The sequence below is a fragment of the Bradyrhizobium semiaridum genome (assembly GCF_020329505.1).
Classification (GTDB): Bacteria; Pseudomonadota; Alphaproteobacteria; order Rhizobiales; family Xanthobacteraceae; genus Bradyrhizobium; species Bradyrhizobium semiaridum.
Genome location: NZ_JAGKJJ010000027.1, coordinates 1 through 55909, shown reverse-complemented (window position 1 = coordinate 55909; position 55909 = coordinate 1). Strand labels below are relative to the sequence as shown.

Annotated in this window: 57 protein-coding genes and 1 pseudogene; 45 read left to right on the top strand and 13 right to left on the bottom strand. The window is 61.6% G+C overall.

Annotated features, from left to right (window positions below; all coding sequences use genetic code 11):
- The first annotated feature begins 346 nt into the window (after nucleotides 1–346).
- The 15 genes from J6500_RS25650 to J6500_RS25585 all read left to right on the top strand — a co-directional run bounded on the left by J6500_RS25650 (nucleotide 347) and on the right by J6500_RS25585 (nucleotide 13579).
- Nucleotides 347–796 (top strand): Hsp20 family protein, encoded by a 450-nt coding sequence (locus J6500_RS25650; protein WP_225715476.1) that lies wholly within the window; start codon nucleotides 347–349, stop codon nucleotides 794–796.
- A gap of 78 nt (nucleotides 797–874) precedes the next feature.
- On the top strand, nucleotides 875–1372 hold the full coding sequence (locus tag J6500_RS25645) for an Hsp20/alpha crystallin family protein (protein ID WP_225715475.1): 498 nt from the start codon (nucleotides 875–877) through the stop codon (nucleotides 1370–1372).
- Nucleotides 1373–1463: 91 nt separating this feature from the next.
- Nucleotides 1464–1907, top strand: a complete 444-nt coding sequence (locus J6500_RS25640) for a hypothetical protein (protein WP_225715474.1) — start codon at nucleotides 1464–1466, stop codon at nucleotides 1905–1907.
- A 642-nt stretch (nucleotides 1908–2549) separates the two neighbouring features.
- Nucleotides 2550–3821 (top strand): DUF892 family protein, encoded by a 1272-nt coding sequence (locus J6500_RS25635; RefSeq protein ID WP_225715473.1) that lies wholly within the window; start codon nucleotides 2550–2552, stop codon nucleotides 3819–3821.
- A 92-nt stretch (nucleotides 3822–3913) separates the two neighbouring features.
- Complete coding sequence (locus tag J6500_RS32020; protein WP_283842946.1) at nucleotides 3914–4036, top strand: hypothetical protein; 123 nt, start codon at nucleotides 3914–3916, stop codon at nucleotides 4034–4036.
- Nucleotides 4037–4120: 84 nt separating this feature from the next.
- Nucleotides 4121–5131, top strand: a complete 1011-nt coding sequence (gene coxB, locus J6500_RS25630; protein WP_225715472.1) for a cytochrome c oxidase subunit II — start codon at nucleotides 4121–4123, stop codon at nucleotides 5129–5131.
- A gap of 2 nt (nucleotides 5132–5133) precedes the next feature.
- Nucleotides 5134–7041, top strand: coding sequence for a cytochrome c oxidase subunit I (gene ctaD, locus J6500_RS25625; RefSeq protein WP_225715499.1), 1908 nt, complete (start codon nucleotides 5134–5136; stop codon nucleotides 7039–7041).
- Nucleotides 7038–7637, top strand: a complete 600-nt coding sequence (locus tag J6500_RS25620; protein ID WP_225715471.1) for a cytochrome c oxidase subunit 3 — start codon at nucleotides 7038–7040, stop codon at nucleotides 7635–7637. The genes ctaD and J6500_RS25620 overlap by 4 nt, the downstream gene beginning before the upstream one ends.
- Nucleotides 7634–7987, top strand: coding sequence for a hypothetical protein (locus tag J6500_RS25615; protein ID WP_225715470.1), 354 nt, complete (start codon nucleotides 7634–7636; stop codon nucleotides 7985–7987). The genes J6500_RS25620 and J6500_RS25615 overlap by 4 nt, the downstream gene beginning before the upstream one ends.
- A complete protein-coding gene (locus tag J6500_RS25610) occupies nucleotides 7975–8904 on the top strand; it encodes a cytochrome c oxidase assembly protein (RefSeq protein WP_225715469.1) in 930 nt (309 codons plus the stop codon). Before J6500_RS25615 ends, J6500_RS25610 begins: the two co-directional genes overlap by 13 nt.
- Before the next feature lie 262 nt (nucleotides 8905–9166).
- Nucleotides 9167–9796, top strand: coding sequence for a heme-binding protein (locus J6500_RS25605; RefSeq protein WP_312018238.1), 630 nt, complete (start codon nucleotides 9167–9169; stop codon nucleotides 9794–9796).
- A 108-nt stretch (nucleotides 9797–9904) separates the two neighbouring features.
- On the top strand, nucleotides 9905–11743 hold the full coding sequence (locus J6500_RS25600; protein WP_225715468.1) for a methanol/ethanol family PQQ-dependent dehydrogenase: 1839 nt from the start codon (nucleotides 9905–9907) through the stop codon (nucleotides 11741–11743).
- Complete coding sequence (locus J6500_RS25595; protein ID WP_225715467.1) at nucleotides 11727–12551, top strand: substrate-binding domain-containing protein; 825 nt, start codon at nucleotides 11727–11729, stop codon at nucleotides 12549–12551. Before J6500_RS25600 ends, J6500_RS25595 begins: the two co-directional genes overlap by 17 nt.
- A gap of 3 nt (nucleotides 12552–12554) precedes the next feature.
- Nucleotides 12555–13175 carry a c-type cytochrome gene (locus J6500_RS25590; RefSeq protein WP_225715466.1) on the top strand — a complete coding sequence of 207 codons (621 nt, stop codon included), beginning with the start codon at nucleotides 12555–12557 and terminating at the stop codon, nucleotides 13173–13175.
- A 20-nt stretch (nucleotides 13176–13195) separates the two neighbouring features.
- Nucleotides 13196–13579, top strand: coding sequence for a c-type cytochrome (locus tag J6500_RS25585; protein ID WP_225715465.1), 384 nt, complete (start codon nucleotides 13196–13198; stop codon nucleotides 13577–13579).
- A 25-nt stretch (nucleotides 13580–13604) separates the two neighbouring features.
- On the opposite strand, the gene J6500_RS25580 is transcribed toward J6500_RS25585, so the two are convergent.
- Nucleotides 13605–14462 carry an SDR family oxidoreductase gene (locus J6500_RS25580; RefSeq protein WP_225715464.1) on the bottom strand — a complete coding sequence of 286 codons (858 nt, stop codon included), beginning with the start codon at nucleotides 14460–14462 and terminating at the stop codon, nucleotides 13605–13607.
- 392 nt (nucleotides 14463–14854) lie between these two features.
- Here J6500_RS25580 and J6500_RS25575 point away from each other — a divergent pair, with 392 nt between their 5' ends.
- Nucleotides 14855–15127: a hypothetical protein gene (locus J6500_RS25575; protein ID WP_225715463.1), complete on the top strand. Its 273-nt coding sequence runs from the start codon at nucleotides 14855–14857 to the stop codon at nucleotides 15125–15127.
- 452 nt (nucleotides 15128–15579) lie between these two features.
- On the opposite strand, the gene J6500_RS25570 is transcribed toward J6500_RS25575, so the two are convergent.
- A complete protein-coding gene (locus J6500_RS25570; RefSeq protein ID WP_225715462.1) occupies nucleotides 15580–16365 on the bottom strand; it encodes an SDR family NAD(P)-dependent oxidoreductase in 786 nt (261 codons plus the stop codon).
- Between the two features lie 157 nt (nucleotides 16366–16522).
- Between J6500_RS25570 and J6500_RS25565 the strand changes: the two genes are divergently transcribed.
- From J6500_RS25565 to J6500_RS25550, 4 genes are all read left to right on the top strand, one after another.
- The gene (locus tag J6500_RS25565; RefSeq protein ID WP_225715461.1) at nucleotides 16523–17698 is read left to right on the top strand and encodes a zinc-dependent alcohol dehydrogenase; all 1176 of its coding nucleotides are present in this window, start codon (nucleotides 16523–16525) and stop codon (nucleotides 17696–17698) included.
- A gap of 22 nt (nucleotides 17699–17720) precedes the next feature.
- Nucleotides 17721–18257: a hypothetical protein gene (locus J6500_RS25560; protein WP_225715460.1), complete on the top strand. Its 537-nt coding sequence runs from the start codon at nucleotides 17721–17723 to the stop codon at nucleotides 18255–18257.
- Between the two features lie 34 nt (nucleotides 18258–18291).
- A complete protein-coding gene (locus J6500_RS25555; RefSeq protein ID WP_225715459.1) occupies nucleotides 18292–19431 on the top strand; it encodes a DUF305 domain-containing protein in 1140 nt (379 codons plus the stop codon).
- 231 nt (nucleotides 19432–19662) lie between these two features.
- Complete coding sequence (locus tag J6500_RS25550) at nucleotides 19663–20457, top strand: Crp/Fnr family transcriptional regulator (protein WP_225715458.1); 795 nt, start codon at nucleotides 19663–19665, stop codon at nucleotides 20455–20457.
- Here J6500_RS25550 and J6500_RS25545 read toward each other — a convergent pair.
- Together J6500_RS25545 and J6500_RS25540 are read right to left on the bottom strand one after the other, a co-directional pair.
- A complete protein-coding gene (locus J6500_RS25545) occupies nucleotides 20364–21395 on the bottom strand; it encodes a glycosyltransferase family protein (protein ID WP_225715457.1) in 1032 nt (343 codons plus the stop codon). The two genes, J6500_RS25550 and J6500_RS25545, sit on opposite strands and share 94 nt — an antisense overlap.
- The gene (locus J6500_RS25540; RefSeq protein ID WP_376707858.1) at nucleotides 21392–21703 is read right to left on the bottom strand and encodes a hypothetical protein; all 312 of its coding nucleotides are present in this window, start codon (nucleotides 21701–21703) and stop codon (nucleotides 21392–21394) included. Before J6500_RS25540 ends, J6500_RS25545 begins: the two co-directional genes overlap by 4 nt.
- 313 nt (nucleotides 21704–22016) lie before the next feature.
- On the opposite strand from J6500_RS25540, the gene J6500_RS25535 reads away from it, so the two are divergent.
- The 17 genes from J6500_RS25535 to J6500_RS32120 all read left to right on the top strand — a co-directional run bounded on the left by J6500_RS25535 (nucleotide 22017) and on the right by J6500_RS32120 (nucleotide 38874).
- Complete coding sequence (locus J6500_RS25535) at nucleotides 22017–23114, top strand: inositol-3-phosphate synthase (protein WP_225715497.1); 1098 nt, start codon at nucleotides 22017–22019, stop codon at nucleotides 23112–23114.
- Nucleotides 23114–23710 (top strand): histidine phosphatase family protein, encoded by a 597-nt coding sequence (locus J6500_RS25530; RefSeq protein WP_225715456.1) that lies wholly within the window; start codon nucleotides 23114–23116, stop codon nucleotides 23708–23710. The genes J6500_RS25535 and J6500_RS25530 overlap by 1 nt, the downstream gene beginning before the upstream one ends.
- Nucleotides 23707–24810, top strand: a complete 1104-nt coding sequence (locus J6500_RS25525) for a CgeB family protein (RefSeq protein ID WP_225715455.1) — start codon at nucleotides 23707–23709, stop codon at nucleotides 24808–24810. The genes J6500_RS25530 and J6500_RS25525 overlap by 4 nt, the downstream gene beginning before the upstream one ends.
- 1 nt (nucleotide 24811) lies before the next feature.
- The gene (locus J6500_RS25520; protein WP_225715454.1) at nucleotides 24812–25573 is read left to right on the top strand and encodes a sugar phosphate nucleotidyltransferase; all 762 of its coding nucleotides are present in this window, start codon (nucleotides 24812–24814) and stop codon (nucleotides 25571–25573) included.
- Nucleotides 25574–25595: 22 nt separating this feature from the next.
- Nucleotides 25596–26363 (top strand): TIGR04290 family methyltransferase, encoded by a 768-nt coding sequence (locus J6500_RS25515; protein WP_225715453.1) that lies wholly within the window; start codon nucleotides 25596–25598, stop codon nucleotides 26361–26363.
- Nucleotides 26360–27310 (top strand): glycoside hydrolase 5 family protein, encoded by a 951-nt coding sequence (locus tag J6500_RS25510; protein ID WP_225715452.1) that lies wholly within the window; start codon nucleotides 26360–26362, stop codon nucleotides 27308–27310. The genes J6500_RS25515 and J6500_RS25510 overlap by 4 nt, the downstream gene beginning before the upstream one ends.
- Nucleotides 27298–28506 (top strand): phosphopentomutase, encoded by a 1209-nt coding sequence (locus J6500_RS25505; protein ID WP_225715451.1) that lies wholly within the window; start codon nucleotides 27298–27300, stop codon nucleotides 28504–28506. Before J6500_RS25510 ends, J6500_RS25505 begins: the two co-directional genes overlap by 13 nt.
- 209 nt (nucleotides 28507–28715) lie before the next feature.
- Nucleotides 28716–29828 (top strand): NAD-dependent epimerase/dehydratase family protein, encoded by a 1113-nt coding sequence (locus J6500_RS25500; RefSeq protein WP_225715450.1) that lies wholly within the window; start codon nucleotides 28716–28718, stop codon nucleotides 29826–29828.
- The gene (locus J6500_RS25495; RefSeq protein WP_225715449.1) at nucleotides 29825–30892 is read left to right on the top strand and encodes an NAD-dependent epimerase/dehydratase family protein; all 1068 of its coding nucleotides are present in this window, start codon (nucleotides 29825–29827) and stop codon (nucleotides 30890–30892) included. Before J6500_RS25500 ends, J6500_RS25495 begins: the two co-directional genes overlap by 4 nt.
- Entirely contained in the window at nucleotides 30889–32175 is a 1287-nt protein-coding gene (locus J6500_RS25490; RefSeq protein ID WP_225715448.1) for a TIGR04295 family B12-binding domain-containing radical SAM protein, read from the top strand. The genes J6500_RS25495 and J6500_RS25490 overlap by 4 nt, the downstream gene beginning before the upstream one ends.
- Entirely contained in the window at nucleotides 32172–33284 is a 1113-nt protein-coding gene (locus tag J6500_RS25485; RefSeq protein ID WP_225715447.1) for a glycosyltransferase family 4 protein, read from the top strand. The genes J6500_RS25490 and J6500_RS25485 overlap by 4 nt, the downstream gene beginning before the upstream one ends.
- A complete protein-coding gene (locus tag J6500_RS25480) occupies nucleotides 33281–34411 on the top strand; it encodes a CgeB family protein (RefSeq protein WP_225715446.1) in 1131 nt (376 codons plus the stop codon). Before J6500_RS25485 ends, J6500_RS25480 begins: the two co-directional genes overlap by 4 nt.
- The gene (locus J6500_RS25475; protein ID WP_225715445.1) at nucleotides 34408–35496 is read left to right on the top strand and encodes a CgeB family protein; all 1089 of its coding nucleotides are present in this window, start codon (nucleotides 34408–34410) and stop codon (nucleotides 35494–35496) included. The genes J6500_RS25480 and J6500_RS25475 overlap by 4 nt, the downstream gene beginning before the upstream one ends.
- Nucleotides 35493–36614: a CgeB family protein gene (locus J6500_RS25470; protein ID WP_225715444.1), complete on the top strand. Its 1122-nt coding sequence runs from the start codon at nucleotides 35493–35495 to the stop codon at nucleotides 36612–36614. The genes J6500_RS25475 and J6500_RS25470 overlap by 4 nt, the downstream gene beginning before the upstream one ends.
- Nucleotides 36615–36623: 9 nt before the next feature.
- The gene (locus tag J6500_RS25465; RefSeq protein WP_225715443.1) at nucleotides 36624–37688 is read left to right on the top strand and encodes a UDP-glucuronic acid decarboxylase family protein; all 1065 of its coding nucleotides are present in this window, start codon (nucleotides 36624–36626) and stop codon (nucleotides 37686–37688) included.
- Nucleotides 37685–38305 carry an NUDIX domain-containing protein gene (locus tag J6500_RS25460; RefSeq protein WP_312018237.1) on the top strand — a complete coding sequence of 207 codons (621 nt, stop codon included), beginning with the start codon at nucleotides 37685–37687 and terminating at the stop codon, nucleotides 38303–38305. The genes J6500_RS25465 and J6500_RS25460 overlap by 4 nt, the downstream gene beginning before the upstream one ends.
- 179 nt (nucleotides 38306–38484) lie before the next feature.
- Entirely contained in the window at nucleotides 38485–38874 is a 390-nt protein-coding gene (locus J6500_RS32120) for a hypothetical protein (protein ID WP_312018236.1), read from the top strand.
- Nucleotides 38875–40190: 1316 nt separating this feature from the next.
- Here the strand turns inward: J6500_RS32120 and J6500_RS25450 are convergent.
- From J6500_RS25450 to J6500_RS32015, 6 genes are all read right to left on the bottom strand, one after another.
- Nucleotides 40191–40625, bottom strand: coding sequence for a DUF2721 domain-containing protein (locus J6500_RS25450; RefSeq protein ID WP_225715442.1), 435 nt, complete (start codon nucleotides 40623–40625; stop codon nucleotides 40191–40193).
- An 85-nt stretch (nucleotides 40626–40710) separates the two neighbouring features.
- Nucleotides 40711–41718, bottom strand: a complete 1008-nt coding sequence (locus J6500_RS25445; RefSeq protein ID WP_225715495.1) for a SphA family protein — start codon at nucleotides 41716–41718, stop codon at nucleotides 40711–40713.
- A gap of 211 nt (nucleotides 41719–41929) precedes the next feature.
- On the bottom strand, nucleotides 41930–43363 hold the full coding sequence (locus tag J6500_RS25440) for a DUF1254 domain-containing protein (RefSeq protein WP_225715441.1): 1434 nt from the start codon (nucleotides 43361–43363) through the stop codon (nucleotides 41930–41932).
- Between the two features lie 83 nt (nucleotides 43364–43446).
- Complete coding sequence (locus J6500_RS25435; RefSeq protein WP_225715440.1) at nucleotides 43447–43803, bottom strand: HdeA/HdeB family chaperone; 357 nt, start codon at nucleotides 43801–43803, stop codon at nucleotides 43447–43449.
- Nucleotides 43804–43886: 83 nt separating this feature from the next.
- A complete protein-coding gene (locus J6500_RS25430) occupies nucleotides 43887–44555 on the bottom strand; it encodes a hypothetical protein (RefSeq protein WP_225715439.1) in 669 nt (222 codons plus the stop codon).
- A gap of 107 nt (nucleotides 44556–44662) precedes the next feature.
- Nucleotides 44663–45043 carry a helix-turn-helix transcriptional regulator gene (locus J6500_RS32015; RefSeq protein ID WP_225715438.1) on the bottom strand — a complete coding sequence of 127 codons (381 nt, stop codon included), beginning with the start codon at nucleotides 45041–45043 and terminating at the stop codon, nucleotides 44663–44665.
- A 215-nt stretch (nucleotides 45044–45258) separates the two neighbouring features.
- Between J6500_RS32015 and J6500_RS25420 the strand changes: the two genes are divergently transcribed.
- The 7 genes and pseudogenes from J6500_RS25420 to J6500_RS25390 all read left to right on the top strand — a co-directional run bounded on the left by J6500_RS25420 (nucleotide 45259) and on the right by J6500_RS25390 (nucleotide 49924).
- Nucleotides 45259–46308 (top strand): helix-turn-helix transcriptional regulator, encoded by a 1050-nt coding sequence (locus J6500_RS25420; RefSeq protein ID WP_225715437.1) that lies wholly within the window; start codon nucleotides 45259–45261, stop codon nucleotides 46306–46308.
- An 85-nt stretch (nucleotides 46309–46393) separates the two neighbouring features.
- Nucleotides 46394–47233 carry a hypothetical protein gene (locus tag J6500_RS25415; protein ID WP_225715494.1) on the top strand — a complete coding sequence of 280 codons (840 nt, stop codon included), beginning with the start codon at nucleotides 46394–46396 and terminating at the stop codon, nucleotides 47231–47233.
- 240 nt (nucleotides 47234–47473) lie between these two features.
- Nucleotides 47474–47662: pseudogene (locus J6500_RS25410) on the top strand (SOS response-associated peptidase); the annotation flags it as partial.
- Between the two features lie 402 nt (nucleotides 47663–48064).
- Complete coding sequence (locus tag J6500_RS25405) at nucleotides 48065–48241, top strand: hypothetical protein (RefSeq protein WP_225715436.1); 177 nt, start codon at nucleotides 48065–48067, stop codon at nucleotides 48239–48241.
- A gap of 78 nt (nucleotides 48242–48319) precedes the next feature.
- Nucleotides 48320–48535 carry a hypothetical protein gene (locus tag J6500_RS25400; protein ID WP_225715435.1) on the top strand — a complete coding sequence of 72 codons (216 nt, stop codon included), beginning with the start codon at nucleotides 48320–48322 and terminating at the stop codon, nucleotides 48533–48535.
- 434 nt (nucleotides 48536–48969) lie between these two features.
- On the top strand, nucleotides 48970–49215 hold the full coding sequence (locus tag J6500_RS25395; protein ID WP_225715434.1) for a hypothetical protein: 246 nt from the start codon (nucleotides 48970–48972) through the stop codon (nucleotides 49213–49215).
- A gap of 535 nt (nucleotides 49216–49750) precedes the next feature.
- Nucleotides 49751–49924 carry a hypothetical protein gene (locus J6500_RS25390; RefSeq protein WP_225715433.1) on the top strand — a complete coding sequence of 58 codons (174 nt, stop codon included), beginning with the start codon at nucleotides 49751–49753 and terminating at the stop codon, nucleotides 49922–49924.
- Nucleotides 49925–50178: 254 nt separating this feature from the next.
- Here the strand turns inward: J6500_RS25390 and J6500_RS25385 are convergent, their stop codons facing one another.
- Entirely contained in the window at nucleotides 50179–51456 is a 1278-nt protein-coding gene (locus tag J6500_RS25385; protein ID WP_225715432.1) for an NRAMP family divalent metal transporter, read from the bottom strand.
- A 570-nt stretch (nucleotides 51457–52026) separates the two neighbouring features.
- On the opposite strand from J6500_RS25385, the gene J6500_RS25380 reads away from it, so the two are divergent.
- Nucleotides 52027–52743 (top strand): argonaute/piwi family protein, encoded by a 717-nt coding sequence (locus J6500_RS25380; RefSeq protein ID WP_225715431.1) that lies wholly within the window; start codon nucleotides 52027–52029, stop codon nucleotides 52741–52743.
- Here J6500_RS25380 and J6500_RS25375 read toward each other — a convergent pair.
- Together J6500_RS25375 and J6500_RS25370 are read right to left on the bottom strand one after the other, a co-directional pair.
- A complete protein-coding gene (locus J6500_RS25375; protein ID WP_225715493.1) occupies nucleotides 52686–54701 on the bottom strand; it encodes an acetyl-CoA carboxylase biotin carboxylase subunit in 2016 nt (671 codons plus the stop codon). The two genes, J6500_RS25380 and J6500_RS25375, sit on opposite strands and share 58 nt — an antisense overlap.
- Before the next feature lie 2 nt (nucleotides 54702–54703).
- Nucleotides 54704–55909: acyl-CoA carboxylase subunit beta (locus J6500_RS25370; protein ID WP_225715430.1), on the bottom strand; the 1206-nt coding region annotated here is incomplete at its 5' end.

Below are 55909 nucleotides of genomic sequence, written 5' to 3'. Positions count from 1 at the left end.
CGAACGCCGGTCGTTTTGCATTGCAGGAATTGCTTGACGATTCAAACATGCCCGCCGAGGACCGGCACCGGCGGATGCAAATGCTCGGGGAGGCTGAAGCCTAGCTCCAGGGTCTCGCCGCATGAGAGCACCCCGAAATTAACTGAGGAAATCGATAATTAACTAAGGGAATCGATCCCAGAATTTTTTTGCCGATGCTCTTGAAATCGAATTCGACCCTTCTAATTCGATTTGTGCCGCCAGTGGCGGTGCCGGGCGCCAACTTTGGGTCCGGCGGACTGAACAGGGCGCCGGACTGGTGTCTTGCGCTCCTTCGTATCCATCTTGCTCTTAGGAGGACTTGGCTATGAGGACTTACGACTTCGCTCCCCTGTGGCGTTCGACCATCGGTTTCGACCGCCTTTTCGATCTCCTCGACGAAACCCAGCACAGGATCGAGGACAACTATCCGCCCTACAATATCGAGCGGCTTGGTGAAGATCGTTACCAGATCTCGCTGGCGCTGGCTGGTTTTCATCTCGACGAGATCGCTGTAACTGCCGAACAGAACGTGCTGACCGTTGAAGGCCGCAAGAGCGACGAGGCCCAGCACGAATATCTCTACCAGGGCATTTCAGCTCGTCCGTTCAAGCGGCAATACAACCTTGCCGATTATGTCCAGGTGAAGTCCGCGACGTTCGACAGCGGCCTGCTTCGGATCGAGCTCGTCCGCGAAATCCCCGAGGCCATGAAGCCCCGGCGCATCGCCATCGACGGTGGCGCCTCTGCCGGGCGAATCACGCAGAAGGCAGCCTAGGCTGCCTGATGCCTGCTCACGTCGCGCAGACAGCAGTCGTCCGCGCGTCGACCAGCTTCATGAAACGAGGAGGATATCATGGGTATTCGTGATCTTGTTCCGTGGACGAAGGCTCAGCAGTTGCCGACCCGCCAGGAGCCTTTCGATCCGTTTCTCACGCTTCACCGTGAGATGAACCGGCTTTTCGACGACGTTTTTCGCGGGTTCGGACTACCCGGTCGTGTTGGCAATCCGTTAATGGAGGGCCAATTCGCCTGGCCTCGGCTCGAACTCAGCGAAACCGACAAGTCGGTCACGGTTTCGGCCGAACTTCCGGGTCTTAGCGAAAAGGACGTTCAGGTCGAGATCGCCAACGGCGTTCTCACGATCCGCGGCGAGAAAAAGGCCGAACGCAGCGATGACTCGAAATTCGTCAGCGAACGCTACTATGGTTCGTTTGAGCGCCAGATTTCGCTGGAGGGCGTCGAGGAAGACAAGGCCCATGCGGATTTCAAGAACGGCGTTCTCACCGTGACGCTTCCGAAGTCCGAGCAATCGGGCCGCAACGTCAAGCGTATCGCGATCAACACCAACTGAAAGCAAGAAGGCGGCGGCGCAAGCCCGCCGCCGCCGACCTCGTCTCACATCAACCCGTCTCTCGACGAAAGGAGCCAGTAGGAGACACAACATGGGCCAGGCCAATCGTACTGCCAACAACGTTGAGCCATTTTTCCATCCGGTATCTCATTACGATTCACCCAACGATGTCCTGCGCGATGCCAAGTTGTCGACCGACGAGAAGCGAGTAATTCTGTCGTCTTGGGCATCGGATATGTATGCCGTCGAATCTCACCCGGCTCTTCGCAAGGTCCCGGGTATCACGCACCGGCTCCGTCTGGACGATATCGTGGCGGCATTGAAGCAACTGGACGAGGATAACGATCCACCGCCACGCGGGGGATTGGCCATGCGGCTGCCTCATTTCAGCAAGCTTGAATGCACCGCTTCCGACGAGCCGCAGCGCAAGTTGGGAAGGCTAGCAGCGACGAGGCGGTATCGGTCGATGCCGACAGCACGCCCAGTAAATCATTCGCGGTGGACTCGCGAGGCAAATGTGCGTGCAAGATCATAGTTTTGGTAGCGCGGTGCGCTACACCGCGCCCACTATCGCGGGAGTCCTGTTTTCTTTCCGAAGGGCAGCCTAACTCGCGATGTGGCCGCTTGATGGCCGGTCAAAATCCGCCATTCGCACGCGATTCATCCCACCAAAAATGCTGCTCGAATACGTCCAAATCCCGGAGGCGCAACTACCGGACGGACATTTAGTCCAGGTCCAGGTTGCGATCTAACCGAGGTTCTTTCGTCGCCTTTCGCGTTCGACAGAGCGCGCGCGGCACGTTCTTCAACACGAAATCTGGCCTCCGGCCCCCAGGTTTCCGAAGTTTGATTGGGCACCCGGCGCCATCCTTCGGTGGCGGCAAAGGAATCAGCAAAGCCGATTTTGTTCCAAGAGCCGAAAGGATTTCTGGCCCGCAACCTGCCCAGGTCCTCAATCGATCAACCATCTCCGCACAGTTCCAACCTCGAGACTCTGAAGCGGCGCGGCCTCCTTCCTAGGCTGCTTTACGCTGTCGACACAAAGCGGCTGCCACCACGCTGAGCGGAGACGACGCCAGATAGTCACCCATCTTGACCGGGCAACGTCTTATAGGAACGAACGACCCGGCATCGCCGTTTCGGACCGATCTCTCCGCTCAGGAAGTCGAGGTTCTCCATGTATCACCACGTCAAGAAGCTGATGTTCACCGTCCGCGTCGACGAGCCAGACCCGCGCTTTGGCAACATGCTCCTCGAGCAATTCGGCGGCGCAAATGGCGAACTCGCAGCGGCCATGCAATACTCCATTCAGGGCCTGAACTGCGAAGATCCGGACCGCAAGGACCTTCTCATGGACATCGGCACGGAGGAACTCAGCCATCTGGAAGTGGTCGGCACGCTGGCTCGCATGCATCTCAAGCCCTCGAAGTTCGATCGCCAGGCCGCCGAGGCCGATCCGCTGATCGCGATCGCCGGGGGCGGCGGAGTGAACCTGTTCAATTCACAAGGTAACGCCTGGACCGCCGATTACCTCAAGATCACTGGCGAACTGGACGTCGATCTGCGCAACAACATCGCCGCCGAGGCGCGCGCCAAGATCGTCTATGAGCGGCTGATCAATTTCACGGACGATGCCGGCACCAAGGACGCTCTCCAGTTTCTGATGACCCGTGAGATCACCCACATGAAGGCGTTCTCGCTGGCGCTCGAAAGCCTGAGCAAGCCGCCCTTCAGTATCGGCCGTATCGCGCCGACGCCAGGTCTCGTCAACCAGTACTTCAACGATTCGACCGGCACGGGCGACCATGGTGAAATCGATACCCGTGGGCCGTGGAACGAGGGCGGCGACTGGGTATTCACGGAATCCCCGGCCATCCAGGCTGGCGAGCCGGGTCCTGCCAGTGCCATCGTCACCGAGAGTTCGCCGCCCGAGGACGAGGCCGGCCTCGGCGACCTCCTGATCGACGAGCTTCGTGACATTCTCCACGCTGAAAAGCAGTTGACGAAGGCACTTCCGAAGATGGCGCAGGCAGCACGCTACGACCAACTGCGCGAGCTATTCGAGCAGCATCTCGCCGAGACCGAAGCCCAGATCGAGCGCATCAACGAGTGCTTCGAGCTTCTCGGCAAGTCGGCCAAGCCCAAACCCTGCAAGGGCATGATGGGCCTGATCGAGGAAGGAGAAGAGATCATGGGCGAAGGCGGAAAGAAGGAAAATGCCGCCGCCGATCTCGCGTTGATCGGCGCCGCGCAACGTGTCGAGCACTATGAGATGGCGGGCTACACCACGGCGCGCAATCTCGCCCAGCAACTTCGCCACAGCGCCATCGTCAGCCTTCTCTCCAAGTCACTGGCAGAGGAGGAGAATGCCGATCAGTTGCTGAACCAGGTGGCGCGGTCGTTGATGTCGGTTGCGAAGATGCCTGCGGCGGTCGAGCCGGTGGAGTAAGCGAGCACGCTTGTTCTTCATAAGGCCACTGCGGCCCGGACTCAGAGTAGCCCGGCCGCAGGGTCGCATACCTGCGAGAAGGAGACCGTGCGATGCTCGAAGGGCTCCGGGTGATGACCCAGCCCGGCGCGATCGTGGCGACCGTGCTCGTGTTGCTGCTGCTGGCGGCGTCGGATGCTGCGATCATCGTTGCGGTGAAGGGCTGGCCCGTATGACCGCACGCCGAGCGGTTGGACTGACATAGGAACCTTTGTAGGAGCCGGCGGTTCGGCACGAGCAACCAAGCTCAACGAGTCGCCATGCCTGCCTGGGTCCGATCCGGCCTTCTCCTCCTTGTCGCGTTGCCGCTCGTTGCCTGTACCGGCTCGCAGTCGGCGCTTGACCCGCAAGCTCTTCAATCGGAGCAAATCCGGCACACGTTCATCATCTTTCTCGGAGTTTCCGGCATCGTTTGGAGCTGCGTTATTGTCGTTCTCGGCGTTGGCCTGTTGCGGCGAACGCGTATCGGACAGGCGCCGCTCGAACTTCGTCTTCCATTCGAGGCGCGAGCGGGCCGCGTCATTCTCGGCCTCGGCGCCACCACCACATTGATCGTGCTCGTCCTGTCTTTCGTGAGCTATGCCGGCCAGCGCTCGCTGTTTGCCAAGGATCCGGACGCCCTGACGCTCAAGATCATCGGCCATCAATGGTGGTGGGAAGTTCGTTACAAGGCGGACAGTCCACACAACAGCTTCACTACGGCAAACGAAATCCGCATCCCCGTGGGCAAGCCGGTCAAAGTGGAGCTCGAATCCGCTGATGTCATCCACAGCTTCTGGGTTCCGAGCCTCACCGGCAAGATGGACCTGATCACCGGGCAAACCAATGAGATTCAGTTTACGGCCAGGAACCCCGGCATCTATCGCGGCCAGTGCGCTGAATTCTGCGGCTTGCAACACGCCCACATGGCGTTCGCGGCGATCGCGTTGCGTCCCGACGAGTTCGAGCGATGGCGCGAGCACGAGAACCAGAGTGCAGTCAATCCGACCGCCCCGCTGGCCAAACAAGGAGAGGAGCTGTTTCGCGGCCGCGGATGCGCGCTGTGTCACACCATTCGCGGCACCCTGGCGGGCGGCCAGTTGGGCCCGGATCTGACCCATATCGGCAGCCGCACGACGATAGCCGCCGGCACGCTGCCGCGGACGCCAGCGGCGCTGGGCGCCTGGATTGCCGATCCACAACACATCAAGCCCGGCAATCTGATGCCGCGGATGCCATTGCAATCTGGAGAGCTGATCGCGATCATTCAGTATCTGGAGCAGCTCAAGTGAGCATGGCCGCCGAGCAAAGAGACGTGCGAGACGACGCCCTCCACGGGTTGCAACTAGCAGCACGACTGGAAAGCATCTGGCGGACGCCACCCGGGCTGACCGGCGCACTAATGTCAGTCGATCACAAGGTCATCGGTCGCCGCTACATCGTGACGGCATTCACGTTCCTGGTTCTCGGCGGACTTCTCGCAATCCTAATGCGCATCCAGTTGTCTGGCGCCGAAAACCGTCTGCTTTCACCGGATCTGTACAATCAGGTCTTCACGATGCACGGCTCGACGATGATGTTCCTGTTCGCCGTGCCTGTCATGGAAGCCTTCGCAGTCTACCTCGTGCCATTGATGGTCGGAACACGCAACATCGCGTTCCCGCGGCTCAACGCCTTCAGTTACTGGATGTTCTTGTTCGGCGGCTGCTTCCTTTGGATCTCCTTCCTGTTCAACGTGGGTCCCGACGTCGGCTGGTTTGCCTATACGCCGCTCTCCAGCCTGCAGTTTAACCCGTCCAAGCGCGCCGACGTCTGGGCCCAAATGATCACCTTCACGGAAGTCGCAGCGCTGGCGGTTGCCGTCGAGATCATCGTCACCGTGTTCAAGCAACGCGCCCCCGGAATGACGCTTGACCGCATCCCGCTCTTTGTCTGGTCGATGTTGGTAACAGCGTTCCTCGTCATGTTCGCGATGCCGTCGATTATGGTCGCATCCACAACGCTCATCCTGGATCGCCTGGTCAGCACCCGTTTCTACGACCCTTCCTCAGGCGGCAACGTGCTGTTGTGGCAGCATCTGTTCTGGTTCTTCGGCCATCCAGAGGTCTACATCATCTTCATTCCGGCAACGGGCATGGTGTCGATGATCCTCGCCACCTTCGCGCGTCGGCCGGTGATCGGTTATCCCGTGATCGTTCTGTCGCTAATCGCGACGGGATTTCTCTCGTTCGGACTTTGGGTGCACCACATGTTCGTGACGGGACTGCCCCACCTTGCGGCCGGCCTTTTCACCGCGTCGAGCATGTTGATCGCCGTGCCGAGCGGCCTGCAGATATTCTGCTGGATCGCGACGTTATGGGACGGCCGTCCGGTGTACCGGACGCCGCTGCTGTTCGTGCTCGGATTTATCGTGATCTTCGTCATTGGCGGCCTGTCCGGCGTGATGGTGGCGTCGGTCCCGATCGACACCCAGGTGCATGACACTTATTTCGTCGTCGCCCACTTCCATTATGTCCTGATCGGGGGCGCCGTGTTTCCGCTCGTCGGAGCGGTCTACTACTGGTTTCCCAAGATCTGCGGCCGGATGTTGAGCGAGCGGCTCGGCCGCTGGAACTTCTGGCTTGCCTTTTTCGGCTTCAACATCGCGTTTTTCCCGATGCACATCCTCGGTCTGATGGGGATGCCCCGGCGGGTCTACACTTACACGCTCGAGATGGGCTGGGAACGGCTGAATTTACTGTCCAGCGTCGGCGCCGTGATGTTCGCGCTCAGCTTTGCGGTTCTACTCGCGAATGCGATCTACAGCCTTCGCAAGGGAACGCCGGCCAACGACAATCCTTGGGATGCATCCACTCTGGAATGGGCGACGGCATCTCCCCCGCCGCCTCAGAATTTCGACCGCATTCCGATCGTCACCCATCGCGAACCGCTATGGGCGGACGGCGACACGTTGCCGGTCGTCGCAGGCCTCAGCGCCGAGCGCCGCGAGGTGTTGTTGACGTCGCTCGCAGAAGCCGAGCCGCAGATCCGCGAGGCCTCACCGGAACCAAGCATTTGGCCGTTGCTCACCGCCATCGCGACGACGATCTTCTTCATCGGCTCGATCTTCACGCCGTGGGCGGTGTTGTGGGGAACGCCCCCGATGGCAATCACCCTGATCGGCTGGTTCTGGCCGACCGGCAGCAAAGAGGACGAGGAATGAAGCAGACCATCGTCCGCAGGGTCGGAGAACTGCCCACCTTTGGCTTCGGCCCGCAAAGCGGACCATGGTGGGGCGCGATGAGTTTCATGGCGCTGGAAGGCATGGGCTTCGCCATCGCGATCGGCGCCTATCTCTATCTCTATGCCGTGAATCCGACTTGGCCGATCGGCGCTTCACCGCCCGATCTCTGGCCAGGGACAGCGGAAACCATCATCTTCCTGCTCAGCATCATCCCCAACCAGTATGCCAATCGGGCCGCGCATCAGCAGGATCGTCACAAGGTGCGCGTCTGGCTCGTGGTCATGTCGCTGATCGGCATCGTGCTGTTGATCCTGCGCGGCTTCGAGTTTGCCCATCTCAACACCCGCTGGGACAACTCCGCCTACGGATCGGTGGTCTGGCTGATCCTCGGCCTGCATACCACGCATCTTGCGACCGACCTGGGCGATACGATCGTGCTCGCCGTCCTGATGTTCACGTCGCACGCCAGGCCGCGCCGCTTCAGTGACGTGACCGACAACGTGTTCTACTGGAACTTTGTCGTGATCGCCTGGCTGCCACTCTATGTGTTGCTCGATTGGGTTCCAAGACTATGACCGCCAACCAAGCCAAGACCAGCTTGCTCTATTGGGCAGGCGTCGCGCTCGGCCCCCTCGCCTGGGCCGCCAATCTGCAGGGTGTCTACGCCATCATCCATCTCGCTTGCGAGAAAGCGAGGTGGAGCGGCATTGCCCTAAGCATTCTTCTGGTGCTCACATCGCTCGCCGGCACGGTGATCTCCGGATACGCGACTCGCCGCCATGCCGGGACTGAATGGACCGATATCGCAGGCGGCGGTCCGAGAACATTCATGGCCTGGCTAGGGGTTGGCACAGGTGTCCTGTTTGCGCTTGTCATCGCCGATCAGCTTCTTGCCGCGCTCATGATCAGCCCATGCTTGCGTTGAGTCTCCTGTTGCTTCCCGCGCTGCTGCCGTCGTCCGCTTCGGCACACGGGCTGGCAAACGTGTCCGACCCAACGGCGCTGTGGAGTTACGATCCTTGGCTGCTCGGCCCGCTCTATCTGCTGGGCATCGCATTCTACGTCGGAACGCAGCGGCTTTGGCGGAGCGCCGGCGGCGGGCGCGGCGTCACGTACCGGCGCGTGGCGGCATTTTGGGCCGGATGGCTGGTCGTGGCGCTTGCCCTGACCTCTCCGCTTCACTGGCTCGGCGAGCGCCTGTTCACGGCGCACATGATCGAGCATGAGCTATTGATGCTGGTTGCAGCTCCGCTGATCGCCTATGCGCGGACCAACGGTCCGCTGCTGTGGAGCTTGCCGCCGTCTTGTCGGCCGGCAGGCCGTCTCGCGAGTACAGCTCCGCTGGCGACATTGTGGACCTTCCTCAGTCATCCGGTCAGCGCAACCGCTCTGCACGGACTGGCTCTATGGATTTGGCACGCGCCACCGCTGTATGCCCTGGCGCTTGAGAATATTGCGATCCATCGCCTCCAGCACCTCAGCTTCTTCGCCACGGCGCTACTGTTCTGGTGGGTGTTGCTCTACGGGCGCGGGAAAGGACGCAGCGAGCGGATGCGGGACGGCATCGGCATCGCCTGTCTCTTCGTAACGGTTCTGCATTCCGGCGTGCTGGGTGCCCTGCTGACGCTGTCGACGCGTGTCTGGGTGCCGAGCCAGGGCGCACTCGCCGGCGACTTCGGTTTATCGCCGCTGGAGGATCAGCAACTCGCCGGAATTTTGATGTGGGTCCCGATGGGTATTCTCTATACCGGCGCCGCCCTGTTCTTTGCCTATCGCTGGCTAACCGCGTTCGAGCCGGCAAACGGCTCCGGCACACTCCGCGATGCGCGCCCGACCGGTTAGGAACCGGCAGTTTGATTCGAACGTTCGCGGTTGGTGATCCCTACAGCTCCTTCTCCCGCGGAGGATACGTGAACAAGTTCTCGACAGGGGCATCAGCCCTCTCAATCGCCGGACTCCTGCTTGCGACGCAGTCCGCTGCACAAGACCCATCGCAAGGCGCCGGCGCATCCTGCCCTGTCGACCACGACCATCTTGCCGATATCCTGAAGAAAAGCGTCAAGCCGTCGGGCGGGCCGAGCAATGGCGGGCTCGACAACCATGAATGGGCCGCCGTGGTCAACCGGCAGGGTGTCGTCTGCGCCGTCGCATTCAGCGGCAACAAGGCCGACGATCAATGGCCCGGCAGCCGCGCCGGGCCGACGATCAATGGCCCGGCAGCCGCGCCATCGCCGCCGAGAAGGCCAACACCGCCAACGCATTCAGCTTGAAGGACAAGGCGATGGCGACCGCGAATCTCTACACCGGTGCGCAACCCGGGGGCTTTCTGTTCGGTGCAGCGTTGAGCAGCCCACCCATTCCGGATGCGATCTACGCGGGCAAGAGCGAGGATTTCGGGACACAGCATGATCCGATGGTCGGCAAGCAAGTGGGTGGCGTGATCGTCTTCGGTGGCGGGGTGGCGCTCTATGACGGCAACGGCATCGGCGGCGCGCTTGGCGTCAGCGGCGACAGCTCGTGCGCGGACCACAATGTCGCCTGGCGCGTCCGCCATCTGCTCGGCCTCGACCACGTGCCCGCTGGTGTCAGTCCGAACATGAAGGATGCGATCATCTACGATATCGGTCCGGACGGAAAAAGCCCCTCGGGCTTTGGCCATCCGAAGTGCAACGGCAAGGAAGACCAGATCGCCGTCGATCTTGGGGCGGGCGTATCAGGAAATGTAGTGCGCTAAGCGGACAGACCGGCCTTTTTGGAACCAAGCCAAAGCGCAACGTTTGTACGTCGGTGACCGGGCATGCGACGCGGGCGCCGGCCTCCATTGCCGTGGAGATCTTCATCTATGTTAAACCGGAACTACCGGCGCGTCTTCGCAACGGTGAGCATTGTTTGCGCCGCCTGGACCTCATCCTCTTTCGCGCAGAGCGACCTACAGACTCGGATGAAGGACCCCGGACAATGGCCGATGGCGGCACGCGACTACGCCAACACGCGCTATAGCGATCTCGATCAGATCAATGCGGGCAACGCATCGCGCCTGCAACTCGCCTGGACCTTCTCGATCGGCGCCGACCGCGGCCAGGAGGCAGCTCCGCTTGTGATCGACAACACCATGTATGTGGTCGGTCCCTACGCCGGCCCCTACCCCAATCGCGTCTTCGCGCTGGATGCGACCACCGGCGAGCTGAAGTGGTCGTATGCCCCGAAGCCTGAGCCGGCAGCGGCCGGCGTCGCCTGTTGCGACGTGGTCAACCGCGGCCTCGCCTACGACAACGGCAAGATCTTCCTCAACACGCTCGACAACCACACCGTCGCCATCGATGCCAAGACCGGCAAGGAGCTTTGGCATACGAAGCTCGGCGAAATCAACAAGGGCGAGACCATCACCATGGCGCCGATCGTGGTCAAAGGGAAGATTCTGGTCGGCAATAGCGGCGGCGAAATGGGGGTGCGCGGCTGGCTCACTGCGCTCGACGAGAGCACAGGCGCGATCTTCTGGCGTGCCTACTCTACCGGTCCGGACAAGGACGTGCTGATCGGCGACGACTTCAAACCGTTCTACGACAATCTCAGGGGCAAGGACCTCGGCGTGAAGAGCTGGCCGGCGGACCGTTGGCAGGTCGGGGGCGGCACCGTGTGGGGCTGGATCTCCTACGACCCCGAACTCAACCTCGTCTACTACGGAACCGCCAACCCGAGCCCCTGGAACGCCAACCAGCGCAGCGGCGATAATCTTTGGAGCACGTCGATCTTCGCGCGCGACGCGGATACCGGACGGGCCAAGTGGGCGTATCAACTCAATCCCCATGACTTATTCGACCATGACGAGATCAATGAGAACGTCCTGGTCGACCTCGATCTCAACGGACAAGCGCGCAAGGTGCTGATCCACCCCGGCCGCAACGGCTACATGTATGTCATGGACCGCAGCACGGGTGAGGTGATTTCCGCCGACGCCTATGAATTCATCAATTCCTACAAGGGAGTCGACCTGAAGTCGGGGAAGATCATTCCGAACGAGGACAAGACACCGCTGCTCGGCAAGACCATCGAGAATATTTGCCCGGCGGCTCCTGGCGCCAAGGATTGGCAACCCTCTGCTTGGTCGCCGCGAACCAAGCTGCTCTACGTCCCACATCAGCATCTCTGCATGAACTTCAAGGCGTCGCAGGTCGGCTATATCGCTGGCACGCCCTATGTTGGCGCCGACGTCGACATGTATGCCGGGCCCGGTGGCTATCGCGGGGAGTTCATGGCTTGGGACCCCATAGCAAGGAAGAAAGTCTGGGAGATCCACGAGCGTCTCCCGGTGTGGAGTGGCGCACTCGTCACCGCCGGGGATGTCGCGTTCTACGGCACCATGGACCGTCTCTTCAAAGCGGTCGATGCGAAAGACGGTCATCCGCTCTGGCAGTTCCGCGCCGGCTCCGGCTTCATCGGCCAGCCGATCTCATACCGCGGCTCCGACGGACAGCAATATATTGCGATACTGTCCGGTGTCGGCGGCTGGCCCGGGGTCGTCGCGAACGCCGAGGTTGATCCCAGAGTTCGGAACGGCGCGCTGGGCTTCGCAGGGGCGACGCAGGACTTGCCGTTCTACACCGCCGGCGGCAGCGAATTGCTAGTCTTCAAGCTCGGAGGCGCAAATGGTCAGGACAATAATCATGCGCCGGCTCGTTGAGTGTGTCTGTGTTGTCCTGCCCCTCACGCTCGGCGCCGCCGCCGCGGCGCCGAGCAACGAGTTCCGCGTCTGTGCCGACCCGAACAACATGCCGTTCTCAAACCGCGCGGAACAGGGGTTCGAGAACAGGCTCGCCGCCATGATCGCCAAGCAATTCGGGATGCAGCTCTCCTACACCTGGTGGGCGCAGCGCCGCGGCTTCATCCGCAACACGCTCAAAGCCGGGAAATGCGACGTCGTGATGGGCGTTCCGGACCATTTCGAAATGGCGGAAACGACGAAGCCCTATTACCGCTCGACTTACGTCTTCGTGACGCGGCAGGACCGCCATCTCGACCTTTCTTCGTTGCTCGATCCGAGGCTGCACCAGTTGAGGATCGGGGTCCACCTCATCGGCGATGACGGAAACAATTCGCCTCCAGCGGAGGCGCTGGGTGAACAAGGCATCGTCGACAATGTGCGCGGCTACTCGATCTATGGCGACTATCGGGAGGCCGATCCACCGGCGCGTCTGATCGAAGCGGTCGAAAGCGGCGAGATCGATGTCGCCGCAGCGTGGGGGCCGCTCGGCGGCTACTTCGCCGGGCAATCTCCTGTCGGGCTCGTGGTTATCCCGATCCAGGACGGTGAACGATTTGCGCCGCAGCAGTTCCAGTTTTCGATTTCGATGGGCGTGCGCAAAGACGATCATGGCCTGCGAGATCGTCTCAACAATTTCATCGACGGGCATCGATCGGAGATCGCCTCGCTGCTGCGCAGCTACGGCGTCCCCCTGGTCGAGACGCAAACCTCCTCTGGAGGCGGTTAGCTGATGCGGATGATCCTCACAGTCGGCGCATTCTTGCTGGCCGGCAGCCACGCCGTGATCGGCCAGCAAAGCCTGCCACAATCACAGGAAGCGCAAACACCCACGGTCTCTCCTCGCCCGGATTTCGGACAGAGCGTGGGCAACGGCCGTCCTGGCGTCTTCATGCGGGTTCCCCTCAGCCCTCTGGTCCCGGGTGCCCAACCCGACAACCCGTCGATCAAGAATCCCGTGCAGGGCGATCCGCAGGCAGAGCAGCGCGGCATGACCTATTTTGTCAACTTCAACTGCGTTGGCTGTCATGCCGCGAATGGCGGCGGTGGCATGGGCCCGTCCTTGAGCAACAACATCTTCACCTACGGCTCGCAACCGGAGAACATCTATCTCTCCATCTACCAGGGACGACCGAACGGCATGCCGGCCTGGGGTGCCGTGCTCCCGGATACGGTGATCTGGGATCTCGTCACCTACATCGGCAAGATCAGCAACGAGCCAAACCGCCAATGGGGACGCACATTCTCCGCGGAGCCGCTGTCACCCGAGATCGAGCAGGTTCCGACCGAACAGATCTTGACCAGTGATCCCTGGTCGAGCACCAAGAAATTCGGTCTGGGTCAGAAGCCGTGAGCGGACGATCGGAGCACCCAATGGCCAGCTACGCGCTATTGGCGCCTCGTTTACTCCTTTTGCTAGGTCTTGGCGCCACCTTCGCGTGCGGCATTCACTCCGCATTCGGTGTCGAGAACTTCAACGGCAATTCTCGCCGGGGCGCCGACTTGGTGAAGCGGTACGGGTGCGGGGGCTGTCACGAGATTCCCGGCATTGCCAACGCGGACGGCAATGTCGGCCCCTCCTTGCGACGGATTGCGACGCGGACCTACATTGCGGGCTTTATCCAGAACTCGCCGGACAACATGACGTTCTGGATCGAGGATCCGCAAAAGCTCTTGCCAGGCAACGCCATGCCAAGCTCAGGTATTTCACAGGACGATGCGCGCGACATCACCGCATTCCTGTATACGCTGAAATGAGTCAGGCCGCCTCGTCAGTTTGATTCTAAATAAACGGCTTCCCGCCAGTCACCGCCACCGTCGTTCCCGACGTGTAACTCGAGAGCGGATCGGCGAGCATGACGTACGCGGTGGCAAGTTCAGCAGGCTGCCCCGCCCGCTTCATCGGCACTTGCTGCCCGAACGTCTTGACCGCCTCTTCCGGCATCGTCGATGGGATGAGCGGAGTCCAGATCGGGCCCGGCGCGACGGCATTGACCCGAATTCCTTTCTCAGCAAGCATCTGCGCGAGCCCCCCGGTGAAGTTCTGGATTGCCCCCTTGGTCGTGGCATAGGCCAGCAGGATGGGATTTGGCATATCGGAATTCACCGAGGCCGTGTTGATGATCGCGCTGCCGGGCTTCATGTGGGGTACAGCGGCTTTGCTCAGATAGAACATGGCGTGGATATTGGTCTCAAACGTGAGTTGCCATTCCTCATCGCTGATGTCGCCGATATCCTTGAAGGTTGCCTGGTGCGCGGCATTGTTCACGAGGATATCGACGCCGCCGAGTTCATCGACGGCTCGACGAACGATCTTGCGGCAATGCTCGGGGTCACGAATGTCACCCGGGATCAGAACCGCCTTGCGCCCCTCGCGTTCGACCAGGGCCTTGACCTCGGAGGCGTCCTCATCCTCGCTGAGATAGGCAAGGACCAGATCCGCGCCCTCACGCGCGTATGCGATCGCAACTGCGCGTCCAATCCCGCTGTCCCCGCCGGTAATGATCGCCCTCTTCCCTGCGAGTCGTCCGGCTCCCCGGTAGCTCTCCTCCCCGTGGTCGGGCCTCGGATTCATCTCACGGGTTGAGCCCGGCATCGATTGCTTTTGAACAGGATAGGGTGGTTTGGGAAAGTCGGTCATGGGAAGCTCCAAAAGTCAGACTAAGCAACAGATTGCTGCCGCAAGACGTTCCTCGCTCATTCAGCTGCAGGCACTGCAATTGGTGACCAAAAGCGAATGGGAAACCGCGCGTATTGGAACCGGCGCGCGGAGCAACGACCCTAACTCAAGCGAAAGTCCCCATGATCGCCGCGCGCATGCCTCAGGTTGTAGTCGGGGGACGCGCGGAAGCCGCGTTTCTCAACGTCGATCGATCCATGCCCCTAGCAACGGCAACGAAAGGCGGAACCACGGCTGTAACCGTAGCCTGTTCCTGCCGCCGAATGTGCCTCGTCGCCAAGGCAATCTCTACGTGAACGAAGGAACGTCCGCTGCTTGCCTTCGTTGCAATTTGCCAACAATGGAGACACCCGATGAAGAAGCTATTGATTGCAGTGGCGGCGACCCTGATGTGCGGATCGGCTTTCGCCCAGGCCACCGGTCCGCAGCCACAGACCGACACCATGCAGAAGCCGGGCACCAACAGAATGGAGCGAGACTCCATGCGCCCGGACAGAGGCTCGGTTCACACCGGCACCACCGGCATGTCGCGGAGGGGGATGCAGCCCGACGCTTCCGGTCAGGGTGGTTCCGGTCCGGGCAGCGATCAGGGAGGAACCAGGGTGCCGCCGAAAAGCGGGCGATAGCCAGCAGCATAATGCGGACCCTGTGTAAGGCACGGGGTCCCTTCTCCTGTGGCCGCAGCGCGACGCGAACACATCCAGGCAGTCCGGTCGGCAAGCTGCCTCATCTACTCCGCACAAGTAAAAGCGCTGCGGCGATCCAAAAGGGGAGAAAGTCCAAGTAACATGGCAACCAGAAGCGGAGGTCCAGAAGAACTCGCCGTCTCGCCACATCGCGCCCTCCCGCCAAATGGGCTGCTAGCTTGGTCAACGCGGCGCAGTTTCGGCACGGTGCTCGCGGAAAAATGCCCGAAGGATGAAGATGATCGTCGCGCCGGCGCCTGGTGCCCGAGAATCTCTGCCGCCGCCCCTGCCGGCTCATCAGCCTAACGACCAACGTCCTGGATGGCGAAGACATCAAGGCACTGCAGCGCTTTTCGCCGCTCCTGAGAAACGGCAAATTTGATCTCAGCACTCTAGCGCTTGGCCGTCCCTGGCTCCGCCATCTTCCGATGCTGCTTCGCCAATAATCCGGCTGGCGTAATACTCGCGATGGCCGACTGCAACTTGTTCTTCAGGCCGGTAACGATATCGCCTTCACCCTTCATCATCGCATCGAAGCCGGCCCTGGCAACCTCAGCCGCGTCGTCCTTCTTCGCCGTTCCGACGCTGGTATCCATCATGTCGGCGCGGCGGAAGAACTCCGTTTCGGTCGCGCCGGGCATCAGGCACGTCACCGTGATGTGGGTGTCGCGCAGCTCTTCACGGAGAGCAAAGGAGAGTGAATCCAGGAACGCCTTAGAGGCGTTATAGACGGCCTGAAAGCTGCCGGGCGTGAAGCCGGCGATCGAGCCCGTGATGAGGATGCGGCCGAAATCGCGCTGGCGCATTTCGTTGCCGATCCGATGGAGCAGATACACCGTCCCGGTGATGTTGGTGTCGATGACGCGGCGGATGGCGTTGAAATCCTGATCCAGGAACGCGCGGCCGAGACCGACGCCGGCGTTCGCCAGCAGAGCATCGACGGGACGGCCTTGCGTGGCGGCGCAGAGGCGATCGACGCCCTCAATTGTCGAGAGATCCGTCAGCACTGCGTCCACCTGCCCACCAAGGCCGCGCAGCTCTGAAGCTGCCGTTTCGATCGCGTTCTCGTCGGCGGCGATCAGGAGATCAAAGCCCGCCTGAGCACAGCATCGGGCAAGTTCCAGGCCGATGCCGGTGGAGGCGCCGGTGACAATGGCGAATTGACGGGGAGTGGGCATGAGCGATCCTCGACCAGGTGCGTTGCCCGCTCAAATCGCCGCCGCGCCGGCTTGTTCCTATCGGTCCGCATAGGCAGCGCGCGCAATACGTCTCCAGCATTTAGCAACCATCCTCGTCCGTTCGACTTGGCTTTCATCATTCGAGCCGGAGGCGGAGATGAAGGCGCTGGTTTGGCATGGCAAGGAAGACATTCGCTGCGACGAGGTCACTGATCCGCGGATCGAGGATCCGCGCGACGCCATCATCAGGGTCACGAGTTGCGCGATTTGCGGCTCGGACCTTCACCTGTTCCACAACTTCATCCCCGGCATGCTGCCCGGCGACATTATGGGTCATGAGACGATGGGTGAAGTCGTCGAGACCGGCGACGGGATGAATGGCAAGCTGAAGAAGGGTGACCGCATCGTGGTGCCCTTCACCATCATCTGCGGCCAATGCGAGCAGTGCAAACGCGGCAATTTCTCGGTGTGCGAGACCACCAACCGCAAGCGCCATCTCGCCGAGAAGGTGTTCGGCCATACCACGGCAGGATTGTTCGGCTACACGCACCTGACCGGCGGCTATCCGGGCGGCCAGGCGGAATATCTTCGCGTCCCCTTCGCCGACACAACGCACATCAAGGTTCCCGATGGTCTGTCAGACGAACAGCTGCTGTTTCTCAGCGACATCTTCCCGACCGGCTGGCAGGCCGCCGCGCAATGCGATATCGAGCCGACCGACACGGTCGCGATCTGGGGTTGCGGTCCGGTCGGACAGATGGCGATCCGCAGTGCCATCCTGCTTGGTGCCAACCAGGTGATTGCCATCGATTGCGTGCCCGAGCGGCTCAGCATGGCCGAGGCCGGCGGCGCGACCATCATCGATTTCAAGACGGAGAGCGTGATGGAGCGTTTGCAGGAACTGACCGACGGCCGCGGTCCAGAGAAATGCATCGACGCCACGGGGACGGAATCCCATGTGATGCCGTCGCAGCCGGACACGATACTCGATCGCGCCAAGCAGATGCTGATGCTGGAAAGCGATCGTCCGCATGTGCTGCGTGAGATGATCTATCTGTGTCGACCCGGCGGCGTGATCTCGATCCCGGGCGTCTACAGCGGTTTCTCCGACAAGATTCCAATGGGCGCACTAATGAACAAAGGCCTCACCGTCCGCACCGGCCAGACCCATGTCAACCGCTGGACCGACGATCTGCTGCGCCGCATCGCTGACGGCGAGATCGACCCGTCCTTCGTCATCACCCATACCGTCGACCTCGAACGCGGGCCCGAGATGTACAGGCTGTTCCGTGACAAGCAGGACAGTTGCGTCAAGGTCGTGCTGAAGCCCTGAACCGAAAGCGAGAGCGGACACCATGTACTATGTTGCCAACATCATGCGATCCGAAGGTGATCCGAAGATCGTGCGCAGCGGACCGCGCCAGGTTCCTCCGGCGGACCGTCTGGCGCGCTCGCTCGGCTGGTTCAGCATCGGGCTTGGCGCCCTCGAGCTGCTTGCTCCTCGCCGCATCACGCGGACGCTCGGCATGCAGGGGGACGAAACTCTGGTGCGCGCGTTCGGGCTGCGGGAGATCTTCAGCGGGATCATGTCGCTGTCGGTCGACCGCAATGCGGGCCTGTGGAGCCGCGTTGCTGGCGATGGGCTCGACGCGGCGGCATTGATGTCGGCGATGAGACGGGACAACCCAAAGAAGCACAATGTCGCGCTCGCTTTGCTGATGGTCGGCGGTATTGCCCTGCTCGACTATCGCGGTGCGCAGGAGACGGCGCAACGGCCGCAGAACGGGCGCCGCCGGCTGTATCCGGATCGCAGCGGCTTCCCGAAGGGCTTGGCAGCCGCCAAGGCTGCGGCGCAAAGAGTCCTGTCGCACGCCAAGGCCGGCGCATCCTGACGTCGGGGCACCCAAGCCAAGGCAGTATGGGCAGATGGCCGAACTGGCCGAGGCAGATCGAACGATGGTGACTGCCAGCTGCAAGTCGCGCTGGCTGGCCGCGGTGCAGCTCGGCCTGATCAGCAGCAGCTTCTCCACCATCGTCAGCCAACTGGCCGCAGCGCGGATCGGCCGCGACGCCGGCGTAGACTGGATGACAGTCGCCGCGGTCCCCGCGCGCGACTGGATGATCGGCATGGAACCGTCATGGGGTGCGATCCTCGCTGGTATCGCATTCCACCAATGGGCCGACTTGTCCTGGGCCGTCGTGTTCTTTGGCCTGCTCGGCCGTTGGACCGCATACCTGACGCCGATACAGATCCTGCTCGCGGCACTGCCATGGGCAGTCCTGTCCTCTGCGATGGAATGGTTCGTGCTGGTCCCGCTATTCCCATTCTTCCAACCGCTGTTCACGCTGCAGCAGCCCTATTGGATCGGCCTGCTCGTTCACGCCTCTTCGGCTATAATGTATCCGCTGTTCGCCTGGCTGTGGTGGCCGGCGAGTGACGTGCCGGCCCGCGATGCGCGATTCGCCCGCGGCTACGCTACAGCAGCTGTCATTGCCATTATCGGGCTTTCCGCTGCGGCGCTCGCCAGCGCGGCGGGCCACGAGCTTCCGTGGGCCGGCGGCGATCTGGATACGGATCAACTCTACATCCGTCACATGACGACGCATCATGCACAGGGGATCGAGGTTGCACGTCTCGGTGCCGAGCGCGCCCGCGATCCCCATCTTCGCGCCTTGGCGAGACTGATGGTCGCAAGCCAGGCCGGTGAGAACCGCATCTTCGAGCGCTGGTGGCAAAGCTGGTTCGAGACCTCGATGCCGGACTGCACGGATGAGGAGCGCAGCCGAATGCCGGGCTTTCTGACGGCCCTACAGCTGCGGGAGGTGCGCGACGCCTCATCTGACGCGTTCGACGGGGTGTTCGTGCGGCTAATGACGCTCCACCATAAGGGTGCCGTCAAAATGGCCGATCAGGAATGGCGCGGCCGCGGTGACCTGAGGCTCCGGATCATGGCGCACGCCATCCGGCACGAGCAGCAGGGCGAGATCGCCCTGATGCAAGGCGCGAGCGGAGCGCCCGCGGTCGCTAACGCTTTCCGCAACATGTTTGCCGACAATGTTAACTAGCTACAGGGCAGCGAGACACAGCCGATCCGCCACAGGACGCAATCATCGGCGACTGTGATCACTTCATCGAGAGGGCAATATCGTTCGAGCGGGCCTGCACGAGGCGCCGCCGGCAACGGAACGAGACGTAGGATCAATATCAATCAACACTCGTTACCGGCATGTCATAAGTTAATGATGCATCCCTCGGCACTGACTAGAGTGCTGCGGTGACCCACTCCGGGCGGCGCTATGCAAGCAGGATTCCCGTTCTCGAGATTTGCCAATCGTTTGGCGACGCTGGGCGAGCTATCGTCCGACCATCTGGACCTCCTGGCGAGGATGCCGAGCAGTATCAGCCACTGCAGCTCTCGCCATCATCTCCTGCGGAGAGGAGAGTTGTCCACGCATTGTCATTTATTGTTGCAGGGGTATCTCTGCTGGCAGGATCCCGACGGTCGCGACGGCAGGATCATCTCGATTCACGTGCCCGGCGATGTTCCAGACCTCTCCACGATTTATGATCCCAGGATAGATTATGATCTGGTGACCGTCGGTCCCGCTGTCGTCGCGTCGGTTCCTCGTGACTTCTTCCGGGAGTTGGCTGAGCAGTCGCCGTCCCTCGAGCATGCGCTTCTGCTGCTTATCCTGGCCGACGCCGCGAGCTCTCGAAATTGGATTCTGAATGTGAGCAGTCGGGATGCGCTCGAACGTGTGGCGCATTTGCTATGCGAAATAGCTACACGGTTGCGCGCCGTGGGTTTGGCAAAGGACTTCAGAATTCCGTCACCCTTCACCCAATCCGAGCTGGCGGCCGCCTGCAGCATGTCGGCTGTTCATGCCAACCGGACCATCCAGGAACTCCGGCGCAGCAATCTGCTGGAATGGCATTCGAAGACCATCACGATCACGAACTGGTATGGACTGGTTCGTCTGGCGGGGTTCAAACCGGCCTACCTGCGATTGCCCTCGCGCGACGATATCGAGGCGCCGAGGCCGTCGACTACGCGATCCGGCGACGCGGCCACACTCGCCCCGTTGCGCTGATCGAGCGCATTGCGCACTTCTTCGATCACGGACGTCCAATCGCCCGGCCTGCTCTGACGAAACAAACGCGCGGTCGGGTACCATATCGAACGCTCGCCGTGCGCGGGCCAGCGCCAGTCGCAGTCGGCGTGCAGAAGAACCCACACCTCGAGCCCTAGCGCACCCGCAAGATGCGCGAGCATCGTGTCGACGCAGACGACCAGATCCAGTTGAGCTATCCGCCGGGCCAGCAGGCAAATATCCGCCGTGCTGATATCCCGCGCGCCGATCGATTCCGCCATCGCGGCTCCCGGCCCGAGCTGCAGCGAATACAGCACGGTGCTAGAACCGCTCAGGCGTCGCAGCGCGGCGACCGGGATTTCGCGCCGCTTGTCCCAGGCGCCCACTTCCCAAACCAAGCCTACAGCCACCCGGCCGCTTCTGCTCCGCTGAAATTCCGCTCCGCCCGGCGGCAGGCTGAGATAAGGCCGTTGCAACGCGATCTGGCCTTGGCGCGCCCTGATCGCGTGCGGCACCTCCATGATCTCGATATCGACATCGAATTCGACATCGGGTACGCCATCGTGAAGCGGGATGGCACGATCGATGCCTTCGGCAGTAGCCAAAAGTGGAAGCAATGCCGGCTGGCACCAAACCGTGACTTCACGCGCGACTGCGCGCAACGCCGGCATGAAGCGGATGAATTGAATGGTGTCGCCGAGGCCATGATAGCAACGAACCAGGACATGCCGGCCGCCCAGCTCTTCGCCGCGCCAGATCCGCTGCATGTGCCGTGGTCCGCTGTGCTTGTCGACGCCGGACCGCCGCAATCGCGCTAAATCGCGATCGTTGATCCTCCATGCTCGCTCGAACTCGCCCGCGCGCATGGCATCGATCCAATCCTGTCCGGCCTTCTCGGCGGAAGATGGATCGAATGGCACAGCGGCACGATCGCTCATTTGGCGCCGGAGCGCCGGACGAACTTGTGGAACCGGCTGGTCTTCCCATCCTTGGTGCGGTCCTGATACAGGAAAGCAAGTTCGGACTCATCGAATTTGCGGAAGAACTCATCCCAGCCGATCCGGTCGAGTGCATCGTCCGGTGGATCGAAGTCGATCCGCAAGATTCCGGCATGGCCGTCTTGCTCGGTGGCTTCCACAGTTGCCGGCTTGCCGTTCCGGGACTCGGCCCAATTCCGGATTGCGTTATGGTCGGTGGTGGTGTGGGCTTCCGCCTCGCCGGCCTTGGTGTGGCTTTGCGTCATCATCGTATCTCGCGCGTTGTCTGGATCCGATCAGGCATCCGAGCAATGTCGGGCCTTAGGGCGCAAACGCTGTTCGGCCGCATTGGTTCTTAGCCAGCGATCGTTGACCACGAGCATCTTCTTCATCTTCTTCCAGGAAGAACATCGTTCCTTCAAACTGAAGCCGTGCACTATCCTGAGTTAAGCAATCTCGAAATATCCGGCACGAATCGCGACATTGGCGGCTCCCACGAGATCCATTCAGGAACGAACATACCCTACGGCACGTTCGCCGACGTACTTACGTCAGAGCACACATGCCGGAGGACCACAGCAGATGCATTCACGCCTTCAGGACCGGCGGCGCGTCCGCGTCGGCATCGTTGGAGTCGGCAACTGCGCGAGCTCGCTCGTGCAGGGGCTCGCGTATTACCGCAGCGCCAAGTCGAATGAACCGGTGCCCGGCCTGATGAATGCAAACGTCGGCGGGTATCACATTAGCGACATCGAAATCAGCTCCGCCTTCGACGTCAACACCAACAAGGTCGGTCGCGATGTCGCCGACGCGATCGGGGCCGCACCAAACAACACCCACCGCTTCTGCGACGTCGAACGGACCGGCGTGATCGTGCAGAAAGGCCCGCTCCTCGATGGAGTCGGCCGCTATCTCGAAAGCGATATCCCCGTTGACGACACGCCGCCGGTCGATGTCGTCGATGTCCTGATGAAATCGCGGACCGATGTGCTGGTGTCGTATCTGCCGGTCGGCTCGCAGCGCGCCGGTGAGTGGTATGCCGAGCAGGCAATCGGCGCGGGCTGCGGATTCGTCAATTGCATTCCCGTGTTTATTGCGTCCGATCCATCCTGGAGGCATCGTTTCGAGGAGGCTGGCCTCCCATTGATCGGCGACGATATCAAGAGCCAGGTCGGCGCCACCATCGTCCATCGCGTCCTTGCCAATCTGTTTCGCGAACGCGGCGTCCGGCTCGATCGGACGTACCAGCTGAATGTCGGCGGCAATACCGACTTCAAGAATATGTTGGAGCGCGATCGTCTCGCATCCAAGAAGATCTCGAAGACGCAGGCGGTCACCAGTCAATTCGACGTACCAATGGACCCCGACAATGTTCATGTCGGCCCCAGCGATCACGTTCCGTGGCTGACCGACCGCAAGCTCGCCTTCATCCGCCTGGAGGGAACGACCTTCGGCGGAGTTCCGCTATCGGCCGAAGTCAAGCTCGAGGTCTGGGATTCACCGAACTCCGCGGGAGTCGTGATTGATGCCGTCCGCTGCGCCAAGCTCGCGATCGACCGCGGGATCGGCGGCGCCCTGACCGGCCCGTCGAGCTATTTCATGAAATCACCTCCACAACAGTTCACCGACGACGAGGCCCGTCGGCGCACCCGCGCCTTCATCGACGACGGACTTAACTGATGGCAAGAACCATTCACCTGATCCGGCATGGCCATCACCCGCAGCTTGGGCAGTTTCTCTGCGGCAGGATGGCGGGCGTATCGCTCGACACATCGGGACGTCGGCAGATGGCGCACTGTGCCGAACTGTTGGATCCACGACCGGATGTCATCCGATCAAGCCCGCAACTTCGTACCCGGCAATCTGCCAGTATTCTGGGGCGCATGCTTGGCTTGCCGGTGCAGATCGCCTCCGAGATCGACGAAATCGACTATGGTGAATGGACCGGCCGGCGGTTTGCGGATCTTCAGACGGATCCGGCCTGGTCGCGATGGAATGCACAACGCGGCAGTAGCCGCCCGCCGGGCGGCGAGAGCATGAGCGCGCTGCAAAGGCGAGTGATCGCATATCTTGAACGATTGCATCGCGATCCCACCGCGACGACCATCGCTCTGATCAGTCACGCCGAGCCAATCCGGGCGGCGTTGCTTCACTACAAGGGCCTATCGCTAGACGAATTTCTCTCCATCGAGGTCGGTCCGGCCAGCATTCACACGTTATGGCTCGACGAAGCCGGCGTTCAAGTCACCTGCAGCAACGATGAGGTGGCAGCGTGAAGATCGTGATCTTCGGCCTGACGATCTCGTCGTCATGGGGCAACGGTCATGCCACGCTGTGGCGCGGTTTGTGCAAGCATCTCGCCCGCCTTGGTCACAGCGTCGTGTTCTATGAACGCGATGTGCCCTACTACGCGGCAACCCGGGACATGTTCGAGCTCCCCGGCGGCCGCCTCCAGCTGTACTTGTCCTGGTCTGACATCGAGGATCGCGCGCGTGCTGATGTGGCGGATGCCGACGCCGCGATCGTCACCTCCTATTGTCCTGATGCCATCGCGGCGACCGACCTGATACTCCAAGGCGGGCACGCGCTTCCTGTCTTTTATGATCTGGACACCCCAATCACCATGGCCAAGCTCAAGGCAGGCCAGCCTGTTTCCTACATCGGGGCGTCCGGCCTGCGGGATTTCAAGCTCGTGCTGAGCTTCACCGGCGGCCCGCAGATATCGGGTGAATTCCGACAAAGATTGGGGGCTCAAAAGGTTCGCCCGCTTTACGGTCACGTTGACGGCGACGTGCATCACCCAGCCGCTCCTCAACCGCACTATCGCGCGGCCCTGTCGTATCTCGGGACGTATTCCGAGGATCGTCAACGGGCGCTCGAGGATTTGTTCGTCGCTCCCGCCCGCAAGAGACAGGATTTGCGCTTCCTGATCGGCGGCGCGCAGTATCCCGACAGTTTCCCATGGTCGCCGAATGTCTTCTTCGTTCGTCATCTTCCCCCAGCGGAGCACCCGCCATTCTTTGCATCCTCGCGCCTCACGCTCAACGTCACGCGCTTTGCGATGAGGGAGATGGGCTGGTGTCCGTCCGGGCGGCTGTTTGAAGCTGCGGCTTGCGGCGTGCCCCTCATCAGCGACGCCTGGGCCGGCATCGACGAATTTCTGACGCCGGGCGACGAAATGTTGCTGGGACATGGCACCGAGGACGTGCTCGCAGCGCTCGACATGAATGATTCCGAGTTGCAGCGCATGGCGCGGCGCGCCCGCGAACGCGTCCTGACCCAACACTCATCGGAGCGGCGCGCACGCGAGCTGGTCGTTTTGCTGGAGCAGGCCGCGCGACGCGACATCGACCAATCCATGACGGTGGAGGCCTGACATGTGGGGCATCGTGCCGGCCGCTGGCCGTGGCAGCCGTATCCAGCCGCTGGCGTTTTCCAAGGAACTGTTGCCGGTCGGTAGCCGACATGACAACGGAGCGGATCGTCCCTGCGCAGTGGCGGAATATCTGGTTGAACGGCTGATCCTTGGCGGCGCCGACAAGATCTGCTTCGTCATCTCGCCGGGGAAATCCGATATCCTCGAATATTTTGGCGATCACTACCACACTGCTCAGCTCGCCTACGTGGTCCAGCCGGATGCATCCGGGCTATGTGACGCCGTCTTCCGGGCGAGCACCGTCGTCGGGGATCATGAAAATGTCCTGGTGGGCCTGCCGGACACGATATGGTTCCCCAAGACTGCCCTGCGTGAACTGCCCGAAGTCGATCTCTCGTTCCTTCTGTTCCCGGTCGAACACCCCGAGTTCTTCGATGCGGTGATGCTCGAAGGCGAGCAGGTGCAGGAAATCCAGGTCAAGCGGCCCGATGCAACGACCAACTGGATATGGGGAGCCTTCCGAATGTCGGCGGCAGGCTTTCGCGACCTGCGGCAATTGTGGGCGCTGCGCGATCGTCGCGACGAGTATTTCGGGACGTTGGTGAACGCCTACATCGCGGCCGGCGGCCGCGGCGTCGGGGTGAAAGCTGGCGATGCCTATGTCGACGTCGGCACTGTCAATGGCTACCGCACGGCGATGGCGCTGCTTTCTGACGGTGCCATCGAAGCCGCTGGGCATGGCCGGCCACCTTTTCATCCTTAGGCACCAACAGACGAGGAAACGCATGACGAGTGCCACGCTCTCCAGAGACGAAATTCGACAGCGGGTCGATGCACTTGGACCGTGGTTTCACAATCTCGACCTCAACGGGATCAGCACCGCTCCGTCGCATTTCCTCGGAGACTATCCGCGTGTGAAGTGGCGTCGGTTCGCAGAGGTCATCCCCGACAATCTCGAGGGCAAGACCGTTCTCGACATCGGCTGCAATGCAGGATTCTACGCGCTGGAAATGAAGCGCCGCGGCGCCGCCCGCGTGCTCGGACTCGATACCGACGAGGAATACCTGGCGCAGGCGCGGTTTGCCGCCGAGGTGACCGGCCTCGATATCGAATTCCGCAGGCTCTCGGCATACGATATCGGACAGCTCCGCGAGAGGTTCGACCTGGTTATCTTCATGGGGGTGCTGTATCACCTGCGCCATCCTCTGCTCGCGCTCGACCTGATCCATGAGCACGTCGCGGCCGACCTGCTGCTGTTCCAGTCCATGCAGCGTGGCGACAGCGGGGTCGACCACATCGACAATGATTACGATTTCTGGACCACCGACCAGTTCGATTCGCCCGGCTATCCCAAGCTGCACTTCATTGAGCATAAATATGCCGAAGACCCGACCAACTGGTGGGTGCCGAACCGCGCCTGCGTGGAGGCCATGCTGCGAAGTTCCGGCTTTTCGATCATCGCTCATCCCGAAGATGAGGTCTATCTGTGCAAGCGGCTGGCACAGCGCGAGGCCGCAAAATCCACCCTTCCAGTTGAGATTGCCGCACGATGATCGAAGCAGCCAAGATTTGGAACGAGCCGAACAACAAGTCGCATTGGGACATCCTGCTCGATCCGGATTGGGCGAGATTTGCAGAGCTGGCCATCGCTGCAGGCAAGGCCATTCGCAGCGCGCATCCCACGCTGCCGCGGGTTCTCGGCGGAATGTCCCCAATCGATCCCGGCTTCATGCGCACCATGCAGGCGCACGGTGTGCTGGATCACGTCGACGCGGTGGCGGTGCACGGCTTCCCACTGGACTGGAATCTCTGGCAGATCGATCAGTGGCCGAGCAAGCTCGCCGAAATTCAGGCTGAAGTCGCGCTTCCCGTCTGGGTGACGGAGGTCGGCGTATCGTCGTTCGGCGCCGAACAGGTTCAGGCATGGGGCCTTGAACGCACCGCCGAACTCCTGATCGGCCGCGCGCCGCGCATTCACTGGTACAGCCTCTACGACCTGCCCTCGACCTGGGAAGCGACCACCCGGCACAGGGAAGCGGAGGGCTCCTCCTACTACAGGCATTTCCACATGGGCCTGCTGCGCGAGGATGGATCGCCCAAGCAGGCTCTCGAGCTCTATGGGCGATGCGCGCCCTCCATGGGCCTGTGTCAGTGGTTTCACTACGAGGACCACCGGCTGCAGGATGCAGCAGATTGGATGCGTCGGCTCGGCGTGAGGCATCTGCGGACCGGTCTGTCGTGGGCCGACAGCTTCCGCCCTGATGCGCTCGCCTGGTTCGATCGCCAGATGGACGCGCTCGCCGAATTCGACGTAACGCTGACATTCTGCTTCACGCCAGAACATCGCGGCATCGCACCGCACCACACGAGCCCTCCCTTGGATGCGAACGAATTCGCCGATTTCTGCGCTCAAATGATCGAGCGCTACTGCGTGCGAACCGGCGCGGTACCGTCGCCGGCCTTCCTTGAACCGGAAAGCAAGCCTTTATGCGCGCTTTGATCCTAGTGATGGATTCGGTCGGCATCGGCGGCGGCCCCGACGCGGAGCTCTATGGTGATCGCGGAGCCGATACGGTCGGCCACATCGCAGAAGCGTGCGCCCGTGGTGCGGCCGATAACGGGCGCCGCAAAGGTCCGCTCGCAATCCCGCACCTCGTCGCCTTGGGGCTTGGTGAGGCCTGCCGCCTTGCCACGGGCCGTGTTCCGCCGGCCCTCGGCGGCCCGGTCCACTCGCAAGCCGTGTTCGGTTGCGCCAGCGAGCTTTCGAAAGGCAAGGACACCCCCTCAGGGCACTGGGAGATCGCCGGTGTGCCGGTCCCATTCGAGTGGGGCTACTTCCCGAAAACTACACCATGCTTCCCGAATGACCTCGTCGAGCGGCTCTGCGGCGAAACCGGAATTCACGGCATCATCGGGAACTGTCACGCCTCCGGCACGGCGATCATCAGCGAGCTTGGTGAACGCCACATGCGGAGCGGGGAGCCGATCTGCTACACTTCTGCCGACAGCGTATTCCAAATTGCCGCCCATGAACGAACATTTGGGCTGGAACGGCTCTACTCCGTGTGCGCAGTTGCCCGCCGCCTGGTCGACCCGCTCAATATCGGCCGCGTCATCGCCCGCCCCTTCATCGGTTCGGCAGCTACGAACTTCAGGCGAACCGGACACCGTCGCGATTTCTCCGTCCCGCCTCCCGGGCAGACGATCCTCGACTATGCCGCCGATGACGGCCGCGATATCGTTTCGATCGGCAAGATCGACGACATTTTTTCGCATCGCGGCACCGGCCGCAACAGGCGCGGCGACGGCAACGATGCACTGTTCGACTGCACCCTGGATGCGATCGACGAGCTCGCAGACGGCGGGCTGCTGTTCGCAAATTTCATCGATTTCGACACTCTCTACGGCCATCGGCGTGATATCGCCGGATATGCGGCCGCGCTCGAGCAGTTCGACCGTCGCGTCCCCGAATTGCTATCGCGCCTGCAGGCGGACGACCTGCTGATTATAACTGCCGATCACGGCTGTGATCCCACCTGGAGCGGAACAGACCATACGCGCGAACAGGTGCCAATCCTCGTACGCGTGAGGGACCGAGCCGGAGCCATCGGCAAGCGAAACGGCTTCTCGGACATCGCGGCGACCGTTGCACGCCATCTCGTCCTGCCCGTTGGGACGCAAGGCACGCCGTTCTAGTCCGCGCGCCACTGCACTTCACCCAGGTTATTGATCCAGGTTAGACGAATTATCGTTTGTACATTTCGCAGGAACGAACATTCCTCCGCCGGCGTCTTTCTTCCAAATGTGATTGGCGCGCGGTCGATCGACCATCTTCGTAGCGCGCTTCCACTCTCATCTCGGCCAGGCACCGGTCTGGCCGTATCTCGCACGGAGAGGAGCGGCGCATGACTCGTGTTTTGATTACCGGCGGTGCAGGGTTTATCGGTTCGCATGCTGCCGACGCGCTCCTTGCCGCGGGCTACGAGGTGCGGTTGCTAGACAATCTATCGCCGCAAGTCCATGGACCGGACGGCGAACGCCCATCCTACCTGAACAAGGACGCGGACCTCATGGTCGGCGACATCACGGATGAGCTGGCCATTGAGCGCGCGCTGCGCGGCGTGGACAAGGTGCTGCATCTGGCCTCGTCGGTGGGAGTCGGTCAGAGCATGTACGACATCGCTTCCTATGTCAGAACCAACGAGCTCGGTACGGCGCAATTGCTTCAGGCCCTGTCGCGCCACCGCGTGGAGCGCCTGGTCGTCGCCTCCTCAATGAGCGTATACGGCGAAGGATTATATCGAGGCCTCGATCATGGCGCAGATGGCGCCGGCGACCGTTCAATCGATCAGCTCCGCGACGGCGACTGGGAGCTGCGAGACGGCTCGGGCCGGATCTTGGATCCGGTGCCAACTCCCGAATCCAAGCCACCGTGCCTCAGCTCGATCTATGCGCTGAACAAATATGCTCAGGAACGGATGTGCCTGATCACCGGAAAGGCTTACGGCATTCCGACCGTCGCGCTCCGCTTCTTCAACGTGTTTGGCCCGCGCCAGGCTCTGTCCAATCCCTATACGGGGGTTCTAGCAATCTTCGCCGCGAGACTGCTGAACAACAGGCCGCCGTTGGTGTTCGAGGACGGCCTGCAACGCCGCGACTTCGTCCACGTCAGCGACGTGGCACGAGCCTGCCATCTTGCGCTGGAATCGAGCCACGCATCCGAGGTCTTCAACGTCGGCTCAGGTCAGAGCCGAACTATCCTGTCCGTGGCACAGAGCCTCGCCGAGGTCATGGGGCGAACTGACATCGCGCCCGAGATTACCGGAAAGTATCGCGTCGGCGATATCCGTCATTGCTTCGCCGATATCGGCAAGGCCGCTGCCGGGCTGCGTTTCGCACCGAATGTCGCGTTCGAGGACGGCCTTGACGAACTCGCCGGCTACCTTGCCGACCAGATCGCCGACGACCACGCCGAGCGGGCTGCCGAGGAACTGTCACGCCGAGGTCTGGTGGCATGATGGACGCAGGACAGAACAGACCCGTGTTGGTGACCGGCGGCTGCGGCTTTATCGGCTGCAACCTTGCCGACCGCCTTGCGGCGCGCGGCGACTCCGTCACCGTCTTCGATAGTCTCGCCCGCACGGGCGTTCGCGAAAACGCGCATTGGCTCAAGTCGAGACATGGTGGACGGGTCGAGATCGTCGTCGCCGATATTCGCGATCCCATTCCCGTCATCGATGCCGTTCGGGATGCGAGCGCCGTGCTACATCTGGCGGCGCAGGTAGCCGTTACCGACAGCCTGTCCGATCCTGCAGCCGATTTCGAGACCAACGCGCGCGGGACCCTCAACGTGCTCGAGGCCGTCCGCCTGCACAATCCGGCGGCGCCCGTCCTGTTCGCCTCGACGAACAAGGTCTACGGCCGGTTGGGCGAAGAGACCGGCGTTACCCGCGCGGACAGGCGCTACGTGCCGATCGCCGACGGCCTTGCTCGAGGCATCTCTGAGGACATGCCGCTCGACTTTTATAGTCCGTATGGCTGCTCCAAGGGCACGGCCGATCAGTATGTCCATGACTATGCCCGGGTGTTCGGGTTGCAGACTGTCGTGATGCGAATGAGCTGCATTTACGGGCCTCGGCAGTTCGGCACCGAAGATCAGGGCTGGATCGCACATTTCCTCAGGAGCGCGATCGAGAACCGAGCCCTGACAATCTACGGCGACGGATATCAGGTGCGCGACGCCCTGCATGTCAACGATGCTGCCGAGGCCTGGCTGTCGGCGCTCGACCGGATCGCGCTCACCCGTGGCCGTGTGTTCAACCTCGGTGGCGGCTCCTCGAATGCGGTGAGCCTGCTCGAGCTGATCGATGAGATCACGCGCCTAACCGGCCGTGAGGTGCGATACGGGCTTGCCGACTGGCGGCCCGGCGACCAGCCCTGGTACGTCACAGATACCAGCGCGCTCGCCGGGTTGTTGGACTGGACGCCAAAAGTCCCGCTGCGCGAGGGCCTGCAGTCGCTGCATGCCTGGCTCGACGGCCGGTTCGGGCCATCTGTCGTACACAAGGGAGCCTCGGCATGACCCGTGTCGCTCTGATCAATCCGAACTGGAACTTCGACGGCAGCATTTATTTCGGGTGCCGCCAGCCTCACTTGCCGATCGAGTTCGGCGTCTCGGCACACTATCTGCGCGAAGCCGGACATCCGACGCTGCTGCTCGACGCGCACATGTTCGACCTTTCTCACGACGACATCGAGGCCGAGCTCCGCGGTTTCAAGCCTGATCTGATCGCGGTCACCACCGCGCCGACGTATCTGTTCTGGCGCTGTGCGCCACCTGAGTTGCGCATCCCGCAGGAGCTCCTGCTCTCACTGTTCGGTCTGGCGCCAACGCTGGTCGCTGTTGGTCCGCACGGATCGACGACACCGAGCACGGCGCTGCGCAAGCTCGGCGTCGATTTCGTGGTGATGGGCGAATGCGAGCTGGCCTTGTTGCGCCTGGCCAATGGCGAGCGCGATTTTGCCGGGCTCTGCTTCCGCGATGGCAGGACGGTTCGGGTCAACGGTGGACCGCAGGCCGTGCCCTTCAAGGACCAACCCGCGCTGCGATGGCCGGCCGAGACGGTCCGGCGCCACCACCACCATCATCACCGCTTCGAGGCGGAGCCGACCGGACCCGGTGCCGAAGTCGAAGCCTCGCGAGGTTGCCCCTACAACTGCACGTTCTGCGCCAAGGAGAATTTCCGCAACGCCTATCGCCGGCGTCCAGCAGCGGCAATTCTCGAGGAGATCGACGGTCTGCGGAGGCACAACGTCGAGTATCTCTACTTCATCGACGAGATTTTCCTGCCGAACGCCGAACTCCTCCATGGGCTGAGCGCCCGCCGCATCAAATTCGGCATCCAGACCCGAATCGACCTCTGGAAGCCCGACATGCTGGCGCTGCTCGGCCGCGCCGGTTGCGTATCGATCGAAGCTGGCGTGGAGAGCCTGACACCGGAAGGCCGCGAGGCGCTGGCCAAGAACTGCAAGATGACGACGGACGAGCTGGCGGCCCGGCTGGTCGAGGCGCGCAGGCACGTTCCGTTCGTTCAGGCCAATCTGATCGAGATGCCTGAAGACGATGATCCGGTCGTGCAGCGCTGGCGGTGCCAGATGCAGGATGCCGGCGTCTGGGCCAACGATCCCGTCCCGATCTATCCTTATCCGGGCTCGCCGGACTACCGGAAGCTTTGGGGCGAGCCGGACGACTTCGCCTGGGAGCGGGCGCACCAGCATTATCTCGCGATGTTCGATCAGTTCAGCGACGTCCAGGACGAGCGTCCAATCCCGCTCGCCGCACTTGAGCTGCAGGTTGCGCCATGACCCGGACTTCGCGCCTCACGGTCATGATGACAACCGACGCCGTCGGGGGTGTCTGGAGCTTTTCGTGCACGCTTGCCACGGCATTGGTCAGCATGGGCGCGGATGTCCATCTCGTCACGATGGGACCGCCTCCGAGCGCCGAGCAGCGCGGCATGTTGCGCGATTTTCGTATCCAGCTGATCGAGACCGATCTCGCCCTGGAGTGGCAAGACCCGGGCGGAACCGACGTGCCAAATGCCAGACGGGTTCTTGCCGGCCTCGAATCGCGGATCCGTCCCGACGTCATTCATCTCAACAGCTTCCGCGAAGCGTCGTTCGGTTGGATGGCGCCAGTGATCGTGGTCGCGCATTCCTGCGTGAATTCGTGGGCGCGCGCATGTAACGACACGGCTTGGCTCAACGATCCGGCGTGGCAACACTACACCAGGGCAACCCGGGAAGGCCTCAATGCGGCAAACAACTGGGTAAGCCCCAGCCGAGAATTTCAGCATGCCATCCACGATCTCCACCACCCGAGCGCGCCGGGCGTCGTGATCTGGAACGGTACATTGCCTGTTTCGCTGCCCACGTCGAAACGTGCCTTTCTGCTGGCTGCAGGCCGGCTGTGGGACCGTGCCAAGAACCTCTCCGCCATTGCCGAGCTCGCGCGTGGGTTGGAATGGCCTGTACTGATGGCCGGCCCAACCTCAGAGCACGTCCCGCCCGGCCCGGTCTGGCTCGGGTCACTCGATCATGACGCGCTGCAGGTCCGCATGAGGCAAGCCGCAATCTTCGTCAGCATGGCGCTCTATGAGCCGTTTGGCCTTGCAGTGCTCGAAGCGGCGTCTGCCGGTTGCGCGCTGGTTCTATCGGACATTCCGACATTTCGCGAACTGTGGGACGACGCTGCCCTGTTCGTCGATCCAGCGGACAAGCGTGAGCTCAATCGCACGATTCGCGGGCTCTGCGCCGACTATGATCGGCGCGTACAGCTTCAGCACGCCGCACAGGAGCGGTCGCGGCGCTACTCGTTGACGCAAATGGCCAGTGCCTATCACGATCTCTACGCCACCCTGCCGACGGCTCGCACTCCCCAACTGCCCGCGCCTGCTCTGGAGATGACGGCATGAAATGCGTCTTGTTCTATCATGCGTTCACCTCGTGCTGGAACAATGGCAATGCCCATTTTCTCCGGGGCATCGCGCGCGAGCTCGATGCCCTCGGGCATGACGTCGTCGTCTACGAACCGGCCGATGGCTGGAGCCGGCTCAACGCGCTCCGCGATGGAGGCGAACAGGCGTTTCAGGAAGTCACCGCCCTGCTGCCCGGAATCGATATCAGGCAATACCAACCCGGCTTCGATTTCGAAGCCGCGCTTGACGACGCCGGCTTGGTCATCGTCCACGAGTGGAATCCCCCTGAGCTCGTCAAGGCGATCGGTCGACATCGCGTCCTATCAGGCGAATACACGCTGCTGTTTCACGATACCCATCACCGCGCGATCACTGCCCCCCAGGAACTCGCCCGCTTCGACCTCTCCGGCTTCGATGGCGTGCTCGCCTTCGGCGAGGTGCTGCGGGAGATATACCTCAAACTCGGCTGGGCGAATCGCGCTTTCACCTGGCACGAGGCCGCGGACACCAGCCTTTATCGACCGATGCCGCACATCTGGCGACGGAACGACGTGGTCTGGATCGGAAACTGGGGCGATGGCGAGCGGGCAGCCGAGCTCATCGAATTCCTGATTGCTCCGGTGTCACAACTCGGATTGCACGGTGAAATTCACGGCGTGCGCTATTCGAGCGCAGCATTGCGCGTGATCGAGGCCGCCGGGATCGACTATTGTGGCTGGTTGCCGGCCCATCGGGCACCCGCGGCGTTCGCCGCCGCACGCGCAACGGTCCATGTACCACGCGGTCCCTACGTGCAGGCGCTCCCGGGGATACCGACCATCCGAATGTTCGAGGCACTGGCCTGCGGCATTCCAATTGTGTCGGCGCCGTGGAGCGACGTCGAGAACCTGTTTCCGGAAGGCACTTACCTGAGAGCGGCCGACGGCGATCAGATGCAGACGGCCCTCAATCGGCTTCGGCGCGATCCGGAGCTTGCAAGCGCAACGGCGAAGGCCGGCCTTGATGCGATTGCCGAACGGCATACGTGTCGCCATCGCGTCCTTCAGCTGCTCGACATTGTCGATCATGTCCGCGGGTCTCGGCGGCAAACGGCGCGACCGCGGCAGGAAGGAGCGCTCGCATGAAGATCTGCTTCTTCGGCTCCAGCCTGGTCTCCTCCTATTGGAATGGCGCCGCCACCTACTACCGTGGCATGCTCAAGGAGCTCGCAGCTCTCGGCCATGATATTGCTTTTTTCGAGCCCGACGCTTTCCAGCGTCAGCAGCATCGCGATATTGCCGATCCACCCTGGGCCAAGGTTGTGGTCTATCCGCCGACGTCCGACGGATGGCAGCGTTCGCTGGAGACTGCCGCTCAATCCGCCGACATCCTGGTCAAGGCGAGCGGCGTCGGCCTCTTCGATGAGGAACTGGAGAATGCCGCCGTCGAGATCCCGTCGCGCGCCCTCCGCATCTACTGGGATGTCGACGCACCGGCGACCCTCGATGCGATGTCGCAGCAACCGCGCCATCATCTGCGCAGGGTGATCTCACGCTACGACCTTGTTCTCACCTATGGCGGCGGTGACCCCGTTGTGGCCGCCTACCGCTCCGCGGGTGCGCGCGATTGCGTTCCGATCTACAACGCGCTGGACACATCGACGCATTTCCCCGCGCCGGCGTCTCCGAGGTTTGCCTGCGATCTCGGCCTGCTGGCGAACCGCTTGCCAGACCGTGAGCAGCGCATCGACAGCTTCTTCCTCGAGGTGGCGCGCACCATGCCGTCACGGCAGTTCGTGCTCGGCGGATCGGGCTGGGACAGCAAGGACACGCCCGCCAATGTCCGCTGCGTCGGTCACGTCGGCACGGGCGATCACAACGCATTCTTCGGCTCCGGCCTCGCAACGCTGAACGTCAATCGCGAGAGCATGGCGCGCTACGGCTTTTCGCCGCCGACGCGCGTTTTCGAAGCCGCAGGCGCCGGGGCATGCCTGATTACCGACGACTGGGAGGGCATCGACGCCTTCCTGGAGCCTGGCCGCGAGGTGCTGGTTGCATCGAGCGGCGCTGCGGTGGCCGAGCATCTGGATGCGCTGACACACGAAATGGCGCGCACGATCGCCTCACGCGCAAGAGCCAGGATCCTTGCGCATCACACCTATCGGCAACGTGCACGGCAGTTCAACACCCTGTTCGCGGAAAGAGCGACGAGAATCGAGGCAGCGGAATGACTCTCAGCATTGTCGTCATCGGACTATCGGTCACCTCTTCCTGGGGTAACGGTCACGCGACCACCTACCGCGCCCTGATCGAAGCCTTGGCGCAGCGCGACCATCGCGTGACTTTCCTGGAAAGGGACATGCCGTGGTACCGCGAAAATCGCGACCTCGCCAAGCCATCGATCTGGTCGGTGGAGCTCTACCAATCACTGCCGGACCTCGCGCTCCGGTTCGGCAAGCTCGTCAGCGCCGCCGACGTCGTGATCGTCGGATCATACGTTCCAGATGGCGTCGCAGTCGCCGATTGGGTGACCACCAACGCACGAGGCATAACGGCCTTCTACGATATTGACACGCCTGTCACACTCGCAGGCCTCGATCGAGGCTTGCCATATCTTTCCGCGGCGCTCATTCCGCGATTTGATCTTTATCTGTCGTTCGCGGGCGGACCCGTGCCAAAGGTCGTCGAGACAGAATATGGCAGCCCTCTCGCACGTGTGCTCCATTGCAGCGCCGACATCGGCCTCTACAAGGGCCAGCAAGGAGAACCCAAATGGGAAATGGGTTATCTCGGAACTTACAGCCATGACCGTCAGCCATCGGTCGAGCGATTCTTGGTCGCTCCTGCTCATACCATGCCGAAGTCGCAGTTCGTCGTCGCCGGCTCGCAATATCCCGAGATGACGTGGCCGGAAAATGTCACACGGATCGATCATCTGGCTCCCTCCCGGCACCCGGCTTTCTACTCCGAGCAACGCTTCACACTAAACGTCACGCGGGCGGATATGCGCGCGCTCGGCTTTTCGCCCAGCGTACGGCTGTTCGAGGCGGCCGCTTGCGGAACGCCGATCATCTCGGACCGCTGGCCGGGGATCGAGACGATCCTGGAGCCACAGACCGAAGTATTGCTCGTCGACGACAGTCGCGACGTTATTGAGATCCTGCGCGACATGCCGGACGACCGTCGCCGATCGATCGGCGCAAGAGCGCGCCGGCGCATTCTGGCCGAGCACACGCCCACGCATCGGGCATGCCAGCTCGAATCCTATGTCCAGGAGGCGATTGCGCAGCGTCGGCCGAGACAGGTCGATCGGCCAGCCGCGCGTACCCGACAAGCCGCAGAGATCTAAGGAGGATCAATGACGTACCAAGCGCATATCCCAGGTACTCGGCCCCCGCGTGCCGTGGTGATCACGGGCGGCGCCGGCTTCATCGGATCGCACCTCTGTGACGTGCTCTTGCGACGCGGCAACCGCGTGATCTGTGTCGACAATCTCTTTACCGGAACGCTCGACAACATCAGACCGCTTCTCAATCATCCCAGATTCGACTTCATCCAGCACGACGTGCGCGCCCCGCTGAACATCGCGGGAGACATCGACCAGATCTACAGCCTGGCGTGTCCGGCTTCTCCGCGGCACTACCAGCGCGACCCGATCGGGACAATGAAGACATGTGTCATAGGAACCATGAACGTGCTCGAGCTGGCCCGGCAAAAGGGCGCGCGGGTCCTGCAAGCCTCGACCAGCGAAGTCTACGGTGATCCCGAGGTTCATCCACAACCGGAAACTTATGTCGGCCATGTCAACATGATCGGCCCTCGCGCCTGCTACGACGAAGGCAAGCGCGCGGCGGAGACGTTGATGTTCGACTATCAACGGATGCACGGCGTCGAAGTGAAGGTCGCCCGCATCTTCAACACGTATGGACCTCGCATGCTCGAGAACGACGGGCGCGTGGTCTCCAACTTCATCGTTCAGGCGCTGCGCGGAGAACCGATCACGATCTACGGTGAAGGTAGTCAGACGAGAAGCTTTTGCTTTATCGACGATCTCCTCAGGGGCCTCGAGCTGCTGATGGAGAGTCCGCCGACGATCACCGGGCCGTGCAACCTCGGCAATCCCCAGGAGATCACCATCGAGGCCATTGCACGGGCGGTGCTTGCATATACGCGATCGGCGTCACCGCTGCGATTCGAGTCTCTTCCGGAAGATGATCCCAAACGGCGGAAACCCGTTATTGAAACCGCGGAGCGATTACTTGGCTGGCGGCCTCGTGTCGGGTTGCAGGAGGGTCTACAGGCAACAATCGCCTACTTCTCGCTTCGCATGGCAACTCCTGCTCCCGCTCTGGCGAGCGCACGCCCTTCGGCCGCTTCGGCACGACGCAGGCGGGCACAGCTGACCCTGGCCGGCCAGCCGTGATACTGCGAGAGCTAGTCGGCGCTGGCCGCGGCGACCGCGAGCCGCGATCGATCACTGTATCTCCTCCACAGCTGATCGGTCGCGGCTACCGCGACTACCATCGTTTCGTCGTTACGGAGCGGCCAACGACCGAAGCGGGCACGACGTTCGAACGCGACGTGCTGCGTTCCGGGCGCGTCGTTGGCGTTCTGGCGCTCGATCCGGAGCGCGATGAACTCGTTCTGACCCGTCAATTCCGGATCGGTGGTCATCTCGCGACGGGACGCGGCGAGATGATCGAGATCGTGGCCGGCCGGGTCGACCCCGGCGAGACACCCGAAGCGGCCGCGCGACGCGAGTGCATCGAAGAGATCGGGCTCACGCCGTTGTCCATGACGCGGCTATTCGACTTCTTGCCGGCGCCAGCGTTAACTGATGAGGTCATGACGCTTTTCCTCGCACGTGTCGATGCTGCCGCAGCGCCGATGCGCGCTGGCGCATCGCACGAAGGCGAAGATATTGAGGTCATCCGCTGCCCGATTAGCCGAGCCATCGATCTGATGAAACGTAACGAGATCCAAAGCGCTCCTACGATTATCGTCCTGCAGTGGCTGCAACTCGCTTCTTTCGCGCCATGATGCGATCAAGCGGCTGTACGGCAAGACAGTCATCCTTCGGCCGCACCAGGGCGGATCGAAAATTGCCGGCGCGCCAGCAGGAACGACCAAGCGCCCTTATCGGTTGCATACGCGGCGCGGAGTACGACACGGTTGGCGGCAAGAGCGCCAAGGGCACTTAGTGACCGAGGAGAATTGCGATGGGTGTCAAGAACACTGCCGTGGGAACGGTCAAACAAATCGTCGCACAAGTCGTGGGCGATGGCAGGCTTGCTCTGGAGGGAGAACGTCAGGCCGCCGGCAATTCAGTGCCGCGCGCCGGGGCGGAAGATCTGACTTCCGGTCAACGATCCATCTTGCCGCGGGACGCCTCATCCAGCCTGGAGTTGTCGCCTGCGGATGAAAGCCGGTTCACCACTCTGCTCGGGCACGCTGCGCTGAAGATTTGGGCGGACCTTCCGCGCGATGCGCAAGAACGTCTGTTCGCCGCGGCGGTCGACGAGGGAGCCGTCGCGAATTCTCTCGCGGAGTTCTTGCATGACCGTCACCCCAGGACGGCTCATCCGCAGAAGCCGACCAGGTGTGCGTAGAATCCGATAAGGTGACGTCTGTTGGCGCGGCGAAAACCGAGATCCAACGGCTGGGCAATAAACGCGCGGTGCTGACGATGCCGCAGCAGGCAGCCCAAGGCGCGAAGCTTGGAGCCGACCTCGGCCTGGCATGCGCGCCTGCGGCTTTGGATCGTTTACCGTCAGGGTACAAAATCGCAGGAAATCGCAGATTGGCGTGCAAAATCGCAGAATTGGTAGCGGGGGGCGCCTTTCCCCACACCAACCAAACCTTCGATATCTCATCCAATCTTACGCGTAGGGCAGCTCGCGAGCCCTGGGGTAAGCGGCATCTTTACGCTCACGGAACGGAATGTTGAAATATCTCGAGTGACCAGTCGGGTGAAAACGGCCTTTGTCGCGAACGATCGCAAGCGAGCGCATTTTCAATGCTGTTATCGTATCGTAGGCGCGGTGTCTCTGGTCAGGTCAAAAGTCCGGACCAGCAACCATCTCAAATTGGGGTAACGACTTGAGGGTAGATTGCTTAGCCGCAGGGATAGGATGATCCGAAGGGGCGCAGACAGTGTCCTCATTGCCAGTACATGCTCACTCAACGTGCTATGCGTCGGTACCGTTCCGGGCGCACCGGCATCGGAGCCATCCCCGGATGTATTGGCCGGTCAACTGGGTTCCCTTTGAACTACAGAGTCCGCGCGCGCATGTGCGGGGGAGGTCAGATGCTCCGCCAAGCTCGGGGTGCTGTGGCAGCCGCCAGTGTTCCGGCGAACAATCCGAGAGCAAGTCCGGGCACAATTCCTGGACGCCCCAACCACGGTGATGCCAATGGGCGGCGGAAGCAGAGGCAACCGATCCAATGAGGAGCATTGCCGCCGCGACGAATGCAAGCTTTCATGTCCCTTTCCTCAACTTCTTAAGCGCTCCGCGCGCTGCTTCTTTATCGTGCTCCAACTAGCCGAAGCTCGGTTCGGCTATACAATGAATTAGAACGGTTCGGAGCAAGTTCAAGTAACTCGTTGACCAAAGAAGGGCCGAAGCGGCCAGTCTCAATGCTCGCGTGTTCGCCCGGATCCGCAATTGGGTAACGGCAACAATCGTATACGCCAAGCCGAGCAGGCCAGGTGGAGCTGAAACCAAAGCTAGCGTCAAAGATGACTGGAGCGCTTTTCCCCGCACCCAGCCAATCTACGATACTTCATCCAATCTTACGCATACGCAGTGCCCGTGGTGGCGAGCGCATTTACGCTCATCCGGGGGAACGTTGTACGGTTGCGCGCGCGATGTCCTCCACGCCAGGATCGTGCTCTATGTTTGCTTAGATGAGGACCAGGCCGAGATCAGCCGTAGTGGTCAAACTCGCTCAGGGCAATTCGGACCTCTCGCGCGAAATCCACCAGTGATGCGATGAAGGCCGCCAGCGAAACAATGAAGAGGATGGCAACGCCTCGCTCGTGTTGGATGTGAAGGAACGCACTCACAAAGCCGACGACGATGACAACGCTGATCGAGATGCTTCCCATGATGGACCAGAAGATCGCACGATTGATCATGGCGGCGCGCCGAACCAGACGCGGCAGGTCAGCCTTGAGCCGGCATCTCGCCTGATCCCGATCGGAAATCTGGCTCAGGTAGATTGATCTGTCGATGATCCTGTTCTGGCGAGAAATCAGCACCGCGATAAAGGCCGCCAATGCGCCGAGCAGAAATGCGGGTGCAGCAGCTTGAGAAATCACGTGAGAGAGCTGACTGACCGACGGCGTGTCCGGGAACATCGACTCGACTCTCGGGTTAGCGCGGCCGAAACCAATCGGGCCGGGCATTCGCGACCTGAACCAGGCAGAGACGCCAGCGGCGCCGCTATTTCGTTACGATCCGTTGGGTCGGCGTCACGGTGCTGGTCGGCGCCATCGGAGAGATCGAGAACGTCAACCAGGAATTCCAGCCGGCCGGGCGATTCTCTGCTGCAAATTCTCCGTACCCTTTGAGATTCAGATAACCCTGCATGTCGCCCACAGGAAACAGAAAGCCGATCTGCGGACCAACGCCCAGCACGCGCGACCGGAAGCCTCCCAGGACGGGATGCTGGCCGAAATCATCGGTGACCTGCTGATAGGCATATCCAACGAGGCCAACGAAAACCTGCTTTGACAGAAACTGGGAGGCGTCCCAATCCAGATGGAAGTCGATCCCGTTCTGGTACTGCGTATCCTGATTCTTGAAATTGTAGGTGAAGCCTGCGACTGCAGAAAATTCATAGCCCGCCTGCGTGTTGAGGTAGGTGTAGCCGCCGCCGGCGTCGATGGCGGCGTGACCGATGCCGAGATTGGCAAGGCTGCTCGGACTGTATGCCCCGACCGGAACGTCTCCCGTCACATAGGTCATGAAATTGTGCACGCCGGCGTTCCACTTCAGCGTCGCCTGCGGGTAGAGGTCGCCGACCGACGTGACCGAATCGCCGAAGCTGCCGATGCGAGTTGCCGCCAGCGGACCGACGGCCGCAGTCAGTGTCCCCGCAAGATCCGCGCTCGACCGCCCGAACAGTCCGGTCACGCCGATGGCAAGCTGGCCACCCAGCACCGGCGTTGCGAACGTATAAGTGGGATTGAGAAGGATGAGATCCGCCTGTGCGTTCAGATGCAGGTTCAGATCGACGTTTGCCGCGGCAGGGATTCTGCCGACATGGATTTCCCTGGCGGCCGCAGCATTGCCGAATGCACTCACGCTGGTGTGATAGTAGACCTCCGCCATCGACCAGCCGGGGACCTGCGGGGTCGCAGCGAGGCTGCCGAAGCGGCCGGGAAGCCAGTATGAGACGCCCCCCTCGTCGGCACGGGCAGCTTCAGAGGACATTGACGCTATGACCATTGTCAGGGCGATGCCGACATCTCTGAGCGCGTGGCCTCGCCCGTTTGGTTGCCGCCTCCTGCAAAAATCACCAAGCCGCATGTCGTACCCACCCCACCTTTGACACATCGCAGAACGATCTGTACGGCTCCCTCGAGCGCACGACTCGCGACCGCAAATTGAAACACGTTGATTCATGCCGTCCCCGCGGAGCCGGCATGAATCAAGCTTCTCAAGCCTCGACCCTCTTGGCGGCAGGAACCGTCCACGTGCCGTTGATGATCGAAGGATCGGTCTCCTGCGGCCAATACATGCGCAGCATGAGTATGAAATCTCCCTCGGGCGCGGGAAGCCAGTTGGACTCCTTGTCTTTGCCGGGCGAGTCCTTCTGAATGTAGAGATCGGTCGAGCCGTCCGGATTTTCCTTCAGGTTTTCCCGCGCACTGATCGAATATCGGTTGAGCGGATTGTTCACAAAGAAGTAGCTGCTGTCGTACATCGTGAGCGACCAGAATCCCTCGGCCGGAGGCAGGTGGCCTTTCGGAAACCGCATGACATACTTATTCGCACCATTGTACTTGCGGTCATCCGCATCCTTTTGCGAGGTCGGGTAGACCGCATCCTGCGGGCGGTTGGCGCCAAGTCCGATCGCGGTCACCAGGGCCCGCATCAGGTAGTCGGTGCCGTAGATTCCGGTTTTCGTCGTGAACGCAAAGCCGTTCTCGTCCTTGATGGCCTTGTTAACCTTGAACTGGAGCATGATCCTGTCGAACGACACCTCCGGGACGCGCTTCAGGAAGTCCGCCTTCAGCTTGGTCTCGTCGAAGTCCCGCCCGGGCACGATGCCGATGCGGGCAAATTTGGCCAGCTGGGCCGCGTCTGCCGCGTATGGCGGGTTGGTTTTCATGAGCTCGCAGAGCAGCTTGAAATATGACACCGCGTCCATGCGATTGACCTGTTCGCGGACAGCCGTCTTCATGTCGATCGACGCATCGACCTTTCCCGGAGGCGGCGTGTACGGCTTGCCGTAGGCACTGAGCGGAACGAGCTTGCACTCGTCCTGCAGCTTGTGGACGGCGGCATAGTCATCCGGCGTTCCGGTGCAATAGATGCGGCCGAGCAGCCACACGATGCTGGTGGGTGATTTGTACTCCTTCACGCCGTCCGGCAGCGTGCCTTTCCAGCCGGGCCCGGTGATGGCATAGGTCTGTGCGCCGGTGCCGGTGGTGCGCTTTCCCGGCACCTGGAACACCGTCGTCCAGCCATCCAGCATGGGCATCAGGAAATAGCGCCCTTTCATGTCCGGGATGCTGAGGACCCACGGTTCTTTCCCGACGTCGAAGAAGGACGTGGTGTAGAGCGTGTCCGCGTTCGGTGCCGTGACGTCCTTGAATGAGGCATCCGGATATTGGCGCATCTTGATGATCTGCCCCATCGGCGCCTTCGTTCCTATGGGTTCGGCGACGTTGGTGAGAACGCGGCGGGTCATCTCCATCGTCACCAGCGGATAGCCGAATATGTAGGCGTCGCTCGCGAGCCAGAACTCCTCCAAGCCCTGACCGATTCCCAGAAAAGAACCATCTTGGGCGACGGCCGGTTGACCGATCGCCGCTCCAGTGAGCAGACCCATTCCGCCAAGGGTAAGATTGCGACGAGTGATCTCCATTGCTCTTCTCCCTGTGTTCAAATCGAATGGTCTTCAAGTAATCGTCAGGCTGCTCCTGCCGTGAAAGGTGTCCGATCTCGCAGTTACGGCTGCATCCTGATCCCAAGCGCGGCTCTCATATCCTTGAAGACCACTGCGATCGCCTCGATGATGAGCTGGTCGGGATGCGCCTTGCAATGTTGGATCACTTCGTGCTCGGCCTCGCGGGACTTCTTGATGTCGAGGTAATGCTTGCGCGCGAGGCCGTTGTACCAACCGCTGTACCAGGCAGTGAGAAGATCGGCGTCTCCCTGCCACGTTCCGGCGAGTTGCGCGCATGTCAGCTTCTGAACATCCAGATAACCTTCGGCATTGGCGTAGGCGCTCAGGTCCGTCTGCGCATGCGCTGACTGAATGCCGGCGATGATCAGCGATGCTGCAATTATGGCGGTTCGTCTCATTGATCCCCTCCTGTGAGCTCCGGCTTAAGCCAGCCGACCTTCCACCTGTGGGACCGGCGGCTGTGACTCGGCGGTCGCGTTGCTCAGTAACAAGGCGGATACGGATAGTATCCGCATCGCGGGGCGTAATAAGGATAGGCTGCCGCAGCTCCAAGGGCGGCCGCACCCGCGACTGCAGCGCCGCGGTAGTAAGCACCTCGCCAGGCGGTGCGGCGGGCAACGCCGGCAAAGGACAGCGGCGTGAATGGACGACCAATAATGTCGATAAAGATCGACGCCGGTCCATCGGCTCCCGCAAGGTCACCTTCGAGCGTATCGACATCGAAGGTCAGCCTGTCGCCGTCGAGCTTGGGCGATTTCAGGACGACGACGGCGTCGGCTACTGATGACCCGTCTTTCCTGAACTCGGACACAGTGGCGTTTGGAGGATCTTTCGCGAAGCTATCACTGCCATTGCCCCAATCCTCGACAATTCGCGACGTGAGATCGTGACCGGCTGCCCTCACGGGCCGATCGGCGAACACGATCGCATTCGGCGAAACCCCCGTCAGCACGAGCTTCCCGTCCTTCAAGCTCGCACCGCGCGAGTTGAGGACGAAGAGCGATGGCACGACTTCCGGCTTTGCCTGACCGATCGACTTCTCAAGCGGTACGTGTGGTTTGCTCTCCGGTGCAGACTGGGAAAGCGCCTTATGGGGAGCGGCAATCAATCCGGCGACGCAAAATACCAACAGAGCTGAGCGAAGGGTCATGTTTGTTATTCCTTTGGGGGAGCGCAATTTCGGCAATCAGCTTCGCTAAGCATTTCGCGCCAATTCAAATCGTGCGTCTTGCCATTTCGCGCCAATGATCGGAATTGTCATTGCCCAGCGGCGTGAGGCCTCTTGCGATGGCTCGCTCGGCTCTGCCTATCGGCAAGTTGCCTGTAAATGATGGGTTGAATTTTCATCAAACGCACGAAAGTACGGCTAAAGCTGCTAGCGTTGCTGTAGCCGACGAATTTCGCGATTTCCGACAGTGGCTTGCCTGAGTCGACGAGCAAGCGACAAGCGATGTTCAAGCGAACTTCCGCGAGCATTTCGCTGTGGCTGGTGCCCATGCGACCAAGGTGACGCTGTAGCGTGCGCGAGCTGATCTTGAGGGCGCGAGCGGTGCTATCCAGAGTTGCGTCACCGTGTCGCAGCGACGCGGCAATGACTGCGCGGACCGCCTGGGTTGAAGGCAATCGGACAGCTTTCATCGGTTGGCTGAGGCGTGAAGCCCGTGCTCCTGCAAGAGAAACGACGCTTCAGGATAGAGCAACTGCGGGCACCGATCTGGCCATCAGCCGCCAAAACTTGTCCCAAGCGGAATTGGTCGAACGCGTCCTCGCCCCTGGCTGCGCAATTAAGACGACGCAGGAAGGGTTCCGGCCTGCTAAGCTACGATCGCGGCAAAACTTCTGGGCAGGTAGTAATGACCGTCATCCCATTGACCCGTTGTCAATTTTTGATTCCATTCGCCGAGCTTCATTCTGAGATAGGCGGCCCCACGGCAGCACTTCTCGCCAAATTTCAACTTCCGACGTCATTTGAAGAAAAAGCGGATCATTACATACCTTTGCTGCCGGCCGTCCGGTTCGCGACCGCGGCTCAGCAAAAACAGGGCCTCTCGGAAATTGCCTTTCGTGCAGCCCAACGGCTCTCGTTCGAACATTTGAGCGAAGCTATGCAGACGCGAGTGCGCCATGCACCAACCCTACTGGTTGCCCTGCAGCAAATATGCCGCTGGGCACCGTGCGAAGATACAATCCTCCAGCTTTGGCTCGAGCCAAGCGGCGAGAATTTGAGGATTTGCAGCAAGCTCATTGGAACGGAGGGCATTTCCCATCTCGAGATATCCCAGTGGCTTCAGCATATATTCGTCCTGCACATCGTCCGTCAGTTCGCCGGAGCGAGTTGGTCTCCAAGAGTGATTGCGTTTGAAGCGCTCTATGTGCCGAGCCCTGAGGTCCAGTCGCATTGGCCGAACACGCGCTTCATATCCGGTCAAAAGGCCTCATGGATCGAAGTTCCGATCGAGCTCCTCAGTCTTGCAAATACCGCAAATGACTTTCGGCCGGCGCCGTCCGATCATGCGCCGCAGTCATTCGGCAAGGATGTCGTCAGCGCATTGAAGCTAAGCTTGCCCTCCTACCTTGATCAAGGAGGCCTTACGATCATGCAGGCGGCCGAGATGATGGGAGTGAGCACCAGGAGTCTGCAACGGAGGCTTTCACTCGCTGGGCTGACATATTCGGGCCTCCTCGAGCAGGCTCGCTTCGACAATGCGGCCAGGCTGCTGGGCGGCACCGAGGTCAAGATCATCGACGTGGCGTTCTCGTCGGGCTATGCCGACCCCGCCCACTTCACACGCGCTTTCCGCCGGATATCCGGCTGCACCCCGCGGGAGTTTCGGGCGAGGTCGAGGAACGGACAAGTCGCGAACGATCGGCCCGCCTCCCGACCCAATGGCAGCCGCACCTAGGGAAGGTTTCGCCTTGAACCCGCCGTCACGTCACAGCACAGCGCTCCCAGCTCTCGGATCAACCTTGAGGGCTGCATTGAGCGCGATGCTCATCGTCCCGGTTGCCAAGGCCTTTGCAAATGATGATGATGGCGTTGCCAATGCGTCGGTGCCGTCGATCTACCTCGACCTAAGAACGATCTACGCGCAGGTCCCAGCAGGATCGCTCGCGTTCGGCTTTGGACATCCAACGCTGTTCAATACACAGACGCTTGCGAGACCGGGCGGCGTCACCTTTCCGGTCGGCCTGCCAACAGCGAAATCCCTCAATATGGATTTTCCGCTGACGGTCGATGTCACCGAAAGCGTCTCGCTCTATGCCGGCGTCTCCGGCAGTTCGACGAACTTCGGAAGCAGCGGATTTTCGTCCTTTCAAATCACAAACTGGAGCATCGGCTTCCAGGCGGACCTTTATGAGCAGAATGGAGGGAGCTTTCCTACGGTGACAGTGCAATCCACCATCACACAGTCGATTCCCAACGGACCGCTGGGCGCAACCTCCTTCAACAACATCCTAGAATTTGACTATGCGCTCAATTCTGACGAGACCAGAGGAATCCTCAGCGGCGTCCAATACACGCAAACCGACGTCGGCAGCGCGCTGGGAAGGATCGGCCCGAACACGATTGCCTATGTCGGCGGATACTATCAATGGTCCAACAACTGGAAGTTCACCGGCCGTTTGGGCGTGCAGTCGTTCGAAGGTGCGCAGTTTCTAACCCTCACGCCCATCCAGTCCTTCACCCAACCCATCGTGCGGTTCGATCTCGATCGGATGGACGAAAACGACAATCGGCTGTTTGGCGTTACAACAGAAATCATCTGGTCGCCGAAGCCCGCCTATCAACTGACAATCAGAACGCCTCTATACGCTGCCCGCAAGTGAATCGTACAAGATCGTGCTTGCGTAATCGCACGACCCGCGGAGCTCTTCTTCATCACTCCGGCGGCGGCTCAGGTTTTCCCGGTCTTTTTCACGAGGAAGCTATCGTCCTCTCCCGACCGCTCATCTCTGCGAATCACTGTCTGATTACAATTTCGCGATCACGTTGAACAGGACGGTGGCCCTTTGGGAAACGCATCGACCGGATGCAGTTTGGCTCCGCGAGACAGGAGGGGCTATCCGCCGAACGCAGTCGTCGCGCCGATTCATCCGAAGGCGATGCCCGTGATCCTGACGACCGATGAAGAGCGCGACGTCTGGATGCGCGCGCAATGGGATGAAGCAAAGGCCCTGCAGCGCCCGCTGCCCGACGACGCCCTCAAGATCGTCGCGCGTGGCGAAGCCAAGGAGGATCGGTCGGTCGCCGCCTGAAATTGTTCATCAGGCTCGGCCGTGGCCTGGAGCGCCGGCCAAAGGAAAAAGGCCCCAGCGCGAAGCCGGGGCCAAGGCCTTCCTTTGATGTCGGGGCGTGACCCCAGAGCATCGTTAGCACGCCAGTCGTTGATTGCCACCTTTTCCCGGCCCCGTAATTGCGGATGTCTGCCGCGCTCCGTCAGTGTTACGACGAACCCAGGTCGGCCTACTCTCACTCAGCACGGGACGTGTCGACCTAAGCCCGTTGCCGGCCGTCTACCCTGGTGGGGAGGCCGGCGCGGGTGATTGCGGAGTGTCCCGATTCCCGGCTACGGGTGTCCTAACTAGGACAGCGCCCGATTGACGCGGCGCCCGGGTTCCCTCTCAATGAGTTCCCGGAACCTCTGAGAGGGTACGGCCATGCAGGATATGAAAGCGCACCTGGAGAAGCTTCGGATCGAGGCGGCAGAGTGCGAACTGATCAGCAAGCTCGCGACCAACGCGATGAAAAAGGCCCTCTTTGCCAAGCTAGCCGCACATCACCGCATGTTGGCCGAGGAAGTCGAAAGTGCGATTCGGGAGCAGCCTAAGAACTAACCAGAGCTTTGGAACCTTACGTGGACCTCACGCCTTTAATTCCCTGTTCCGGGCGGGGAACGGATAGGGGAAGGCCACATGGAACCGAAGAAGAAGCGTCGGCGACGCATTGCCCAGACAGCTACTCTGGAAGACCGACTTCTCAAGCGAGCCGAGCAATTGCGTAAGCAAGCCGCAGCGTTGGCGCCTGGCATCCAAGGAGAAGCGCTGTTGGAACTAGCCCGGCAGGCCGAAGCGGGCGCTAGCATGGCTGAATGGCTGCGCTCGCCGCTCACGTTGGCGACCGAGGAGTAAGGCCGTCTCAGTTGGCGGCCTCATCATCCTCCCACTCGAGCTCGCACACGATCCGAGCCTCGACACTCATTTCAACCGTGAAAAACTTGGCGTGCTCGGCGAGAAGTCGCTGTGCCGCCGCTGGGCGTCATGGCACCCAAACGCCATCCGATGCCGATCTTAGGCGGAGACCGCAAGGCGCTCACGAAGGAACTGGCGCGCGCGCGGGCCGTGACCACGATCCTCTCGCAGCGCGCGGCCGAGAAGCGCGCCGCCGGCCGAGAGCCAGATCCACACGCCGCACATTTATGCCGCGCAACGCCGCGATGGAATCCGCCGATGAAGTTCGCCACCGACCGCCCTTTTATGCCGATCCCGAGAAGGTCGCGCTCCACTCTTGCTCTGTTCACTCTCTGGCGCTAACGCTCGCAGTCATTAGCTCTTAAGGAAGCACTGTGAGCACAACCCGCGAGTTCGTCGATTTCTGGATCGAGAACAGCATTCATGCTGCGGAGCAGTATCGGAATGTGGGCGCGTCACAAGATGTGGCTGAGTTGGCCCAGCGCATGATCGAGGCTGCGAAAGGCCAGGGTATCTCGGAGTCGGCCCTACGGGCTGAGATCGGAGACGTTTCTAACTACATCCGAGAACGGCTCAAGGCGGTCAACAAGGCTGAGAGGGAACGCCGTGACTTCACTTAGGCCGCTCACAAAAGCTGCGCTCGAAGGCGCGGACGCCTAGCCCCGAGCCGCCTGCAGGCGGTGCGACATTTGGACAACACCAACGGACGAAGGTCCCGGCGATGCACCACGCTCTTGGGTTAGAAACAATCTGCTCAGGCATAGTTTTACGGTTATGCAGCGAGCTACCGAAGTCCATCTGGTCCGCGTGACGACTGACGACCGTGAGGTCCAGATTTGGCTTGCCGCAACCCCACGCGAAGAGGCACTTAACCGCGTGCTGGACGCCATCCCGGAAGGATGGGCCGCCAGCCTCGTTCAGCGGCCGTTGAGCGTTGAGCACATCGCGGCGCTGGACATGATGGTCGGAGAAATCAGGCGGCATCAAGTGTCCTAGGGCGTGTACTCATTAAATCCCGCATGTCTGCCTACCTGCAACAGCGGCGCAGCAGCGGACATTGCACGAGGTCCGAGCAGGGCCATAAGGCGGCATCCCAAGGTTTGGCATGATATAAAAGGCGCCGCCAAATTGAAGTACCTGAGACGAGCCCGGACCATGCCGACGACGATCTATCTCAAGCTCCGCAATGAAGGGACAGATGCTTGGCGTCCGGTTGTCGCCGAGCCTGTCGCAGCAAACCTTTATCGCGTACTGGATTTTCCCCTCGAAGGCGAAGAGTGGCCGGTCGCGCAAAAGGAGATAGTTGAGTGCGCGACAATTTCTGCTTGAGCTCGCTGGAACTCGGCTCGGACAGCAGACGCTATCAACTTCGCACTCTGCATAACTGCGTTGCCGTGCTTAGAGGAATCGAGCTGCAACGGTCGCTGCGCCGAAACATGCGGAAGCAATGATCCCGGAAAAGAACAGCGCTATTTTGAGCTCTTGCGGGAGCATTCAGGTGCTCCGATGATGGCGCGATGGAGGCCAGCCGCTATAATTCAATACTTTGACCCTAGCGCGGTTCCGATTTTTCATCAAATCGCTTAGAGGAGCCACGTCGCGACGAGCCCAAGGCTCGCCGAAAACACGGCACCAGTGGTAATCCATCCAAGAACGTTCATCCACGGTGTGTTCACCTTGTCGCCCATGATCTTGCGGCTGTTGGTCATCAACATGATCAGCAGCAGGAGCGGTGGCGTGGAGAGTCCCTGGACGATCCCGGACCAGACGAGGGTCCGCATCGGATTGAAGCCAAGGAAGTTCAGCATGACCGCGATCGCGGTCAGCCCGGCAATGGCCCAGTAGAACCTCGGTGCTTCGCCAGGACGGGCGTGAAGGCTGGCTCTCCAACCGAACGCCTGCGCCAAATCGTAGGCCGCCCCCGCGGTCATCACCGGCACCGCAAGAAAGCCGACGCCAATGATTCCGACTGTGAACAGCACGCTTGCGCCCGCGCCGGCGAGGGGCCGCAATGCCTCAGCCGCCTGCGCGGCCGTCTCGATATTGGTTTGCCCCTGCGCGTGAAGCGTGGCCCCTGTCGACATGATGATGAAATACATAACGGCATTGGAGAATGTCATGCCGATCAGGACATCGCGGCGGCTGCGCGCAAGTTCGGCTTTCGATGCTCCGATCCGCTGCGAAAGCCTCGTCTTGCCTTCCTCGATCTTTTCCTCGACCTGCTGATTGGATTCCCAAGTGTAGATATAAGCTGACAACGATGTTCCGATGATCGCAACGACAATCGCTAGGAAGTCGCGGTCAAAGCGCACCGACGGAACTAGCGTGCCGATCAGGACCAGGCCAGGACTTGGCCGCGCCAGTAGAGCCGCAGCGACATAGGCGAGCAAGGCCAGAGCAAGCCAGCGAAAGACCGAGCGGATGGTCGCATAGGATCCGAGCACCTGAAGCGCCAGCAGCCCGGTAGCCACCACGCCGACGATCAAGGGTATAGGTAGTGGAATGAAAATCCCAAGTGCGGCGGCCATCCCGCCGAGGTCGGCGGCAGCCTCGATCGTGTTGCCGATCATTACCCCGACCAGCACCGCCCAGAGCAGCCAACGCGGATAGAAGTCCCGAATGACTTGGAAGAGTCCCCGGCCAGAAACTTGCCCGAGCTTGGAGGATAGATAAACGACTGTGAACATCATCGGCAGGGCGACAGGCGCCATCCATAGGATTTGCGTTCCGAACTGCGCTCCGGCGCTGGCGTACGTGCCTATGGCGGAAGGATCGTCATCGGCTGCCCCAGTGATGATGCCGAGCCCTATGGCTTTTGCGAGCCCCGGTTCCCTGGCCTTTGCCTCGTCTTTGTCGGCCATCCAATCCCTGCCGCTCGCGGTTGGACCCGTCAAGCGCCGGCAGCGGGCATAGTTCCTACGCTGGACGACTAGCTTTGCCAGGTCCTTACCCACGGGTTTCCCAACGATGGCGCACGACGTATTTGCGGCGCTCGATCTGCCCTTGATTGGCCAGCCGCAGCAGCATCGTGGCGATGCGCGACGCGGCGCTATACGGGCGGCCGGCCCCTTTCCCCCCTGACGCATATTGCGGACCAGATAACGCCAGCTCACCGGGAAGCGGACCGAAAACTCACGCACCAACTCTTCGGTTGTGAAGCGCCGATTCCCGGCGATCGCGCCGACGCAACTGGTTCGTGAGACGACGATCGCGCCCGACGCTTTCCTCAACAAGGCCGGTTACCCGCTGCGCAAGACACAGGACGCTGCGACGGTCGCCTGGAATCTCGCAATCGGGCTCTACTACAAGACGCAGCCCGCCGTGGCGGTTAGCTGCCGTTCGAGCGGGGGTATGCTACATTGGCATGGTCTACAAGAGCTTGCCGAACGCCCCCGACGGGCATGCCTGCTGCGCAGCGCAGATGTTTCTCAATGAGGGACGGTGTCGTATTCCGCGGCGCCAATGGACCGTGGAAGACCGGCGATTACGAGTTTCATCTCAAGGCGCCCGCGGCGAAGAATCTGCTCGCTCTGGTGCTGAATACCTACGCCGAGACGCATGGCAGCCCGCCCAACGAGCTGTTCATTCACGGGCAGACCTACTTCAACGACGAAGAGTGGAACGCCTTTATCGAAGCGGCGCCGAAGGAGACCAACGTCATCGGCGTACGAATTCGATCGACGGGCGGCCAGACCAAGCTTTTTCGCGATGGCGACTATCCCGTGCTGCGCGGGACCGCGCTCCTGCTCTATGATCAGACGGCTTATCTTTGGACGATGGGTTATGTGCCGCAGCTCGACACTTACATTGGACCAGAGACGCCTAATCCGTTGCACATAACCGTGATGAAGAGCAACGTTCGAGCTACGGCCGGAGAGAGCCCACGAACGCAATCCTTGTCGACGAAGGACCGACTCCGCGACCGCTGCGGCTACCGTCAGAGGCTTTTGAAGGCATCAGCTGGGCCTGCCCGAACGACAGCTCGTTTTCTATTTGGGTACACGGCAGCGCAATGTATTCGATATAGTGCTCTGGTCGGCCGCCCACCACAATCTGCCACTCATCGCAGTGCGGGCGAGCAGTGGTGGATCTACGTAAACTCCAGGATCAGCGCGTCCACGGCAAGTGTCGCACCCGGAGCGGCATGAATCTTCTTCACCGTGCCGTCGCGCTCGGCGCGCAGCACGTTCTGCATCTTCATGGCTTCGACCACGGCCAGCGTCTCGCCGGCCTTGACCTCCTGGCCTTCGGCCACCGCGATCGAGACCACGAGGCCCGGCATCGGACACAGCAGCTTCTTGCCGGTGTCGGCGGCCGAGACCACCGGCATCAGCCGCGCCGAGGTTGCCTCGGTCTCGGTGAAGACATAGACCGGGACCTCAAAACCCTGATGCGCAAGGCGGAAGCCGTTGCTGATCGCGCGGACCTGCAACGCGACGTAATTGCCGTCGATAGTACCCTGCCAGACCGGATCGCCGGGCACCCAGCTCGAGACGAGATTGTGCGGGTTGCCCGGCAGCCCGTCGGTGCCGACGAAGCGCACCGCGATGGCATCGGCCTCGCGCGCGACATCGAGCGCGATCTCGTCGCGATCGAGCCACACCGCGCGGCGGCGTTCGCGCTGCACGACGCGGCCGCCCATCTGGCCGGAGATCTGCCGCTTGCGCTCGCCCAGCACGTGATCGATCGCGGCACCGACCGCGGCGAGCCTCCGCGCAATCTCACCCTCGGGGGGTCGTGCGGAAAATCCCTTCGGGAACTCTTCGGCGATGAATCCGGTCGAGAGTCGGCCCTCGCGCCAGCGCGGGTGATTCATCAGCGCCGACAGGAACGGGATGTTGTGCCTGATGCCGTCGACGTAGAACGCATCGAGCGCGGTCGCCTGCGCCTCGATCGCCGCCGCGCGCGACGGCGCGTGGGTGACGAGCTTGGCGATCATCGGATCGTAATGGATCGAGATCTCGCCGCCCTCCTGCACACCGGTGTCGTTGCGGATGGTGACGCCGTCATGGCTGGCCTCCGCCGGCGGACGGTACTTCACCAGCCGTCCGATCGACGGCAGGAAGTTGCGGAACGGATCCTCGGCATAGACGCGGGATTCCACCGCCCAGCCGGTCAGCGTCACGTCCTTCTGCGCAATCGCGAGCTTCTCGCCGGCGGCGACGCGGATCATCTGCTCGACGAGGTCGATGCCGGTGATCAGTTCGGTGACGGGATGCTCGACCTGCAGGCGGGTGTTCATCTCCAGGAAATAGAAGCTCTTGTCCTGGCCGGCGACGAATTCGACGGTGCCCGCCGAATCGTAGTTCACCGCCTTGGCCAGCGCGACCGCCTGCTCGCCCATCTTGCGGCGGGTCGTCTCGTCGAGCAGCGGCGACGGCGCTTCCTCGATGACTTTCTGGTTGCGGCGCTGAATCGAGCATTCGCGCTCGCCGAGATAGATCACGTTGCCATGCTTGTCGCCGAGCACCTGGATCTCGATGTGCCTGGGATCGACGATGAACTTCTCGATGAAGACGCGGTCGTCGCCGAACGACGACTTCGCTTCGGCCTTCGCCAGATTAAAGCCTTCGGCGACCTCGGACTTGGAATGCGCGATGCGCATGCCCTTGCCGCCGCCGCCGGCCGAGGCCTTGATCATCACGGGATAGCCGATCTCCTCGGCGATCTGTACCGCGTGCTTGTCGTCCTCGATGACGCCGAGATGGCCCGGGACGGTCGAGACTTTGGCTTTGGCGGCCGCCTTCTTGGATTCGATCTTGTCGCCCATCGCGGCGATCGCGCCGGGGTTCGGGCCGATGAACACGACGCCGGCGGCTTCCAGGGCGCGCGGAAACGCCTCACGCTCGGACAGGAAGCCGTAGCCGGGATGCACCGCCTGGGCGCCGGTCTTGCGGCAGGCCTCGACGATTTTGTCGATCTGAAGGTAGCTTTCGGCGGCCGCGGGCGGGCCGATCAGCACGGCCTCGTCGGCCATCTCGACATGCAGCGCGTCGCGGTCGGCCTCGGAATAGACGGCGACCGTCTCAATGCCCATACGGCGCGCAGTCTTGATGACCCGGCAGGCGATCTCGCCGCGGTTGGCGATCAGGATTCGTTTGAACATCATCACAGCGGCAAATTATCGTGCTTCTTCACGGACATCTCGACATGCTTGTCGCGCAGCATCGCCAACGCCCGAGCAATGCGGCGGCGCGTCGAGTGCGGCATGATGACATCGTCGATATAGCCGCGCTCGGCGGCGATGAAGGGGGACAGGAAGCGGTCTTCATATTCCTTGGTGCGCGCGGCGATCTTGTCGGGGTCGCCGATGTCGCTGCGGAAGATGATCTCCACCGCGCCCTTGGCGCCCATCACCGCGATCTGAGCAGTCGGCCAGGCGTAGTTCATGTCGGCGCCGATTTCCTTCGACGCCATGACGTCGAAGGCGCCGCCATAGGCCTTGCGGGTGATGATGGTGACGAGCGGCACCGTGCACTGCGAGTAGGCGAACAGCAGTTTGGCGCCGTGCTTGATCAGGCCGCCATATTCCTGCGCGGTGCCCGGCAGGAAGCCCGGCACGTCGACGAAGGTGACGATCGGGATGTTGAAGGCGTCACAGAAGCGCACGAAGCACGCGGCCTTGCGTGAGGCGTCACTGTCGAGCACGCCGGCCAGCACCATCGGCTGGTTGGCGACGAAGCCGACGGTGCGGCCCGCGATGCGGCCGAAGCCGGTGATGATGTTCTTGGCAAACGTCTCCGATATCTCGAAGAAGTCGCCCTCGTCGACGACCTTCAGGATCAGTTCCTTCATGTCGTAGGGCTTGTTCGGATTGTCGGGGATCAGGGTATCGAGCGAATTGTCGACGCGCTCGATCGAATCGAAGCTCGGCCATTCCGGCACGCCGTCGGAATTGTTCGACGGCAGGAAGTCGATCAGCCGGCGCATCTGCAACAGCGCATCGACGTCGTTCTCGAAGGCGCCGTCGGCGATCGAGGAGCGCGTCGCGTGCACCGAGGCGCCGCCGAGTTCTTCGGCGGTCACCACCTCGTTGGTGACGGTCTTCACCACGTCGGGGCCGGTGACGAACATGTAGCTGGTGTTCTTCACCATGAAGATGAAGTCGGTCATCGCGGGCGAATAGACGTCGCCGCCGGCGCAGGGGCCCATGATGACGGAGATCTGCGGGATCACGCCCGAGGCGATGACGTTGCGGCGGAACACGTAGGAATAGCCCGCCAAGGCGGCTACGCCCTCCTGGATGCGCGCGCCGCCGGCGTCATAGAGGCCGATGATCGGCGCCCTCGCCTTCATCGCCATGTCCTGCAACTT

What these genes read in the sequence shown, in the direction of transcription:
- J6500_RS25650 (WP_225715476.1), top strand. Translation starts at nt 347, where the DNA reads ATGAGGACTTACGACTTCGCTCCCCTGTGGCGTTCGACCATCGGTTTC.
- J6500_RS25645 (WP_225715475.1), top strand. Translation starts at nt 875, where the DNA reads ATGGGTATTCGTGATCTTGTTCCGTGGACGAAGGCTCAGCAGTTGCCG.
- J6500_RS25640 (WP_225715474.1), top strand. Translation starts at nt 1,464, where the DNA reads ATGGGCCAGGCCAATCGTACTGCCAACAACGTTGAGCCATTTTTCCAT.
- J6500_RS25635 (WP_225715473.1), top strand. Translation starts at nt 2,550, where the DNA reads ATGTATCACCACGTCAAGAAGCTGATGTTCACCGTCCGCGTCGACGAG.
- J6500_RS32020 (WP_283842946.1), top strand. Translation starts at nt 3,914, where the DNA reads ATGCTCGAAGGGCTCCGGGTGATGACCCAGCCCGGCGCGATCGTGGCG.
- coxB (WP_225715472.1), top strand. Translation starts at nt 4,121, where the DNA reads ATGCCTGCCTGGGTCCGATCCGGCCTTCTCCTCCTTGTCGCGTTGCCG.
- ctaD (WP_225715499.1), top strand. Translation starts at nt 5,134, where the DNA reads ATGGCCGCCGAGCAAAGAGACGTGCGAGACGACGCCCTCCACGGGTTG.
- J6500_RS25620 (WP_225715471.1), top strand. Translation starts at nt 7,038, where the DNA reads ATGAAGCAGACCATCGTCCGCAGGGTCGGAGAACTGCCCACCTTTGGC.
- J6500_RS25615 (WP_225715470.1), top strand. Translation starts at nt 7,634, where the DNA reads ATGACCGCCAACCAAGCCAAGACCAGCTTGCTCTATTGGGCAGGCGTC.
- J6500_RS25610 (WP_225715469.1), top strand. Translation starts at nt 7,975, where the DNA reads ATGCTTGCGTTGAGTCTCCTGTTGCTTCCCGCGCTGCTGCCGTCGTCC.
- J6500_RS25605 (WP_312018238.1), top strand. Translation starts at nt 9,167, where the DNA reads ATGGGCCGCCGTGGTCAACCGGCAGGGTGTCGTCTGCGCCGTCGCATT.
- J6500_RS25600 (WP_225715468.1), top strand. Translation starts at nt 9,905, where the DNA reads ATGTTAAACCGGAACTACCGGCGCGTCTTCGCAACGGTGAGCATTGTT.
- J6500_RS25595 (WP_225715467.1), top strand. Translation starts at nt 11,727, where the DNA reads ATGCGCCGGCTCGTTGAGTGTGTCTGTGTTGTCCTGCCCCTCACGCTC.
- J6500_RS25590 (WP_225715466.1), top strand. Translation starts at nt 12,555, where the DNA reads ATGCGGATGATCCTCACAGTCGGCGCATTCTTGCTGGCCGGCAGCCAC.
- J6500_RS25585 (WP_225715465.1), top strand. Translation starts at nt 13,196, where the DNA reads ATGGCCAGCTACGCGCTATTGGCGCCTCGTTTACTCCTTTTGCTAGGT.
- J6500_RS25580 (WP_225715464.1), bottom strand. Translation starts at nt 14,462, where the DNA reads ATGACCGACTTTCCCAAACCACCCTATCCTGTTCAAAAGCAATCGATG.
- J6500_RS25575 (WP_225715463.1), top strand. Translation starts at nt 14,855, where the DNA reads ATGAAGAAGCTATTGATTGCAGTGGCGGCGACCCTGATGTGCGGATCG.
- J6500_RS25570 (WP_225715462.1), bottom strand. Translation starts at nt 16,365, where the DNA reads ATGCCCACTCCCCGTCAATTCGCCATTGTCACCGGCGCCTCCACCGGC.
- J6500_RS25565 (WP_225715461.1), top strand. Translation starts at nt 16,523, where the DNA reads ATGAAGGCGCTGGTTTGGCATGGCAAGGAAGACATTCGCTGCGACGAG.
- J6500_RS25560 (WP_225715460.1), top strand. Translation starts at nt 17,721, where the DNA reads ATGTACTATGTTGCCAACATCATGCGATCCGAAGGTGATCCGAAGATC.
- J6500_RS25555 (WP_225715459.1), top strand. Translation starts at nt 18,292, where the DNA reads ATGGCCGAACTGGCCGAGGCAGATCGAACGATGGTGACTGCCAGCTGC.
- J6500_RS25550 (WP_225715458.1), top strand. Translation starts at nt 19,663, where the DNA reads ATGCAAGCAGGATTCCCGTTCTCGAGATTTGCCAATCGTTTGGCGACG.
- J6500_RS25545 (WP_225715457.1), bottom strand. Translation starts at nt 21,395, where the DNA reads ATGAGCGATCGTGCCGCTGTGCCATTCGATCCATCTTCCGCCGAGAAG.
- J6500_RS25540 (WP_376707858.1), bottom strand. Translation starts at nt 21,703, where the DNA reads ATGATGACGCAAAGCCACACCAAGGCCGGCGAGGCGGAAGCCCACACC.
- J6500_RS25535 (WP_225715497.1), top strand. Translation starts at nt 22,017, where the DNA reads ATGCATTCACGCCTTCAGGACCGGCGGCGCGTCCGCGTCGGCATCGTT.
- J6500_RS25530 (WP_225715456.1), top strand. Translation starts at nt 23,114, where the DNA reads ATGGCAAGAACCATTCACCTGATCCGGCATGGCCATCACCCGCAGCTT.
- J6500_RS25520 (WP_225715454.1), top strand. Translation starts at nt 24,812, where the DNA reads ATGTGGGGCATCGTGCCGGCCGCTGGCCGTGGCAGCCGTATCCAGCCG.
- J6500_RS25515 (WP_225715453.1), top strand. Translation starts at nt 25,596, where the DNA reads ATGACGAGTGCCACGCTCTCCAGAGACGAAATTCGACAGCGGGTCGAT.
- J6500_RS25510 (WP_225715452.1), top strand. Translation starts at nt 26,360, where the DNA reads ATGATCGAAGCAGCCAAGATTTGGAACGAGCCGAACAACAAGTCGCAT.
- J6500_RS25505 (WP_225715451.1), top strand. Translation starts at nt 27,298, where the DNA reads ATGCGCGCTTTGATCCTAGTGATGGATTCGGTCGGCATCGGCGGCGGC.
- J6500_RS25500 (WP_225715450.1), top strand. Translation starts at nt 28,716, where the DNA reads ATGACTCGTGTTTTGATTACCGGCGGTGCAGGGTTTATCGGTTCGCAT.
- J6500_RS25495 (WP_225715449.1), top strand. Translation starts at nt 29,825, where the DNA reads ATGATGGACGCAGGACAGAACAGACCCGTGTTGGTGACCGGCGGCTGC.
- J6500_RS25490 (WP_225715448.1), top strand. Translation starts at nt 30,889, where the DNA reads ATGACCCGTGTCGCTCTGATCAATCCGAACTGGAACTTCGACGGCAGC.
- J6500_RS25485 (WP_225715447.1), top strand. Translation starts at nt 32,172, where the DNA reads ATGACCCGGACTTCGCGCCTCACGGTCATGATGACAACCGACGCCGTC.
- J6500_RS25480 (WP_225715446.1), top strand. Translation starts at nt 33,281, where the DNA reads ATGAAATGCGTCTTGTTCTATCATGCGTTCACCTCGTGCTGGAACAAT.
- J6500_RS25475 (WP_225715445.1), top strand. Translation starts at nt 34,408, where the DNA reads ATGAAGATCTGCTTCTTCGGCTCCAGCCTGGTCTCCTCCTATTGGAAT.
- J6500_RS25470 (WP_225715444.1), top strand. Translation starts at nt 35,493, where the DNA reads ATGACTCTCAGCATTGTCGTCATCGGACTATCGGTCACCTCTTCCTGG.
- J6500_RS25465 (WP_225715443.1), top strand. Translation starts at nt 36,624, where the DNA reads ATGACGTACCAAGCGCATATCCCAGGTACTCGGCCCCCGCGTGCCGTG.
- J6500_RS32120 (WP_312018236.1), top strand. Translation starts at nt 38,485, where the DNA reads ATGGGTGTCAAGAACACTGCCGTGGGAACGGTCAAACAAATCGTCGCA.
- J6500_RS25450 (WP_225715442.1), bottom strand. Translation starts at nt 40,625, where the DNA reads ATGTTCCCGGACACGCCGTCGGTCAGTCAGCTCTCTCACGTGATTTCT.
- J6500_RS25445 (WP_225715495.1), bottom strand. Translation starts at nt 41,718, where the DNA reads ATGGTCATAGCGTCAATGTCCTCTGAAGCTGCCCGTGCCGACGAGGGG.
- J6500_RS25440 (WP_225715441.1), bottom strand. Translation starts at nt 43,363, where the DNA reads ATGGAGATCACTCGTCGCAATCTTACCCTTGGCGGAATGGGTCTGCTC.
- J6500_RS25435 (WP_225715440.1), bottom strand. Translation starts at nt 43,803, where the DNA reads ATGAGACGAACCGCCATAATTGCAGCATCGCTGATCATCGCCGGCATT.
- J6500_RS25430 (WP_225715439.1), bottom strand. Translation starts at nt 44,555, where the DNA reads ATGACCCTTCGCTCAGCTCTGTTGGTATTTTGCGTCGCCGGATTGATT.
- J6500_RS32015 (WP_225715438.1), bottom strand. Translation starts at nt 45,043, where the DNA reads ATGAAAGCTGTCCGATTGCCTTCAACCCAGGCGGTCCGCGCAGTCATT.
- J6500_RS25420 (WP_225715437.1), top strand. Translation starts at nt 45,259, where the DNA reads ATGACCGTCATCCCATTGACCCGTTGTCAATTTTTGATTCCATTCGCC.
- J6500_RS25415 (WP_225715494.1), top strand. Translation starts at nt 46,394, where the DNA reads ATGCTCATCGTCCCGGTTGCCAAGGCCTTTGCAAATGATGATGATGGC.
- J6500_RS25405 (WP_225715436.1), top strand. Translation starts at nt 48,065, where the DNA reads ATGCAGGATATGAAAGCGCACCTGGAGAAGCTTCGGATCGAGGCGGCA.
- J6500_RS25400 (WP_225715435.1), top strand. Translation starts at nt 48,320, where the DNA reads ATGGAACCGAAGAAGAAGCGTCGGCGACGCATTGCCCAGACAGCTACT.
- J6500_RS25390 (WP_225715433.1), top strand. Translation starts at nt 49,751, where the DNA reads ATGCCGACGACGATCTATCTCAAGCTCCGCAATGAAGGGACAGATGCT.
- J6500_RS25385 (WP_225715432.1), bottom strand. Translation starts at nt 51,456, where the DNA reads ATGGCCGACAAAGACGAGGCAAAGGCCAGGGAACCGGGGCTCGCAAAA.
- J6500_RS25380 (WP_225715431.1), top strand. Translation starts at nt 52,027, where the DNA reads ATGAGGGACGGTGTCGTATTCCGCGGCGCCAATGGACCGTGGAAGACC.
- J6500_RS25375 (WP_225715493.1), bottom strand. Translation starts at nt 54,701, where the DNA reads ATGTTCAAACGAATCCTGATCGCCAACCGCGGCGAGATCGCCTGCCGG.